This window comes from Pedococcus sp. P5_B7 (assembly GCF_054049895.1).
In genome coordinates this window covers 281,408-335,478 of sequence record NZ_JBFULM010000004.1, presented here as the reverse complement: position 1 = coordinate 335,478, position 54,071 = coordinate 281,408, and the positions used below count along the sequence as shown (strand labels likewise).

61 protein-coding genes and 1 tRNA gene (1 of these 62 cut by a window edge) are annotated in these 54,071 nt (G+C 70.5%); 40 read left to right on the top strand and 22 right to left on the bottom strand.

The genetic code is table 11. The features are described from left to right. Positions 1-228 precede the first annotated feature (228 nt). A tRNA-Lys gene (locus ACXJKD_RS12250) sits at positions 229-301 on the bottom strand. Positions 302-417: 116 nt separating this feature from the next. Here ACXJKD_RS12250 and ACXJKD_RS12245 point away from each other — a divergent pair. From ACXJKD_RS12245 to ACXJKD_RS12220, 6 genes are all read left to right on the top strand, one after another. After that, positions 418-723: a TFIIB-type zinc ribbon-containing protein gene (locus ACXJKD_RS12245; RefSeq protein WP_457254852.1), complete on the top strand. Its 306-nt coding sequence runs from the start codon at positions 418-420 to the stop codon at positions 721-723. A gap of 118 nt (positions 724-841) precedes the next feature. Beyond that, on the top strand, positions 842-1,489 hold the full coding sequence (locus tag ACXJKD_RS12240) for a hypothetical protein (RefSeq protein ID WP_457254851.1): 648 nt from the start codon (positions 842-844) through the stop codon (positions 1,487-1,489). A 486-nt stretch (positions 1,490-1,975) separates the two neighbouring features. Continuing rightward, positions 1,976-2,200, top strand: a complete 225-nt coding sequence (locus ACXJKD_RS12235; RefSeq protein WP_457254850.1) for a hypothetical protein — start codon at positions 1,976-1,978, stop codon at positions 2,198-2,200. A gap of 107 nt (positions 2,201-2,307) precedes the next feature. Next, the gene (locus ACXJKD_RS12230) at positions 2,308-2,934 is read left to right on the top strand and encodes a DUF47 domain-containing protein (protein WP_344137647.1); all 627 of its coding nucleotides are present in this window, start codon (positions 2,308-2,310) and stop codon (positions 2,932-2,934) included. Between the two features lie 8 nt (positions 2,935-2,942). Further along, positions 2,943-3,944: an anion permease gene (locus ACXJKD_RS12225; RefSeq protein WP_457254849.1), complete on the top strand. Its 1,002-nt coding sequence runs from the start codon at positions 2,943-2,945 to the stop codon at positions 3,942-3,944. Positions 3,945-4,434: 490 nt separating this feature from the next. Next, the gene (locus ACXJKD_RS12220; RefSeq protein ID WP_457254847.1) at positions 4,435-5,376 is read left to right on the top strand and encodes a hypothetical protein; all 942 of its coding nucleotides are present in this window, start codon (positions 4,435-4,437) and stop codon (positions 5,374-5,376) included. A 196-nt stretch (positions 5,377-5,572) separates the two neighbouring features. Here ACXJKD_RS12220 and pstB read toward each other — a convergent pair whose 3' ends face one another. From pstB to mshD, 7 genes are all read right to left on the bottom strand, one after another. Beyond that, on the bottom strand, positions 5,573-6,349 hold the full coding sequence (gene pstB / locus ACXJKD_RS12215; protein ID WP_457254846.1) for a phosphate ABC transporter ATP-binding protein PstB: 777 nt from the start codon (positions 6,347-6,349) through the stop codon (positions 5,573-5,575). 69 nt (positions 6,350-6,418) lie between these two features. Next, positions 6,419-7,330: a phosphate ABC transporter permease PstA gene (gene pstA / locus ACXJKD_RS12210; protein WP_457254844.1), complete on the bottom strand. Its 912-nt coding sequence runs from the start codon at positions 7,328-7,330 to the stop codon at positions 6,419-6,421. Continuing rightward, positions 7,327-8,334: a phosphate ABC transporter permease subunit PstC gene (gene pstC, locus ACXJKD_RS12205; protein ID WP_457254842.1), complete on the bottom strand. Its 1,008-nt coding sequence runs from the start codon at positions 8,332-8,334 to the stop codon at positions 7,327-7,329. The genes pstA and pstC overlap by 4 nt, the downstream gene beginning before the upstream one ends. A 128-nt stretch (positions 8,335-8,462) precedes the next feature. Beyond that, positions 8,463-9,587 (bottom strand): phosphate ABC transporter substrate-binding protein PstS, encoded by a 1,125-nt coding sequence (gene pstS / locus ACXJKD_RS12200; protein WP_457254841.1) that lies wholly within the window; start codon positions 9,585-9,587, stop codon positions 8,463-8,465. A 215-nt stretch (positions 9,588-9,802) separates the two neighbouring features. Then, complete coding sequence (locus tag ACXJKD_RS12195) at positions 9,803-10,759, bottom strand: NUDIX hydrolase (RefSeq protein WP_457254839.1); 957 nt, start codon at positions 10,757-10,759, stop codon at positions 9,803-9,805. Further along, positions 10,756-13,017 (bottom strand): RNA degradosome polyphosphate kinase, encoded by a 2,262-nt coding sequence (locus ACXJKD_RS12190; RefSeq protein ID WP_457254838.1) that lies wholly within the window; start codon positions 13,015-13,017, stop codon positions 10,756-10,758. The genes ACXJKD_RS12195 and ACXJKD_RS12190 overlap by 4 nt, the downstream gene beginning before the upstream one ends. A 38-nt stretch (positions 13,018-13,055) precedes the next feature. After that, positions 13,056-13,985 carry a mycothiol synthase gene (gene mshD, locus ACXJKD_RS12185; protein WP_457254836.1) on the bottom strand — a complete coding sequence of 310 codons (930 nt, stop codon included), beginning with the start codon at positions 13,983-13,985 and terminating at the stop codon, positions 13,056-13,058. Positions 13,986-14,085: 100 nt separating this feature from the next. Here mshD and ACXJKD_RS12180 point away from each other — a divergent pair, with 100 nt between their 5' ends. After that, complete coding sequence (locus ACXJKD_RS12180) at positions 14,086-15,969, top strand: bifunctional metallophosphatase/5'-nucleotidase (protein WP_457254835.1); 1,884 nt, start codon at positions 14,086-14,088, stop codon at positions 15,967-15,969. A 192-nt stretch (positions 15,970-16,161) separates the two neighbouring features. Here ACXJKD_RS12180 and ACXJKD_RS12175 read toward each other — a convergent pair whose 3' ends face one another. After that, positions 16,162-16,866, bottom strand: a complete 705-nt coding sequence (locus ACXJKD_RS12175) for a winged helix-turn-helix transcriptional regulator (RefSeq protein ID WP_457254834.1) — start codon at positions 16,864-16,866, stop codon at positions 16,162-16,164. An 83-nt stretch (positions 16,867-16,949) separates the two neighbouring features. On the opposite strand from ACXJKD_RS12175, the gene ACXJKD_RS12170 reads away from it, so the two are divergent. After that, complete coding sequence (locus tag ACXJKD_RS12170) at positions 16,950-17,210, top strand: MoaD/ThiS family protein (RefSeq protein WP_457254833.1); 261 nt, start codon at positions 16,950-16,952, stop codon at positions 17,208-17,210. Positions 17,211-17,226: 16 nt separating this feature from the next. Then, positions 17,227-18,084, top strand: coding sequence for a hypothetical protein (locus tag ACXJKD_RS12165; protein WP_457254831.1), 858 nt, complete (start codon positions 17,227-17,229; stop codon positions 18,082-18,084). Positions 18,085-18,178: 94 nt separating this feature from the next. Here ACXJKD_RS12165 and ACXJKD_RS12160 read toward each other — a convergent pair whose 3' ends face one another. Further along, positions 18,179-18,547, bottom strand: a complete 369-nt coding sequence (locus ACXJKD_RS12160; RefSeq protein WP_457254830.1) for a DsrE family protein — start codon at positions 18,545-18,547, stop codon at positions 18,179-18,181. Between the two features lie 122 nt (positions 18,548-18,669). Here ACXJKD_RS12160 and ACXJKD_RS12155 point away from each other — a divergent pair, with 122 nt between their 5' ends. Further along, positions 18,670-19,167 (top strand): FABP family protein, encoded by a 498-nt coding sequence (locus ACXJKD_RS12155; RefSeq protein ID WP_056922072.1) that lies wholly within the window; start codon positions 18,670-18,672, stop codon positions 19,165-19,167. Positions 19,168-19,177: 10 nt separating this feature from the next. Continuing rightward, a complete protein-coding gene (locus tag ACXJKD_RS12150; protein WP_457254829.1) occupies positions 19,178-19,762 on the top strand; it encodes an arsenate reductase/protein-tyrosine-phosphatase family protein in 585 nt (194 codons plus the stop codon). Positions 19,763-19,772: 10 nt separating this feature from the next. On the opposite strand, the gene ACXJKD_RS12145 is transcribed toward ACXJKD_RS12150, so the two are convergent. After that, on the bottom strand, positions 19,773-20,795 hold the full coding sequence (locus ACXJKD_RS12145) for an LCP family protein (protein WP_457254828.1): 1,023 nt from the start codon (positions 20,793-20,795) through the stop codon (positions 19,773-19,775). 56 nt (positions 20,796-20,851) lie between these two features. On the opposite strand from ACXJKD_RS12145, the gene ACXJKD_RS12140 reads away from it, so the two are divergent. From ACXJKD_RS12140 to ACXJKD_RS12100, 9 genes are all read left to right on the top strand, one after another. Further along, a complete protein-coding gene (locus ACXJKD_RS12140) occupies positions 20,852-21,268 on the top strand; it encodes a Fur family transcriptional regulator (RefSeq protein WP_457254827.1) in 417 nt (138 codons plus the stop codon). Further along, positions 21,253-22,311 (top strand): CAF17-like 4Fe-4S cluster assembly/insertion protein YgfZ, encoded by a 1,059-nt coding sequence (gene ygfZ / locus ACXJKD_RS12135; RefSeq protein WP_457254826.1) that lies wholly within the window; start codon positions 21,253-21,255, stop codon positions 22,309-22,311. Before ACXJKD_RS12140 ends, ygfZ begins: the two co-directional genes overlap by 16 nt. 51 nt (positions 22,312-22,362) lie before the next feature. After that, entirely contained in the window at positions 22,363-23,214 is an 852-nt protein-coding gene (locus ACXJKD_RS12130; protein WP_457254825.1) for a 3-keto-5-aminohexanoate cleavage protein, read from the top strand. Between the two features lie 192 nt (positions 23,215-23,406). Continuing rightward, a complete protein-coding gene (locus tag ACXJKD_RS12125; RefSeq protein WP_457254823.1) occupies positions 23,407-23,853 on the top strand; it encodes a helix-turn-helix domain-containing protein in 447 nt (148 codons plus the stop codon). Between the two features lies 1 nt (position 23,854). Further along, positions 23,855-24,541: a hypothetical protein gene (locus ACXJKD_RS12120; RefSeq protein ID WP_457254822.1), complete on the top strand. Its 687-nt coding sequence runs from the start codon at positions 23,855-23,857 to the stop codon at positions 24,539-24,541. Between the two features lie 195 nt (positions 24,542-24,736). Beyond that, the gene (locus tag ACXJKD_RS12115) at positions 24,737-25,717 is read left to right on the top strand and encodes an asparaginase (protein ID WP_457254821.1); all 981 of its coding nucleotides are present in this window, start codon (positions 24,737-24,739) and stop codon (positions 25,715-25,717) included. Between the two features lie 6 nt (positions 25,718-25,723). Further along, positions 25,724-26,149 (top strand): D-aminoacyl-tRNA deacylase, encoded by a 426-nt coding sequence (gene dtd / locus ACXJKD_RS12110; RefSeq protein WP_457254820.1) that lies wholly within the window; start codon positions 25,724-25,726, stop codon positions 26,147-26,149. A 35-nt stretch (positions 26,150-26,184) separates the two neighbouring features. Beyond that, positions 26,185-26,520: a DUF2516 family protein gene (locus ACXJKD_RS12105; protein WP_457254819.1), complete on the top strand. Its 336-nt coding sequence runs from the start codon at positions 26,185-26,187 to the stop codon at positions 26,518-26,520. Positions 26,521-26,628: 108 nt separating this feature from the next. Then, positions 26,629-27,000, top strand: a complete 372-nt coding sequence (locus ACXJKD_RS12100) for a phosphomannose isomerase type II C-terminal cupin domain (RefSeq protein ID WP_457254818.1) — start codon at positions 26,629-26,631, stop codon at positions 26,998-27,000. Between the two features lie 96 nt (positions 27,001-27,096). Here the strand turns inward: ACXJKD_RS12100 and ACXJKD_RS12095 are convergent, their stop codons facing one another. Further along, entirely contained in the window at positions 27,097-27,891 is a 795-nt protein-coding gene (locus ACXJKD_RS12095; protein ID WP_457254817.1) for a class I SAM-dependent methyltransferase, read from the bottom strand. 163 nt (positions 27,892-28,054) lie between these two features. Between ACXJKD_RS12095 and ACXJKD_RS12090 the strand changes: the two genes are divergently transcribed. From ACXJKD_RS12090 to ACXJKD_RS12070, 5 genes are all read left to right on the top strand, one after another. Continuing rightward, the gene (locus tag ACXJKD_RS12090; protein ID WP_457254816.1) at positions 28,055-28,735 is read left to right on the top strand and encodes a TetR/AcrR family transcriptional regulator C-terminal domain-containing protein; all 681 of its coding nucleotides are present in this window, start codon (positions 28,055-28,057) and stop codon (positions 28,733-28,735) included. Positions 28,736-28,848: 113 nt separating this feature from the next. Further along, the gene (locus ACXJKD_RS12085) at positions 28,849-29,601 is read left to right on the top strand and encodes a hypothetical protein (protein ID WP_457254815.1); all 753 of its coding nucleotides are present in this window, start codon (positions 28,849-28,851) and stop codon (positions 29,599-29,601) included. 30 nt (positions 29,602-29,631) lie between these two features. Continuing rightward, positions 29,632-30,945, top strand: coding sequence for a D-inositol-3-phosphate glycosyltransferase (gene mshA / locus ACXJKD_RS12080; protein WP_457254813.1), 1,314 nt, complete (start codon positions 29,632-29,634; stop codon positions 30,943-30,945). Between the two features lie 32 nt (positions 30,946-30,977). Next, positions 30,978-31,502, top strand: coding sequence for a YbjN domain-containing protein (locus tag ACXJKD_RS12075; RefSeq protein ID WP_457254860.1), 525 nt, complete (start codon positions 30,978-30,980; stop codon positions 31,500-31,502). Positions 31,503-31,558: 56 nt separating this feature from the next. Then, positions 31,559-32,293, top strand: coding sequence for a phosphoglyceromutase (locus ACXJKD_RS12070; RefSeq protein ID WP_457254811.1), 735 nt, complete (start codon positions 31,559-31,561; stop codon positions 32,291-32,293). A gap of 90 nt (positions 32,294-32,383) precedes the next feature. On the opposite strand, the gene phoU is transcribed toward ACXJKD_RS12070, so the two are convergent. Continuing rightward, positions 32,384-33,073 (bottom strand): phosphate signaling complex protein PhoU, encoded by a 690-nt coding sequence (gene phoU / locus ACXJKD_RS12065; protein ID WP_457254810.1) that lies wholly within the window; start codon positions 33,071-33,073, stop codon positions 32,384-32,386. A gap of 167 nt (positions 33,074-33,240) precedes the next feature. On the opposite strand from phoU, the gene ACXJKD_RS12060 reads away from it, so the two are divergent. Both ACXJKD_RS12060 and ACXJKD_RS12055 read left to right on the top strand, forming a co-directional pair. After that, positions 33,241-34,443, top strand: coding sequence for a sensor histidine kinase (locus tag ACXJKD_RS12060; protein WP_457254808.1), 1,203 nt, complete (start codon positions 33,241-33,243; stop codon positions 34,441-34,443). Beyond that, positions 34,440-35,123, top strand: coding sequence for a response regulator transcription factor (locus ACXJKD_RS12055; protein WP_056922089.1), 684 nt, complete (start codon positions 34,440-34,442; stop codon positions 35,121-35,123). Before ACXJKD_RS12060 ends, ACXJKD_RS12055 begins: the two co-directional genes overlap by 4 nt. A 92-nt stretch (positions 35,124-35,215) precedes the next feature. Here ACXJKD_RS12055 and ACXJKD_RS12050 read toward each other — a convergent pair whose 3' ends face one another. Next, positions 35,216-35,761: a hypothetical protein gene (locus tag ACXJKD_RS12050; RefSeq protein WP_457254806.1), complete on the bottom strand. Its 546-nt coding sequence runs from the start codon at positions 35,759-35,761 to the stop codon at positions 35,216-35,218. Between the two features lie 197 nt (positions 35,762-35,958). Between ACXJKD_RS12050 and ACXJKD_RS12045 the strand changes: the two genes are divergently transcribed. Further along, positions 35,959-36,441 (top strand): CarD family transcriptional regulator, encoded by a 483-nt coding sequence (locus ACXJKD_RS12045; RefSeq protein WP_056922091.1) that lies wholly within the window; start codon positions 35,959-35,961, stop codon positions 36,439-36,441. After that, positions 36,438-37,115, top strand: a complete 678-nt coding sequence (gene ispD / locus ACXJKD_RS12040) for a 2-C-methyl-D-erythritol 4-phosphate cytidylyltransferase (protein ID WP_457254859.1) — start codon at positions 36,438-36,440, stop codon at positions 37,113-37,115. Before ACXJKD_RS12045 ends, ispD begins: the two co-directional genes overlap by 4 nt. On the opposite strand, the gene ACXJKD_RS12035 is transcribed toward ispD, so the two are convergent. Then, positions 37,112-37,741 (bottom strand): GNAT family N-acetyltransferase, encoded by a 630-nt coding sequence (locus ACXJKD_RS12035; RefSeq protein ID WP_457254804.1) that lies wholly within the window; start codon positions 37,739-37,741, stop codon positions 37,112-37,114. The two genes, ispD and ACXJKD_RS12035, sit on opposite strands and share 4 nt — an antisense overlap. A gap of 87 nt (positions 37,742-37,828) precedes the next feature. On the opposite strand from ACXJKD_RS12035, the gene ispF reads away from it, so the two are divergent. The 3 genes from ispF to ACXJKD_RS12020 all read left to right on the top strand — a co-directional run bounded on the left by ispF (position 37,829) and on the right by ACXJKD_RS12020 (position 40,286). After that, on the top strand, positions 37,829-38,320 hold the full coding sequence (gene ispF / locus ACXJKD_RS12030; protein ID WP_457254803.1) for a 2-C-methyl-D-erythritol 2,4-cyclodiphosphate synthase: 492 nt from the start codon (positions 37,829-37,831) through the stop codon (positions 38,318-38,320). Positions 38,321-38,419: 99 nt separating this feature from the next. After that, positions 38,420-39,505, top strand: coding sequence for an S-(hydroxymethyl)mycothiol dehydrogenase (locus tag ACXJKD_RS12025; RefSeq protein ID WP_457254802.1), 1,086 nt, complete (start codon positions 38,420-38,422; stop codon positions 39,503-39,505). Between the two features lie 88 nt (positions 39,506-39,593). Further along, the gene (locus ACXJKD_RS12020; RefSeq protein WP_457254800.1) at positions 39,594-40,286 is read left to right on the top strand and encodes an MBL fold metallo-hydrolase; all 693 of its coding nucleotides are present in this window, start codon (positions 39,594-39,596) and stop codon (positions 40,284-40,286) included. 65 nt (positions 40,287-40,351) lie between these two features. Here ACXJKD_RS12020 and ACXJKD_RS12015 read toward each other — a convergent pair whose 3' ends face one another. Next, positions 40,352-41,983, bottom strand: coding sequence for an alkaline phosphatase family protein (locus ACXJKD_RS12015; RefSeq protein ID WP_457254799.1), 1,632 nt, complete (start codon positions 41,981-41,983; stop codon positions 40,352-40,354). A gap of 168 nt (positions 41,984-42,151) precedes the next feature. Between ACXJKD_RS12015 and cysS the strand changes: the two genes are divergently transcribed. From cysS to ACXJKD_RS11990, 5 genes are all read left to right on the top strand, one after another. Then, positions 42,152-43,591: a cysteine--tRNA ligase gene (cysS, locus tag ACXJKD_RS12010; RefSeq protein ID WP_457254798.1), complete on the top strand. Its 1,440-nt coding sequence runs from the start codon at positions 42,152-42,154 to the stop codon at positions 43,589-43,591. Positions 43,592-43,602: 11 nt separating this feature from the next. Next, positions 43,603-44,574, top strand: a complete 972-nt coding sequence (gene rlmB, locus ACXJKD_RS12005; RefSeq protein WP_457254797.1) for a 23S rRNA (guanosine(2251)-2'-O)-methyltransferase RlmB — start codon at positions 43,603-43,605, stop codon at positions 44,572-44,574. Positions 44,575-44,672: 98 nt separating this feature from the next. Then, positions 44,673-44,984 carry a CD225/dispanin family protein gene (locus ACXJKD_RS12000; RefSeq protein ID WP_457254796.1) on the top strand — a complete coding sequence of 104 codons (312 nt, stop codon included), beginning with the start codon at positions 44,673-44,675 and terminating at the stop codon, positions 44,982-44,984. A 22-nt stretch (positions 44,985-45,006) separates the two neighbouring features. Further along, on the top strand, positions 45,007-45,450 hold the full coding sequence (locus ACXJKD_RS11995; protein WP_457254795.1) for a DUF2752 domain-containing protein: 444 nt from the start codon (positions 45,007-45,009) through the stop codon (positions 45,448-45,450). A gap of 176 nt (positions 45,451-45,626) precedes the next feature. Then, positions 45,627-45,971: a CD225/dispanin family protein gene (locus ACXJKD_RS11990; RefSeq protein WP_457254794.1), complete on the top strand. Its 345-nt coding sequence runs from the start codon at positions 45,627-45,629 to the stop codon at positions 45,969-45,971. Here ACXJKD_RS11990 and ACXJKD_RS11985 read toward each other — a convergent pair. From ACXJKD_RS11985 to ACXJKD_RS11970, 4 genes are all read right to left on the bottom strand, one after another. Continuing rightward, positions 45,965-46,606, bottom strand: a complete 642-nt coding sequence (locus tag ACXJKD_RS11985; protein ID WP_457254793.1) for an RDD family protein — start codon at positions 46,604-46,606, stop codon at positions 45,965-45,967. The genes ACXJKD_RS11990 and ACXJKD_RS11985 overlap by 7 nt on opposite strands. A 44-nt stretch (positions 46,607-46,650) precedes the next feature. Continuing rightward, positions 46,651-47,232 (bottom strand): RDD family protein, encoded by a 582-nt coding sequence (locus ACXJKD_RS11980; protein ID WP_457254792.1) that lies wholly within the window; start codon positions 47,230-47,232, stop codon positions 46,651-46,653. 125 nt (positions 47,233-47,357) lie between these two features. Further along, the gene (locus tag ACXJKD_RS11975; protein WP_457254791.1) at positions 47,358-48,608 is read right to left on the bottom strand and encodes a DUF4032 domain-containing protein; all 1,251 of its coding nucleotides are present in this window, start codon (positions 48,606-48,608) and stop codon (positions 47,358-47,360) included. Positions 48,609-48,703: 95 nt separating this feature from the next. Further along, on the bottom strand, positions 48,704-49,813 hold the full coding sequence (locus tag ACXJKD_RS11970) for an ABC transporter ATP-binding protein (protein WP_457254790.1): 1,110 nt from the start codon (positions 49,811-49,813) through the stop codon (positions 48,704-48,706). Between the two features lie 247 nt (positions 49,814-50,060). Between ACXJKD_RS11970 and ACXJKD_RS11965 the strand changes: the two genes are divergently transcribed. Then, positions 50,061-51,074: a LacI family DNA-binding transcriptional regulator gene (locus ACXJKD_RS11965; RefSeq protein ID WP_457254789.1), complete on the top strand. Its 1,014-nt coding sequence runs from the start codon at positions 50,061-50,063 to the stop codon at positions 51,072-51,074. A gap of 33 nt (positions 51,075-51,107) precedes the next feature. Here the strand turns inward: ACXJKD_RS11965 and otsB are convergent, their stop codons facing one another. Further along, positions 51,108-51,887 carry a trehalose-phosphatase gene (gene otsB, locus ACXJKD_RS11960; RefSeq protein WP_457254788.1) on the bottom strand — a complete coding sequence of 260 codons (780 nt, stop codon included), beginning with the start codon at positions 51,885-51,887 and terminating at the stop codon, positions 51,108-51,110. Continuing rightward, complete coding sequence (locus ACXJKD_RS11955; protein WP_457254786.1) at positions 51,884-53,419, bottom strand: alpha,alpha-trehalose-phosphate synthase (UDP-forming); 1,536 nt, start codon at positions 53,417-53,419, stop codon at positions 51,884-51,886. Before ACXJKD_RS11955 ends, otsB begins: the two co-directional genes overlap by 4 nt. A 157-nt stretch (positions 53,420-53,576) precedes the next feature. On the opposite strand from ACXJKD_RS11955, the gene ACXJKD_RS11950 reads away from it, so the two are divergent. Both ACXJKD_RS11950 and ACXJKD_RS11945 read left to right on the top strand, forming a co-directional pair. Further along, positions 53,577-54,005, top strand: a complete 429-nt coding sequence (locus tag ACXJKD_RS11950) for a CBS domain-containing protein (RefSeq protein ID WP_056922323.1) — start codon at positions 53,577-53,579, stop codon at positions 54,003-54,005. A gap of 40 nt (positions 54,006-54,045) precedes the next feature. After that, positions 54,046-54,071, top strand: the start of a protein-coding gene (locus tag ACXJKD_RS11945) for a serine/threonine-protein kinase (protein ID WP_457254784.1). The gene runs 1,666 nt beyond the window's last position; the window shows 26 of its 1,692 coding nt (coding positions 1-26); it begins with the start codon at positions 54,046-54,048; the stop codon falls past the right edge of the window.

Genomic DNA, 54,071 nt, shown 5'->3' with positions numbered 1-54,071 from the left:
GGCCAGGTGCTGCAGTTCTACGACGGCGACTACCTGCTGCGCACCGAACAGCGCCGAAGCGCCGGGGAGGTCAGAGTCAAACGCGCCCAAGTCCCGGGCGGGCAACGTAGGGTCAGATCGAGTGACACCCATCAACCGAAGTAGGTGTCACCCATCAACCGAAACAGTGTTACCCAACAGCCGAAGCCCGGATGACCGGGATCAGCCGAAGTAACACACAGACGTGTGTGGGCCCCGTGGGACTCGAACCCACAACCTACGGATTAAAAGTCCGCAGCTCTAACCATTGAGCTAGAGGCCCCGGCCGGCCACGCGGCATACCCACCGTTGTGCCGAACCGGCCACAGACTAACGGCTGGGCAGCCGTGCGACCCACGGCGTTCGGAACCCGTCCGTGCGCCGGTCCGTTGGCTCGACATGAGCACCCTCACCTGTCCCAAGTGTGGTTCCGGCATGCGCAGCTACGAGCGCAACCAGGTCCACGTCGACCAGTGCACGGGTTGTGGCGGCCTGTTCCTCGACCGCGGGGAGCTCGAGGCACTCGTGGCCGCCGAGACCTCCTGGCATCAGCAGCCGGCAGCAGCCGCCCCGGCCCCGCCGCAGCCGCCCGTCCCGCAACCCCCTCAGCAGCAGGGTGGGTGGCAGCAGCAGCCGGCGCAGAGCTACCACGCGCCGTACGGCCAGCGTCGCAAGAAGTCGTTCCTCAGCGAGCTGTTCGACTGAGCCAAGTCCGACTGAGCCAAGTCCGACTGGGCCAAGTCCGACCGAGCCCTGGACCGAGCGGCGCGACCGAGCTGGCTCGATCCCGCCGCCGTCGGCACCACCTGAGAGACTGGGCGGGATGAAAAACGAGCCCAGTGGTCGCCCCGGTCCGCGCCGTCCCGCGTTCTTCAGCCCCACGGCGATGGAGGCGCAGGGTGGCACGGTCCCCGACCCCGCGCAGGTGACCGAGATCGCCCACGAGACGGCGGCCGTCCTCGTCGGCACCGGCCGCGCCACCGACGACCCCGCCCTCACGGCCCGGCTGGTCGCGCTGGTCGACGAGCTCGGGCTGTCGACGGTCGCGGAGCTGTGGGCCGACCGTCCCGCCCGCAGCCTCCCCGGGGCCCTGTGGCGCCTCTACGCGTTGCGCGAGTGGGTGCAGCGCAGTCCCGAGGAGGCGAGTGCCGACTACGCCGCCGGCATCCGGTTCACCGACGTCAACCATGCCGTGGCCGGGGTCGCCGAGCCGCCCGGGCCGGCCGAGCTGCGCGAGCTGACCGACTCGATCCTGCGCGGGGTGTTCTCCGGCGACTTCGCGGTGGCGCTGCAGCGTGCCGCGGCGTTCTGTCGCGTTGTCGCGGCCGGTCGCGCCGACCGGGCCCACACCACCGACGCCCACGACCCCGAAGCAGCCAGCGCCCAGACGCGCCGTGCCGCCTCGATGCTGTCGACGGCCGAGGACCTCGACGTCGGCGCCCGCCTCTGGCAGGCCGGCGAACTCATCTGAACGGCCCCTTGCCTGCAGCGAAACACGCCTCTCGAGGAACAACATCCGGGCCACCGGGGTTACAGTCGGACGTGCGTCGGGCCGCGGTAGCCCCGGGTCCCAACTGAAGCCGCTATGAGCGGCCACGCGCCGTGAGGCGCTCCCGGCCCGACGCGCACACTGTTCACCTGCGCGCCACCTCGGTATGCCGCCCGCTCGCCCTTCTCGGCGGCGTCCCCGAAGGCGTGGCGAGGGGTGGTGACGGGGTCGGTGGGCCGGCTCCGTGGCATACCTGGGCCTGCCCGCCGAGCGCCTCCGAGGCCGCGCGCCACGCCGCACGGGCACCGCAGATTTGGGTGCACTTGGCAACCATCATTCGGCATAGCCGGTTGGGACTAGTCATGATCAGTGGTCACATGACCCACATGGGTGGTTCCCGGGCATGGCGGGTCAAGAGATAGCAAACTGGATGCCACGTTTGCCCGGCGCTCCGTTAGCGTTGAACCCATGACCACCGACCCGCGCGCCGGTGCAGACCTCACCGATGATGCGCTGCAGAACGAGATCGAGCTCGTCGGAGATCTCGTCGTGGCCGCGTCCGCCAGCGAGCGACCGCTGACCGAGGACGAGATCGACGAGGCCCTCGGGATCGAACGCGGGCAGCAGAAGTCCCCGGAGGACACGCAGGGTGTCGCGCACCCGCACCGGGCAGGGAAGCGGCTGAACGCCTGAGCCTGTCCCTCCTGGTGGAGCGATCGAGCAGTCGAGTTGCGCTTTGACGCGTACTTGCCCGTAGCATCGTCCACGGCCATCCCCCCTTTGCGTGACCGGAGAGAACCGTGGGCTTTCGCCTCACCCCCCAGGAGAACAGCTTTTACGATCTGTTCGCCAAGTCCGCTTCCTACCTCGTGCTCGGCTCCCGTGAGCTGACCACGCTGCTCGGAGTCGACCCGTCGGAGCGTGAAGCCGTCGCCACGCGGATGCGCGAGATCGAGCACGACGCCGACGAGGCCACCCACGAGATCATCCGCAAGGTGAACAGCTCGTTCATCACACCGTTCGACCGCGAGGACATCCACGGTCTGGCCTCCACGCTGGACGACTGCATGGACATGATGGACGCTGCTGTCGACCTGATCGTGCTCTACCGCATCGGTGACCTCCCGGCCGGTGTTTCCGACCAGGTCGAGGTGCTGGCGCGGATGTCCGAGCTCACCGCCGACGCGATGCCGCGACTGCGGTCGATGAAGGACCTGTCCGGCTACTGGATCGAGATCAACCGCCTCGAGAACCAGGCCGACCAGATCTACCGCCGCCTGCTGGCCGGGCTGTTCAACGGCGACTTCGGCGCAGACACCCTCACGATCATGAAGCTCAAGGAGGTCGTCGAGGAGCTCGAGGCCGCCGCTGACGCGTTCGAGAAGGTGGCCCACAAGGTCGAGAGCATCGCGGTCAAGGAGTCCTGAGCCTCCCCATGGACTGGCTTCCGGTAGGAATCGTCATCGCCCTGGCGATGGGCTTCAACTACACCAACGGCTTTCACGACGCGGCCAACGCGATCGCGACCTCGGTCTCGACCCGCGCCCTGACGCCCCGGGTGGCGCTGGTGATGGCCGCGATCGCCAACCTCGTCGGCGGGCTGATCGTCTACAAGTTCGGCAAGGTCGCCGCCACGGTCGGCAAAGGGATCATCGAGGCGCCGCAGGGCAACGAGGGCCTCGTCATCTGTGCCGCCGCCCTGATCGGTGCGACCGGCTGGAACCTCCTGACTTGGTGGTTCGGCCTCCCCTCCTCGTCGTCGCACGCCCTCATCGGCGGGCTCGGCGGCGCTGCCCTGGCTGCTGGGGCGCACGTGAAGTGGGCGGGCATCTTCGAGAAGGTCATCATCCCGATGATCCTCTCGCCCATCGTCGGACTCATGCTGGGCTTCCTCGTGATGACCGCGATCCTCTGGCTGTTCCGGGGCGCGCAGCCCGGCAAGGTATCCCGCGGCTTCCGCTACGCGCAGACTGCGTCAGCAGCGGCGATGGCCTTCGGCCACGGGTTCCAGGACGCGGCCAAGACGGCCGGTGTCGTGGTCCTCGCGCTGACCGTGGGTGGTCACTACACCGGTGACAAGGTTCCGCTGTGGGTGCTGCTGATGAGCGCCATCGTGATCTCACTCGGCACGTATGCCGGTGGGTGGCGGATCATGCGCACGCTCGGCCGCCGCATCATCCACCTCGACCCGCCGCAGGGTTTCGCGGCGGAGACGACGGCCGCCTCCATCCTGTACGTCGCGGGCATGGCGTTCGGCGCCCCGATCTCGACGACCCACACGATCACCTCGGCGATCATGGGCGTCGGTGCGACCAAGCGCCTGTCCGCCGTGCGGTGGGGTGTGGCCGGCAACATCGTCGGGGCCTGGGTGCTGACCTTCCCCGGCGCCGGCCTGGTCGCCGCCGCCAGCTGCTACCTGATCAACCTCTTCGTCTGACCCGACCCCCCCGCACTTCTGGCCACTGGTGTTGGGTGCGGGGCGCGATGTGGGGCACTGGTGCCGCATGGGTGGCCCGAAGTCGGGGGGCTCCCGCACTTCTGGCCACAGGTGTCGGGTGCGGGGCGCGATGTGGGGCACTGGTGCCGCATGGGTGGCCCGAAGTCGGGGGGCTCCCGCACTTCTGGCCACTGGTGTCGGGTGCGGGGCGCGATCTGGGGGCCTGGTGCCGCATGGGTGGCCCGAGGTCGGGTGGGGGTAGCCACGCCAACGTGGGTGAGGCTGTCCACAGGAGTGGGCTCGCGGCATACACGATCCACAGGCGATGGCGCACGCGTCGCCAGGTGCAGCGTGACTGGCCACGATCTCGACCATGCGAACCACGGACGCCCGTCGCTGGATCGACCTGCCGCAACCATTCCTGTGGCAGGAGGCCAGAGGAGCCGGGCTCAGTCACGCGGCACTGTCTGGTGCGGTGCGACGTCGCGAGGTGATCAAGATCGCCCCTTCGCTGTATGCCGTCCGCGAACCGTGGCTCCGGCTCGATCCGACCGAGCTTCACGTTGCCTTGGCGCGCGCAGCACAGGCCTCGATCCCCGAGTCCGTGGTGAGCCATGTCAGTGCTGCCATCGCTCTGGGTCTCCCCACGCCGCAGGGGCCCGTGGGCAAGGTGAGTCTCACGGCGCGTGAGTCATCACGGACCAGCTATCCCGAAGACTGGCGTCGGGTGCTGCAGGCCGAACTGCCCGCGGACCACGTGTCCACGGCCCACGGAGTACTGCTGACCAGTCCCGCCAGGACAGTGGTGGACTCGTTCCGGCAGAGTCGCTTTCGAGATGCCCTTGCGATCGCCGATGCGGCCCTGCGGGACGGGTTGGTCCAGCCGGAGGAGCTGCGGGAGATGCGGGCATTCCAGACGCGGTGGCCCGGCATCCGGCTGGCGGAGGAGGGACTGGGCCTGGTCGATGGTCGGAGGGAGAGCTGGCTTGAGTCGGCTTCGGTGGCCGTGGCACATCGGCGCGGATACTCGGTACCGGAGAGCCAGATCCGCATCCACGACATGGAAGGCGTGTTCGTAGGACGGGTCGACCACCTGTGGCGAGGAGCCGGGGTGATCGGGGAGGCCGACGGCCTCGGCAAGTACCGCGGAGACCTGGACGATGAGGAGGCCACAGCCGAGCAGATTTCAGAGATCGTCCTGGCCGAGCGTGATCGCGAGCGTGGCCTGGAATCCTTGGGCTTTGCCGTCGCCCGGTGGGGGACCGCTGACTTGCGCGACTACGGCGAGGGACTGTGCCGGGCGTTGAGCGCTGCGCGCCGTCGTGCTCGTCCGCAGTCGATCAGGTGCCTATGGCGCAGCAACGACGACGAACCCCTGCAGCCGTGGAGATGGCCTCCGGCCGAGGCGTCCGCGGCCTTCCCAGCTGCCTGACTGGCCGCGCCGCGCGCCACTTCTGGCCGCTGTTGTGGCTCCGGGACCCGGAAATCCAGGGCCGGTGCGGCATGGGTGGCCAGAAGTCGGGAGTCCCCCGCACTTCTGGCCGGTGGTGTGCCTCCGGGACCCGGAAATCCAGGGCCGGTGCGGCATGGGTGGCCAGAAGTCGGGCCCGGGGGAGGGAAAGGACCGATCAGCCGAAGCGACCGCTGATGTAGTCCTCGGTGGCCTTCACGCCCGGGTTGTTGAAGATCTTCTGGGTGTCGGCGACCTCGATCAGCTTGCCGGGCTTGCCGGTGGCCGCGAGGTTGAAGAACGCCGTCTGGTCGGAGACCCGGGCGGCCTGCTGCATGTTGTGCGTGACGATCACGATCGTGTACTTGCTCTTCAGCTCCGAGATCAGGTCCTCGATGGCGAGGGTCGAGATCGGGTCGAGGGCCGAGCAGGGCTCGTCCATCAGGAGCACCTGCGGCTGCACGGCGATGGCTCGCGCGATGCAGAGTCGCTGCTGCTGGCCGCCGGAGAGGCCGGCGCCGGGCTTGTTGAGCCGGTCCTTGACCTCGTTCCACAGGTTCGCGCCGTTGAGCGACTGCTCCACGACGTCGTCGAGCTTCTTCTTGCCCTTCACCCCGTTGAGCCGCAGACCCGCCGCCACGTTGTCGTAGATCGACATGGTCGGGAACGGGTTGGGTCGCTGGAACACCATGCCGACGGTCCGACGGACGGCCACCGGGTCGACGTTGGAGGCGTAGAGGTCCTGGTCGTCGAGCATGACCTTGCCCTCGACGCGCCCGCCGGGGATCACCTCGTGCATCCGGTTGAGGGTGCGCAGGAACGTCGACTTGCCGCAGCCGGACGGGCCGATGAAGGCGGTCACCGAGCGTGGTTCCACCGTCATGGTCACGCCTTCGACGGCCTTGAACGCACCGTAGTAGACGTTCAGGTCACTGACGTCGATTCGCTTGGCCATGGTGTGCTTTCGTCCTTCGGGATGGGTATGCCGTGCGGGCCGGCATCGGGCGGAGCGGAGTCTGGGGGGCTACTTCTTGACGGAGCCGAAGCGGGCGATGACCCGGCCGGCGAGGTTGAGGATCAGGACCAGGAGGATGAGCGTGAGGGCAGCAGCCCAGACCCGGTCGACGGCCGGCTGCAGGCTCTCGGTGCGGTCCTGGTTGATCATCGTGGGCAGGGTGGCCATGTAGCCGCCGAACAGGTCGCTGGCGATCGACTTGGTGTAGGGGCCAAGGATCAGCAGGGGCGCGGTCTCACCCATGACACGGGCCAGGCCGAGCAGGATGCCGGTGATGATGCCGGAGAAGGCCGTCGGGAGCACGACCCGCGCGATGGTCTTCCACTTCGGGACACCCAAGGCGTACGACGCCTCGCGCAGCTCGTTGGGGACGAGCTTGAGCATCTCCTCGGTCGAACGCACGATGACCGGGATCATCAACAGCACCAACGCCAGGCAGACGGCGAAGCCGACCCGCTGGAACCCGAACGTCGTGACCCACACGGCGTAGACGAACAGGCCGGCGACGATCGACGGCACACCAGTGAGGATGTCGACCATGAACGAGACCGCCTTGGCGAACTTCCCGCGACCGTACTCGACGAGGTAGATGGCGGTCATCACGCCGATCGGCACGGAGATCACCGAGGTGGTGACGCCCTGGATCAGGGTGCCCTGGATGGCGTGGACGGCGCCGCCTCCCTCGCGGCGAGAGGTGATGCCCTTCTGCGAGTTGGTCCACCACTGCGAGTCGAGGACCAGTCCCACACCCTTGGAGAGCACGGTCCAGAGGATCCACACCAGCGGGATCAGGGCGATGAGGAAGGCCAGCCACATGACGACGCGAGCCAGCTGGTCCCTGAACTCGCGACCACGGGCGGGGTGTCCCAGAGCGGGGGGAGCCGCACGCTCCGGAGCCTTGGCCACGGTGTCGGTGCTCATTCGGTGAAGGCCTTCCTGCGCTCGATGACGATGCGGGCGATGGCGTTGACGACGAACGTCAGGACGAACAGCACCAGGCCGGCGGCGATGAAGGCCCCGGTCTTGGCGGGCGAGTCGAACTCACCGGCGTTGTTGGCGATGCGTGATGCGAAGGTCTCGCCGCCGTTGAGCAGCGACCAGGTCCACTTCGAGCCCTGCGGCAGCGACGACACGATGATGGTGACGGCGATGGTCTCGCCGAGCGCACGGCCCAGCGCCAGCATCGCTGCCGAGATGACGCCCGGGCGCCCGAAGGGCAGCACCGAGACGCGGATCATCTCCCACTTGGTGGCGCCCAGGGCGAGCGCGCCCTCCTTGTGCGTCACCGGCGTTTGCGCGAAGACCTCGCGTGACAGCGCGGTGACGATGGGCAGGATCATGATGGCCAGCACGACGCCGATGAGCAGGATCGTGCCGCTGGTCCCGGTGCGGGAGAAGAGCGGGATCCACCCGAGGTGGTCGGACAGCCAGATCTGGAACGGGTCGAACCACGGCGTGAAGGTCTTCAGGCCCCACAGGCCGTAGACGATCGACGGCACCGCGGCCAGCAGGTCGATGACGTTGGCCGCGGGGCGCGAGAGCCACCGCGGCGAGTACTGCGTGATGAACAGCGCGACGCACACCCCGACCGGCACCGCGATGAACATCGCGATGGTGGAGGCGGCCACCGTCGTCCAGAGCAGCTCGACGATGCCGAAGCGCAGGTTGTCGCTGTCGCTGACCGACCAGTCGCGCGACGTCAGGAAGTTGACCTTGTCGTCGGCGATCGCCGGGATCGCCTGCCACAGCAGGAAGACACCGACCAGCGTGACGAGGCCGATGACCAGTGCGCCGGAACCCTTGGCCGCGGCCGCGAAGGCCCGGTCGCCCAGGCGCCCGGTGCCTGCACCGTCACCACTGAGGGGGCCTCGTCCGTCCGGGCCGGGCAGCTCGTCGGCGACGGAGACTCCGGTCACTGATGCCACGGCATGTGCCTCACGATCGGGGGTGCTGGTGGGTGAGCGGGGAAGCAACGAGCGGGGAAGCAACGAGCGGGGGAGCAGGTATGCCGCGGGGCTGGGAGCCAGCCCCGCGGCATACCGATCAGGCTAGATCAGGACAGGGCCTTGATGGCGGTCTCGACCTTGGTCTGGATCTCGGTGGGCAGCGGCGCGTAGCCGATGCTCTCGAGGCCCTTCTGGGTCTCCGCGGAGGCGAAGTGCGTGAGGAACGCCTTGGTCAGGGCCGCCTTCTTGGCGTCCTTGGCCTTGGAGCAGACGATCTCGTAGGTGACCAGGAGGATCGGGTAGGCCCCGGCCTCCTTGGTGCTGTAGTCCAGCTTGAGGCGCAGGTCGTTGCCCTCGCCGTCGGCCTTGGCGGCCAGGACGGCCTTGCCGACCGACTCGGCGGTGAGCTCGACGGCGCCGCCACCGTTGTCGATCTGGGAGATGCCCAGGTTGTTGTCCTTGGCGTAGGACCACTCGGCGTAGGTGATGCCACCCTCGGTGGCCTTCACGGCACCGGCGACACCGTCGGACTTCTGCTTGCCCTCACCCTTGCCGGTCCAGGCCTTGCCCGGCTCGGCGGTCCAGGCGGCCGGAGCGGCAGCCTTGAGGTACTTGGTGAAGTTCTCGGTGGTGCCGGACTCGTCGGAGCGGAAGAAGACCTTGATCGGCTCGGACGGCAGGGTCACGCCGGAGTTCAGCGCGGCGATCGACTTGTCGTTCCAGGTGGTCACCTTGCCGTTGAAGATGTTGGCGGCGACCTCGGGGGTGAGGACGAGCTTGTCGACACCCTTGACGTTGTAGGCGACGGCGATCGGTCCGGTGACCATCGGCAGGTTCCACGCCGGGGAGCCGCAGTACGCCTTGGCGTCGTCGGCCTCGATCTTGCCGTCCTTCTCGGTGGTCTTGAGCGCCGAGTCGGAGCCGGCGAAGTCGACCTGGCCGGCGATGAACTGCTTGATGCCGGCACCCGAACCAGTCGGGTTGTAGTTGATCGTGGTGCCGTCGCAGGCGTCCTGGAACGACGCGATGGCTTCTTCGATGGCGTTCTTCTGAGCGGAGGAGCCCTCGGCGTTCAGGGTGCCGCCACCCTCGGGGCAGGCGGCGGAGCCGCTGGAGGTGCTCGAGCTCGACGAGTCGCCGGAGCCGGAGTTGTTGTCGGAGCCGCACGCGGTGAGCGCGAGGGAGCCGACCAGGGCCACGCTGGCCAGGAGGCCGATGCGCTGGATCTTCACGGTGTTCAAACCTCTCCACAGGGGAAATTGGGGTGCAACAGGGATCAGGGGTGGAAATCAGGGGCGGGCATTCGTACCCGACGCACCGAAGGTAGGCACGGAGAGTGACGCAGCGGCCCGTGGAGGGTGAACGCGCGGTGAACACCAGTCAGACATTCGACGTCGCTGCACCGTCGTCCGGGGATGCAGCGAGTGAACGACTGGTCAGCCGCTGGTCAGGAGGGCGGCAGGTGGCGCTCGACGGCGACGACCCGCGCCGCCTCGCCGCTGCCGACGAGATGGGCCACGAGCACCTCGCCCTTCGCCATCCTGTCGCGCGCTGCGGCCCGGAGGGAGTCGGCGGCGAGGTCGGCCTCGGGCTCCTCAGGGTCCACGAGCGCGAGCAGGGCCATGAGCAGCTCGGGCAGGACCGGGCCGTGGCTGCAGAGGGCGGAGGGGGTGCCCCGCTCGACCAGGCGCCCGAGGTGGCGTCCCGCGCGGGCCGGCTCCGCGGCATACCCCTCCTCGCTCAGGCCGTCCTTGGTGCGCAGGGACGCGCCGAGCTGCGCCGCGTAGGGGCGCAGGGTGTCGGTGCAGCGCAACGACGGTGAGCTCACCAACCGCCTGACTCCGTATGCCGCGAGCAGGGGTGCGATGCGCGCGGCCCGGCCGCGGCCGAGGTCGTCGAGAGGGCGCTGCTGGTCGTCCTCGGGCCACGAACCGCGGCCCACGGCATGGGCGTGCCGCACGAGGGCCACTGGCCAGGTCGTCAAGGTGCCGGCGTTGTCGGCCCGCACCAGCGCGCGGAGCTGGTCGCGGTCGCGGGCGTAGTCGAGCCGGTCCGAGGCGGCGACGACGTCGAGCCAGCGGACCTCGTCGATCTCGTTCTGGAGGGGGCCGGCCGGGCTGGTCGCCTCCGCGGCCCAGTAGCGGACCTCCTTGGTGGCCGGCTGGCCGGCGCCGTCGAGCACGGTGTACTCCGACCCCGGCAGCGGCCGCCCCAGGCCGACGGCCAAGGCCGTCTCCTCGTGCGTCTCGCGCACGGCCGCGACCGGCCAGTCCTCACCCGGGTCGAGCTTGCCCTTGGCCCACGACCAGTCGTCGTACTTGGGCCGGTGGACCAGCGCGACCTCGAGCTGGCCGCGACGGCGTCGCCACGGGACGGTGCCTGCGGCCGGGATCGGGGTCGTCAACGGCGACGGGCCTTGCGCCGGCGTTTGGCGTGCATGTCGATCATGGCGCTCTGCAGGTCGGCGAGCGGCTCGCCGTCCTCGGTCATGTTGACGCGCGTCCAGCGCCCGTCGCCGGTCAGCCGCCAGTGGGCGTAGTCGTCACTCATCCCCCGCGCGAGCAGGGACTGCAGGTCGGCGATGTGCTTCGGGTCCGCGATCCGGACCAGTGCCTCGACCCGGCGGTCGAGGTTGCGGTGCATCATGTCGGCGCTCCCGATGAAGACCTCGGGCGCGCCACCGCCGCCGAAGAGGAACACGCGGGAGTGCTCGAGGAAGCGGCCCAGCACCGAGTGGACCTCGATGTTCTCGGACAGCCCCTCGACGCCCGGGCGCAGGGCGCAGATGCCACGGACCCAGATGTCCACGTGGACCCCGGCCTGCGACGCGCGGTAGAGGGCGTCGATGAGCTGCTCGTCGACGATGGAGTTGACCTTGAGCTGGACGAGGCCACCGCGACCGGCCTCGGCGTGCTCGACCTCGGTATCGATCCGCTCGAGCAGCCCGGAGCGGACCGACCGGGGCGCCACGAGCAGACGCTTGAACCTGCTGCGCGGCGCGAAACCGGAGAGCTGGTTGAACAGCCGCGCGAGGTCCTCGCCCACCTGGGGATCCGACGTCAGCAGGCCGAAGTCCTCGTAGAGGCGGGCGGTCTTGCCGTTGTAGTTGCCGGTGCCGATGTGGCAGTAGCGGCGCAGGCTGCCGTCCTGCTCCTGGCGCACCACCATGCAGAGCTTGGCGTGGGTCTTGAGCCCGACCATGCCGTAGACCACGTGCACGCCGGCGTGCTCCAGCTTGCGGGCCCACGAGATGTTGTTCTTCTCGTCGAAGCGCGCCTTGATCTCGACGATCGCGAGCACCTGCTTGCCCGACTCGGCCGCGTCGATGAGGGCGTCGATGATGGGGGAGTCGCCACTCGTGCGGTAGAGGGTCTGCTTGATGGCCAGCACGTTGGGGTCGGTCGCTGCTTGCTCGATGAACGACTGCACCGACGTCGAGAACGAGTCGTAGGGGTGCTGCAGCAGCACGTCCTTGTCACGGACGATGGGCAGGATCTCCGAAGCCTTGGAGCTCTCGGCCGGGGCGAGGTCGGGGTGCATCTGGCCGCGGAACGGCGGGTACCTCAGGTCGGAGCGCTCGAGGTCGGCGACGAGGTTGAGGCCGCGCAGGTCGAGCGGGGCCGGCAGCCGGTAGACCTCGCTGTCGGTCACGCCGAGCTCGCGGACCAGCATGTCGAGCACGTGGTCGTCGATGGTCTCGTCCACCTCGAGGCGGACCGGCGGGCCGAACCGGCGTCGGGTCAGCTCCTTCTCCAGGGCGGTGAGCAGGTTCTCGGCGTCGTCCTCCTCGACCTCGAGGTCCTCGTTGCGGGTGACCCGGAAGGTGAAGTGCTCCCGCACGTCCATGCCCGGGAAGAGCATGTCGAGGTGGGCGGCGATGACGTCCTCGAGCGGCACGAACCGGGTGTTGAACAGGTCGGAGGTCGACGGTTCCCCGCTCTCGGGCTCGATGTGCAGCAGGCGCGGCAGCAGCGGCGGCACCTTGACGCGGGCGAAGTGCTCCTTGCCGGTCTTGGGGTTGACCAGCACCACGGCGAGGTTGAGCGACAGGCCGGAGATGTAGGGGAAGGGGTGTGCCGGGTCGACCGCCAGCGGAGTCAGCACCGGGAAGACCCGGTCGGCGAAGAGCTCGGAGTGCAGGGCCCGCTCGCCGTCGCTCAGCTCGTCCCAGCGGACGATGGAGATGCCCTCGTCCTCGAGCGCCGGCTGCACCTTGTCCTTGTAGACGGCGGTCTGCATGGCCTGCAGCTCGTGGGCGACGAGGGAGATCTGCTCCAGCACCTCACGCGGCTCCAGCCCGGAGGCCGAGCGGACCGCGAGCCCGGTGGCGATCCGCCGCTTGAGCCCCGCGACGCGGACCATGAAGAACTCGTCGAGGTTGGACGTGAAGATCGCCAGGAACCGCGCCCGCTCGAGCAGCGGGACGCTCTCGTCGGCGGCCAGCTGGAGGACCCGCTCGTTGAACTGCAGCCACGAGATCTCGCGGTCGAGGAACCGGTCTGCGGGGAGACCGCTGTCGTCCTGCCCGCCCGCGGCGTGGACGATCCGCATGAAGCGCCCGTTGGAGGCCCGCGGCTGCGCACTCGCGATCGAGATCTCGTGGCCGGCATCGTCGCCGTCGAAGATCTCGCCCTCGTCCGTCGGGTGGGTCGTCACAGTCATGCCGTCATCCTGACAGTGCTCGGTGAACGTGGTGTGAATCAAACAGCCTTCGCGTACATCACGTCCACCATGATGCTGCGGAAACCCAGCCCCGTGTAAGTGCGTATCGCTGCCTGGTTGTCACCGTCGACGTAGAGGACCACCTCGGGAAGGCCGAGCCCGGCCAGGTGGGCCAGCCCGAGGGCGGTCACCGGTCGCCCGAGACCGCGCCCTTGGTATGCCGGGTGCACCCCGACGACGTACACCTCACCTGCTGTCCGGGTCGGGTCGAGGGCGGATCGTTGGCCGGGGTCCACCTTGGTCCAGTGGAAGGCGGCCACCTCACCGGGAGAGCCGTCCGCCTCGACGAGGATGAAGCCGGCCGTGTCGAACCACGGCTGGGCCATCCGCTCCTCGAGGTCGGCGAGTGTCAGCCGGCCCTGCTCCGGGTGGTGGGCGAAGGCGGCGGCGTTGGTCGCCAGCCAGGCCTGCTCGTCCCGGCCGGGCTCGAAGGTGCGGGCGGTGAAGCTCTCGGGCAGCGCGGAGGCAGCCGGTTCGAGGTCGGCCGCCCCCAGGGGGCGGGCCATCTTGTGCAGCTCGCGCACCGCCTCCAGTCCGGCGCTCGCCGCCAGGGCCTGCGCCGCGGGCAGGTGGCCGTGTGCCCAGAACCTTGCCCCGGGAGCGGCCTCGAGCACCGCGTCGACCAACGCGCGCCCGGTGCCCTGCCTCCGGGCGGCCGGGTCGACGACGAGCTCGGCCGAGGCGTCAGGGTCGGTGGGGCCGTCCAGCTGGGCGTACCCGGTGAGCTGCCCCGCGGCATACCCGAGGAGGTGGCGGACCCGACCGCTCGGGGCGCCGAGGGAGAGAAGGGGCTGCTCGGACAACGGGCTGAGTCCGTCGGCGACGGTCGCTGCCGCCTGGATCTCGCGGACGCGGGCGACCTCGGTGGACGTCAGGGTGTCGGTGAGGCGGACGGGAGATAACGGCACGAAAAGCATTGGACCATGCATCTTCCCTCGGGGCCGATCCGCGGTTAGCGTGCACGGGTCCGGCTACCGCCGGTATCTCCTCCCGCACAAGGACGCATCCATGACCTTTTCCCGCACTCGGCGCATCTCCGGCGTCGTGGCGGTGGCTGCCCTCGCAGCCACCGGCGCAGCGTTCACCGGTGGCACCTCATCGGCAGCCTCCAACGGACCCATGATCGACATCCAGCTCCTGTCGTTCAACGACTTCCACGGCAACCTCGAGCCGCCGGCCGGCTCGAGCGGTCGGATCATCACCTCGGACACCTACACCGAGACGTCCACGACCAACCCGAACACTGGCGTCGTGACCTACACGGCCACGCCGCAGACGGTCAACGCCGGTGGCGTGGAGTACCTCGCCGGGCACCTGAAGGCCCTGCGTGCGGGTCACCCCTACACCGCGACCGTCGCCGCCGGTGACATCGTGGGTGCGTCCCCGCTGCTGTCGGCCGCGTTCCACGACGAGCCGAGCATCGAGGCGATGAACAGCCTCGGCCTCGACGTCACGGCCGTGGGCAACCACGAGTTCGACGAGGGCTACAAGGAGCTCCAGCGCCTGGCCGACGGCGGCTGCCTGCCTGACGGCAACGGCGCGGCCAACCAGGACTCCTGCCCCGGTGGCAAGAGCTTCTCGGGTGCGAACTTCCCGATCCTGGCCGCCAACGTGAAGTACAAGGCGACCGGCCAGACGATCCTCCCCGCCACCTGGGTCAAGAACTTCAAGGGCGCCAAGGTCGGCTTCATCGGCATGACGCTCAAGGACACCCCGAACATCGTGACCGCGTCCGGCATCGAGGGCCTGGAGTTCACCGACGAGGTGCAGACCGCGAACGCGCTCGTGCCGCAGCTCGAGGCGGAGGGTGTCAAGGCCATCGTCGTCCTCATCCACCAGGGTGGGGTGCCGGCGCGTACCGCCAGCACCGCGCACGTCACCGGCCTCGAGAACAAGTACGACTCCGCCTGCCCCGCGGGCACCAGCACCGGCCTCAACGCGCCGGCCAGCCCGATCATCCCGATCGCGCAGCAGCTCTCGCCGCAGATCGACGTGATCGTCAGCGGGCACACGCACACCCCCTACGTGTGCAGCATCCCCGACCCGGCCGGGCAGCCGCGCCTGGTCACCTCGGCCTCGTCGTTCGGGCGGCTCGTCACCGAGACCGACCTGACCTTCGACCGGCGCACCCAGGACATCGTGCGCAGCTCGGTCGCGGGCAGCAACGTCATCGTCACCCGTGACCCGCAGTTCAAGGACGCGGCGCAGACCAAGATCATCACGGACTACAAGCAGCTCATCGCGCCGGTCGCCAGCCGGGTCCTGGGCACCATCAGCACCGACATCACCACGGCCTCCAACTCCGGTGGCGAGTCCAAGCTCGGTGACCTGATCGCCGACGCCCAGCTCTCCGACCCGTCGGTCGTGACCAACGCCCAGGTCCCGACGATCGCCTTCATGAACCCGGGCGGCATCCGCACCAACCTGAACTACGCCACCTCCCCCTGGGGCGAGGCGCCGGGTGCGGTCACCTACGAGGAGGCGTTCTCGGTCCAGCCGTTCAACAACTACCTCGTCTCGATGACGCTGACCGGGGCCCAGATCAAGGAGATCCTGAAAGAGCAGTGGAACGGCGGCACGAAGACGTCGCCCAACACCATCGCGCGCCCGGTCATCCTCCAGGTGTCCAAGGGCTTCGCGTACAGCTACAGCGACGCCACCGGCAGCCGGGTCCTCGGCCCGGTCACGCTGAACGGCACCGCGATCAGCGACACGGCGAGCTACCGGATCGTGACGAACAACTTCGTCGCGGACGGTGGCGACGGCCTCCCCGGCTTCCGGGACGGCACCGGCCGGTTCTTCGGTGGGCTCGACATCGACGCCTTCGCGAACTACCTGCAGGCGAACTCGCCGTACAGCCCGGTGGCCGAGACCCGGATCACCAAGAACTGAGCCAACGACGTCGCGATCCGGTCGTAGTGACCCGGTCGTGGTGACCCTGTCGTGGTGACCCGGTCGTGGTGACCCGGTCGTCCTGACCGAGCCACCCGGCATACCACACAGAGAAGCCGCCCCTCCCGGACACGGGAGGGGCGGCTTCTCTCTGACGTCGTGGAGGGTTCAGGCGTTGGGGCGCAAGGACTTTCAGGCGTCGGCGCCGACCTCGTCGGCGTGGGCTTCCTCGGCCGGCACGAAGCGGTAGCCGACGTTGCGCACGGTGCCGATCAGCACCTCGTGCTCGGAGCCGAGCTTGGCCCGCAGCCGCCGCACGTGGACGTCGACGGTGCGCGTGCCCCCGTAGTAGTCGTAGCCCCAGACCTCCTGGAGGAGCTGGGCGCGGCTGAACACGCGACCCGGGTGCTGCGCCAGGTACTTGAGGAGCTCGAACTCCTTGTAGGTCAGGTCGAGCAGCCGGCCACGGACCCGGGCGGAGTAGGTCGCCTCGTCGATCGTGACCTCGCCCGAGGTGATCTGGACGTCCTCGGGCTCCTGGTTGTCCTGGAGCCGACCGGCGGCGAGCCGCAACCGGGCCTCGACCTCCGCCGGTCCGGCGGACTCGAGCAGGACCTCGTCGACGCCCCACTCGGCCGTGATGCCGGCCAGGCCACCCTCGGTGAGGATGGCGATCAGCGGGACTGACATGCCCGTGGCGCGCAGGACGCGACACAGCGAGCGGGCCACGGCGAGGTCGCGACGAGCGTCGAGCAGCACCGCGTCACACGGTGGTGCGTCGACCAGCGCGGTCGGCTCGGCGGGGATGATCCGCACGTGGTGGGTCAGCAGGCCCAGTGCTGGCAGCACCTCGGCGCTCGGCGCCAAGGCGTTGGTCAGCAGCAGCAGACGGGCCATGCCTTGAAAGGATACGGCTGCCGGGCCCCTGCGGGCGTGGTGAACACATGGTGAGACCCTTGTCTCACGAGAGGAGCGTGGGTATGCCGCGTGAGAACGAGGTCGCCTCGGTCACCGTCCGCTACTGGGCGGGTGCCAGGGCCGCAGCAGGCGTGGAGTCCGACGTGCTCCGGGGATGCCGGACGGTCGCGGACGCCGTGGCCGGCGTCGACGCCCTGCACCCCGGCCTGGCCGCGGTCACCGCCGTCAGCACCCTGCTCCTCGACGGACGTGCGACGCACCGCGACCACGACCTCCCGGACGGGTCGGTGCTGGAGGTCCTGCCTCCCTTCGCCGGGGGGTGATGCGAGGATGCCCCTTGTGTCCGACGTCCCCGAGCAGGCTCCCAACCCTGCCGTCCCGCTGACCCGGCGAGAGCGCCGAGCCCACGCGCAGACCGCGAAGCCGGCCCTCCCGCGCCGCGCCCTGGTGGCCCGTCCGCTGTCGATCGCGGCGACCATCGCCTTCGCGGCGCTGGTCGCGCTGACCGGCTACGCCAGCCCCCGGTTCGTCGCCCTGGCCGTGGCGCTCGCCGGGTTCGTGCTGGCGTGGGGTTGGCCGCTGCTGCTGAGCCTGCCCAGCCCGCGCGGGACGACGGGGGTCCTCGCGATCGGCACGGTCCTGATGACCGGCACGACCCTGGTGACCAAGGACGACCCCTACCTGGAGTGGATGCCGGCCGCGCTCGCCGTGAGCGTGATCGTGGGCTTCCTGCACCAGCTGATGCGTCGCGACGGTCGGCCGCGTCTCACCGAGTCCGTGGCCGCCGTGACCTCGGGACTGGCGATCATCTCGGCCGGCACCGCCCTCGCCCCGATCCCGCACGTCCTGCAGGGTGAGCACGCCCTCGCCGCCACGATGGCCGGGCTCGGCGTCGGCGCCCTGGCCGACCCGTTCGTCTCGATCCCCCGCCTGCGGCAGTGGGCCCTGTTCATCGCCATGCTCCTCGGGGGCGGGGCGGCGGTCGTCGTCGCCGTGGTCGCCGGTGACCTGCTGGCCGGTCCGGCAGCCCTGCTCGGACTGCTCGCCGCCGCCATCTCGCACGCGGCTCGACGGGTACTGGCCCCCCTGCCGGCGACCGCGATGCCCCGAGCCCAGCTTGCTGCGGCTGCCACGTCGTCGCTGCTCATCGGCGTGGTGGCCTACGCCGTGGTGACCTCCCCCTGGTTCACCCCCTGACCCATCCGGCACTTCTGGCCACCGGTGTCGCCAGCGAACCGTGATTCGGGCCGTCCGTGCCCGATGGGTGGCCAGAAGTCGGAGTGGGGAGGGGTCAGTAGACGAGCGCCTGGGCGCCGTCGGCGGTGACTTCCTCCACGAAGGCTGCTGCGCCGCGGATGACCACCCCGTCGACGAGATCGGCCCCGGTGAGGTCCCGGCGGGCCGCGCACTGCCCGCACACCGTCACCCTGCCCGCCGCGAGGACCGCGTCGCGCAGGTCGGCCAGGTCGGCGGCGTGCGCGAGCTCGACCTGCTCGGCCCGGCCCGGCACTGCCATCCACGAGGCCTCGCCGGTGAGCCACAGGCTGACCCGCACCCCGCTGGCCACGGCGGTCGCCGCGACGGTGAACGCCTGGTTGAGCCGTTCGAGCGACTCGGTGCCACAGGTGACCTTGACGACGAGCGCGCGGGAAGCAGTCATGTCGCACAGGCTACGATCTGGCGGGTGCACACGTTCTACATCTCCCTGCTCGCCCTGACGGCCGTGGTGATCACCTGGTTCGCGGGATTCGTCGTCTACCGCCTGGTCAAGACGCCCCGCTGATGCAGTTCACCCTCGATCCCGACCTCCCCCGCGAGCTCGCCCCCCTGGCCTGGCTGATCGGCCGCTGGGAGGGCGCCGGCGTGGTCGGATACCCCACCATCGAGTCGGCCAACTTCGGGCAGGAGCTGGTCGTGTCGCACGACGGGCGTCCGTTCCTCGAGTGGCACAGCCGCACCTGGCTGCTCGACGACGCCGGCGAGAAGGTGCGCCCCCTGGCGACCGAGCTGGGCTTCTGGCGACCGTTCGAGGACGGTGAGGTCGAGCTGCTGCTCACCCACCCGACCGGGATCGTGGAGCTCTACTACGGCAAGGCCGAGCCCGCCAAGATCGAGCTCCGCACCGATGGCGTCCTGCGCAGCCCCCACGCCAAGGAGTACAACGCCGCGAGCCGTCTCTACGGCCTGGTCAACTCGAACCTGATGTGGGCCATGGACATGGCCGCCGTCGGTCAGCCCCTGCAGAGCCACCTCTCGGCCGAGCTCAAGCGCGTCGGCTAGGGCCGTCCCCATGGCGCCGACCCCTGGGCGGGTCCTGACGGTCTGCACCGGCAACATCTGCCGCTCGCCGTTCCTCGAGCGCGCGCTGCAGGCCGAGCTCGACCGCTCGTGGGGGCGCGGCGAGATCGAGGTCGCCAGCGGTGGCACCGGGGCCCTGGCAGGCCATCCCATGGAGCACCAGGCGCGGACGCTCCTGGAAGCCCAGGGGTATGCCGCGGACGGCTTCGTCGCACGCGACCTCACGACCATGATGGTCGCCGACGCAGACCTCGTGCTCACCGCCACCCGAGCCCACCGTGGCACGGTGATGACGTTGCACCCCAAGGCAGTTCGCTACACCTTCACCTTCCGGGAATTCGCCCACCTCGCGTCAGGGTTGACCGACGACGAGCTGCGGGGAGACGGGGGCGACCAGCCTCGGGACCACGTGGCCCGGGTGGTGACGCTGGCCGCCGGACAGCGGGGCATGGGTGCTCCGCTCGCCGACGCCGATGTGGTCGACCCCTACCGCCGTCCTGTCCAGGTCTTCCAGGAGATGACCGCGCAGATCATGGCCTCGCTGCCCGCCGTCGTGCGCGCGCTCGCCAAGCCCTGAAACCCCGGCGCTACGGCGTGTTCGTCTTGTCCTTGTAGGTGGCCATCGCGTCGTTCTGCAGGGCCTCGCCCAGCGCCTTCATCCCGGGCTCGTCGACGACGTCGATCGACGCGCCGCCCGGCGACGTGCCGAAACCGGTGAAGGGGGCCGTCACGAAGGCGATGTCCTTGCCACGCAGGTTGCGCATGGAGATGGCCTCGCTGCGCATGTCGGCCACGCTGAACCCGTTGTCGACGGTGAGGTTCGCCGTGCCGGCGTCGACGAACTGCGCCAGCTTCACGGGGTTCGTCAGCACGTCCTTGCTCAGCGACTTGAGCATCAGCGCCTTGATGAAGGCCTGCTGGCGTCGACCGCGGGAGATGTCGCCCTCGCTGAGCTGCTTGCGCTCCCGGACGAAGGCCAGGGCCGCCTCACCATCCATCTGGTTGTAGCCCTTGTGGAAGGCGTAGCCGCGGCTGTTGCTGGCCTCTTCGGCGTAGACGTTCACCCCGCCGACGGCGTCGGTCATGTTCTTGAAGCCCTCGAAGTCGACGAGTGCGACGTGGTCGATCGGGACCCCGACGAGGTCCTGCAGCGTGCGCACGAGCAGCGGGGAGCCGCCGTAGGCGAAGGCCGCGTTGATCTTGTCCTTGCCGTGCCCCGGCACCGACACCCAGAGGTCGCGGGGGAAGTGCACGAGCGTCACGGACTTGCGGTCGTCGGCGATGTGCATGATGACGATGACGTCGGACCGTGCCCCGGCCAGTCCCGAGCGGGCGTCCGAACCGATGACCAGGATGTTCTGGGCCTCCTTGGCCGCAGGCTTCCTGGTCGGGGCGTCCGACGCGCCGTCCACCCCGGGGGTGGGGAGCAGCGCGTCGTGCTTCACGTTCTTGCTGACCGTGTGGTTCAGGAAGAGCACGTATGCCGCGGCGCCGCCGACGACCAGCAGCAAGACCAGCGCCACGGTGAAGGCCAGGGCACGGCGCAGGCGGCGTCGCTTCCTCGGCTCGCCCTGGGCGACGTCGTGGGTGGCTTCGAGTTGGTCTGGCACCCGGACAGTGTAGGGATCGTCGATGGGTGATCGGCGCAGGACCGTACTCTGGGGTGGTGCAGGACGTCGGCGAGCGGTTGCGGGCAGAGGGACGTCGGATGACGCCCCAGCGCCAGCGGGTGCTCGACGCCGTGGCGCGACTGGGCCACGCGACTCCCGAGGACGTCGTCGCGGGAGTCGCCGGCGACGGCGGCCAGGCGCTCGCACCCTCGACCGTCTACCGCGCCCTCGAGGCCCTCGAGTCGCTGGGGATCGTCGGGCACACCCACCTCGACCACCGCGCGCCGAGCTACCACCTCGCCGACCACGCCACCCACATCCACCTCGTGTGCCGGACCTGCGGCACGGTGCAGGAGTGCCCCAAGGAATACGCCGAGGGCTTCGCGGGGAATGTTCTGGCCGGCTCGGGCTTTGTTGCTGACGTGACACACATGGCGATCCACGGAGAGTGCAGCACATGCGCGACGCGCTAGGGACGACGACCGACCCGGGTGCGCCCGAGGTCGCTCGGTCGGTGCTGCTCGACCGACCGGGCGCCGTCGAGGGTGACGGCCCGGACGCGGGGGTCGCGGCGCACTACGGCGACCCGCTCCGAGAGCAGCGCCTGATCACCGAGGGGCTCGCGGTCGTCGACCTCTCCCACCGGGGCGTCGTCACCGTCACCGGACCCGACCGGCTCTCGTGGTTGCACTCCATCACCAGCCAGCAGCTGACTGGGCTGCCCCCTCGCGAGTCGCGCGAGGCCCTGGTGCTGACGCCCAAGGGGCACGTCGAGCACGACCTCCACCTCGTCGACGACGGCGAGACCACCTGGATCACCACCGAGTCCGGTCAGTCCGCAGCCCTCACGACGTGGCTCGAGTCGATGCGGTTCATGCTCCGGGTCGAGGTCGCCGACGTGACGTCCGACTGGGCGGCCCTCGGTGAGCCCTCGGCGGCCGAGTCCCAGCCGGGGGAGCCCCTCGCGTGGCGCGACCCGTGGCCCGACCTGGTCGGTGACACCGCGGCATACGGACCGGTCGAAGGGCACCCGGCACTCGGGCGCGCGTGGCGCGAGGTGCTGGTGCCGCGCGCCACCCTCGCCGCGGCGGTCGGTGACCGCGACCTGGCCGGCACGTGGGCCAGCGAGGCGCTGCGCGTCGAGGCCTGGCGCCCTCGCTTCGGGTTCGAGACCGACCACCGCACCATCGCCCACGAGGTCGACTGGCTCCGCACCGCCGTGCACCTGCACAAGGGCTGCTACCGCGGGCAGGAGACCGTCGCGCGGGTGCACAACCTCGGGCGCCCGCCGCGGCGCCTCGTGTTCCTCCACCTCGACGGGTCCGGGCACACGCTCCCCGAGCGTGGTTCGGCCGTGCTGGCAGGGGACCGGCCGGTGGGTCAGCTGACCTCCGTGGCCCGGCACTTCGAGGACGGTCCGATCGGCCTCGCCCTGGTCAAGCGCAACACCCCCGTCGACGAGGTCCTCGATGTCGCAGGTGTGAGCGCGAGCCAGGTCGTGGTCGTCGCTCCCTAGCCGCACCGACCCCGCTCGGTGCGGCCGCAGGCGGCTGCCATGATGTCGGCCATGGCTCCTTCGCAAGGCTCCGTCACCGGCACCCTCATCACCGTCGCGCCCACGGGTGCAGAGCTGGCCAAGGCGGACTTCCCGCAGCTGCCGACCACCCTCGACGAGCTGGTCGAGACCGCGGTCGCCTGCGAGGCCGCGGGCGCCGCGATGATCCACCTGCACATCCGCGACGGTGAGCACCGCCCGACGCTGGACCACGGTCACCTCAAGGCCGCGGTGGATGCCTTGCGGGAGAAGACCTCGCTCATCATCCAGCTGTCGACCGGGGGCAGCGTGCACGACCCGCTCGACCAGCGGCTGACCGTTCTGGACGCGGAGCCCGACTCCTGCAGCCTGACCTGCGGCACGACCAACTTCGGCGACGACGTCTTCCTCAACCCCTACGGGTTCATGTCCGACCTCTACGTCCAGGCGCAGGAGCGCGAGGTGGTTCCGGAGTTCGAGCTCTTCGACCTCGGGCACGTGGCGTCGCTGGCCCGGCTCGTCGACACGCACGGCCTGCCCTTCGGGGGCAAGGTCCACGTCGACTTCGTCACCGGCGTCCCGGGAGGTATGCCGGGCACGCCGGCCGCGCTGCTCGCCGGTGTCGCGATGCTGCCGCCGGAGGTCACCTCGTGGTCGGCCACGGGCATCGGTCGCAGCCACCTCCCCGTGGCCGCCGCCGCGCTCGCCGCGGGTGGGCACCTGCGGGTCGGGATGGAGGACAACGTCGTCTACGCGCGAGGTGTGCCGGTCGAGCACAACTCCCAGTTCGTGGAACGGGCGGCCCACCTGGCCGAGGTGATGCAGCGCCCGGCGCTGTCCACTGCCGACGCGCGCACCATGCTCGGCGTCAAGGACCGCGGCTGACCTCCCCCTTGGACCGCGCGTTTATCGGGTTTAGGGACATTGTTGCGCTTCACCCGAATTCGTTCCGGGGTGAAGCGCACCTTTATCGGGTAACCCGATAAAGGGCGCCGCAACCCCGGATGTATGCCGTGTGATGGGGAACACGCTGCCTTGAGTTTGCATTTTGCTAACTAAAGCAAGCACACTGGGGGCATGAGCCGAATTCCGTTGGGGCCGCTGGGCGGCAACAACCTGGGCGACTACCTGCGTGAGCAGCGTCAGTCCGCCCGGCTCTCGCTGCGCCAGCTCTCCGAGCTGGCCGGTGTGTCCAACCCCTACCTGTCCCAGATCGAGCGCGGCTTGAAGAAGCCCAGCGCGGAGATCCTCCAGCAGCTCGCCAAGGGCCTCGAGGTTTCCGCGGAGTCGCTCTACGTCCGGGCCGGGATCCTCGACGAGCGCCACGGCGATGCTCCGGCGTCGCAGGGTGCAGCGCCCGACACCAGGGCCGTCATCGGCGCCGACCCGCAGCTCACCGACCGCCAGAAGGCAGCGCTCCTCGACATCTACGACTCGTTCGTGGGCACCGAGGCCGCGCCGGCCGGGAAGCGATCGACCACCCGACAGTCACCCCCCAAGACCCCTCGCAACAAAGGAGCATGACATGGCATTCGTTGCCGACATCCGCAAGAACGTCATCGACACCACCCCCGTGTTCGCCGCCGTCGGCCTGACCGACCTCGCGGTCGAGAAGGTCCGCGACGCCCGCGTCAAGGCCACCGCGGTGCGCATCGACCTCGACGCCAGCAAGCTCCAGGCCAAGGCCCAGGCGCGCGTGACCGATGCTGCCGAGCAGGCGCAGGAGCTCCCGGCCCTCGCCCTCAACCGTGGCCTCGAGATCGCCGGCAAGGCGCAGGAGACCTACGAGACCGTCGCCGCCCGTGGCGAGAAGCTCGTGAAGCGCGTCCGCACCCAGAAGTCGACCAAGGACCTGCTCGCGCAGGCCGAGGCCACCTTCGCCCTGGGCAAGGGTGCCGTCACGACGGTGCGCAAGTCCGCCAACGAGATCCAGCGCTCTGCCAAGGCGACGCTCACCACCGGCCGCAAGCAGGCCGTCGTCGCTGCCGACGCGATCGCCGACTCCGTCGCCGTGGAGGCCACCGAGGCCACCGCGACCGTCACCAAGGCCGCCGCCGCGACCCGCACCTCCGCCAAGCGCACCGCGACGACCACCAGGAAGTCGGCCGCCGCGACCAAGTCCGCCACCAAGGGCGCGACCACCAGCGCGAAGAAGACCGCCACCGCCACCAAGAAGGCCAGCACCGCTGCCGCCAAGAAGGTCGGCGCCTGACGCTTCGCCCCCACGCCATTCGGCCCTCTCCCGTGCACCGGGAGGGGGCCGTTTGCTTGCCGGGGGTAGGCGGCTTCACCCTGGTTGCGTGCGCTTCACCCGACAAGGGTTCTCGGGGGGAGCGCACCTTTGTCCCCAGACCCGATAAAGGTGGGGCAGCAGAGGGGAGGGTGGGTCGGTGGCTAGGCTCGGACGGTGAGCACGCCGCATACCCAGACCCCTCCCGCCCTCGACCAGGCCCCGGTCCTCGCGCACTACGTGCGGGGTGGCTTCGTGGAGTCGGCCCACCGTGCCTCGGTGGTCGCGACCGCGCCGGATGGGAGCCACCTGCTCGCGCTCGGCGCCGTCGACGACCCGATCTTCCCGAGGTCGTCCAACAAGCCGGTCCAGACGCTGGCGATGGTGCGAGCGGGACTGCGGATGCCGCCCGCCCACCTCGCGCTCGCGTCGGCCAGCCACTCGGGCGAGGACTTCCACGTGGCCGCAGTGCGCGAGATGCTCGCCTCCGTCGGGCTGACCGAGGCAGCCCTCCAGAACACGCCGGACTACCCCGTGAACGAGGAGGCCCGCGAGGCGGTGCTGCGCGCCGGCGGCGGCAAGCTCCCGATCACGCAGAACTGCTCCGGCAAGCACGCCGCGATGCTGGCCACGTGCGTCGTCAACGACTGGGACACCGCGACCTACCGCGACCCGGCCCACCCCCTCCAGCAGGCCATCTCCCAGACCCTGGCCGAGCTCACCGGTGACGAGATCACGGCAGTCGCGATCGACGGCTGCGGTGCGCCGGTCATGGCGGTGACCCTGGCCGGCCTCGCCCGCGCGTTCGGCCGGATGGCCGCCGCGGAGCCGGGCACGCACGAAGCGGAGGTCGCCGACGCGATCCGCAGCAACCCGGCATACCTCGGCGGCACCGGGCGCGACGTCACGGCCCTCGTCGAGGCGACGCCCGGGCTGATCGCCAAGGACGGCGCCGAGTCGGTGTATGCCGTGGGGCTGGCCGACGGGCGCGGCATCGCCGTCAAGGTCGCCGACGGCTACCCGCGGGCGAAGCCGGTCATCCTCGCGGCTGCCCTGCGGCGCCTCGGGGTCGAGTCGCCGGCGCTCGCGCAGCTCGAGCACTCCCCGGTGCTGGGCCACGGCGAACCCGTCGGCGCGATCGTCGCCGTCAACCTCTGAGCCACGGTGCGTGCCGTCCTGCAGCGCGTGACCAGCGCCTCGGTCACCGTCGAGGGTGAGGTCGTCGGGTCGATCGACCGCCCCGGCCTGCTCGCGCTGGTCGGGGTGACCCACGACGACGGGCCTGACCAGGTCGAGGCGCTCGCCCGCAAGATCGGCGACCTGCGGATCCTGCGCGACGAACGGTCCGTGGTCGACGAGGGCGCCCCTGTGCTCGTGGTCAGCCAGTTCACCCTGTACGCCGACACGCGCAAGGGGAGGCGGCCGTCGTGGGGCGCCGCAGCACCGGGCCCGGTCGCGGAGCCGCTGGTCGATGCCGTCGTGGCGGCGCTTCGTGGTCGGGGGATCGAGGTCGCGACGGGTCGGTTCGGGGCCATGATGGAGGTCACGCTCGTCAACGACGGTCCGGTCACCCTGCTCGTCGACGTCTGACCGTCCCGCGGTCTGCTGACCCTTAGGCTGTCCTCATGTTCAACGGACTGTTCACCGCCCAGGGCATCGTCACCCTGCTGCTGGGGCTCGCCGCCTTCGCTGCCGAGGTGTTCGCGCTCGTCGACTGCGTGCGACACCGTCCGGACGCGTTCGTCGCGGCAGGCAAGCGCACGAAGCAGTTCTGGTCGGTCGTCCTCGGGATCGCCGTCCTGCTCGGTTTCGTGTCGGTCGGGAGCCAGCTGACCTTCTCCATCGGCCTGATCGCCGTCGTGGCGGCCGGCATCTACCTCGCCGACGTGCGTCCGGCGCTCCGCCAGGTCAGCGGTGGCCGCGGTGGGGGCCAGCACATGGGACCGTACGGACCGTGGTGACCCTGGTGACCGTGGTGACCCCTGGACGCGGCGCCGGCCAGGCGGGGGTGTCAGACATGACCAGGGTGTCAGGCAGGACAAGGGGAAGCGCATGACAGAGGGCAAGCCGTGACCGAGATCGCCGACCCGCGCGACGGGATCTTCACCCAGCACCGACCCTGGGGGCAGTTCCAGCAGCTCGCGTCCAACGAGCGGGTCACCGTCAAGATCATCACGGTCGAGCCGGGTCACCGCCTGTCGCTGCAGACCCACGACCACCGGGGCGAGTTCTGGCAGGTGCTCGACGGGCCGATCGTGGTGACGGTCGGCGACCGCACCTGGACCGCGCAACCCGGTGAGACCGTCTGGGTGCCGTGTCACGCCGTGCACCGGATGGCCAACCAGGGCGAGCAGGCCGGCCGCCTGCTGGAGATCGCCTACGGCGACTTCGACGAGGCCGACATCGTCCGCCTCGAGGACGACTACGCCCGCGACGCCTGACGCGCCCTGACGCGCCCTGACGCGCCCTGACGGGGCGGCCGTCGCTGCCGAGCTGTCCTCCCTCACCTCTGCTGGCAGAAGCTCAGTCAGCAGAGGTCAGGTCGCGGGGGCGACGGCCGACCAGTCGACGGTGACCTCGCCCAGTCGCCACCGGGCGGGCCCGTCGGCGACCGGCCAGCCCTCGGCGCGGACCGTCTCGACGGCGGCCAGGAAGCGCTGTCGGACCCCGAAGCTGGCCTGGTGCGCGGCCCGGAGCCAAGCGTCGTCCAGCGCTCGCAACCAGTCGTGCACGGCCTCGCCCTCGACGTTGCGGTGGATCAGTGACTTGGGCAGCCGCTCGGCGATGTCGGACGGTCGATCCAGCCCGCGCAGCCGCCAGGACAGGCTGAGGGACACCGGGCCAGACCGGTCGACGGCGATCCACGCGCTGCGCCGACCGAGCTCGTCGCAGGTGCCGTCGACGAGCAGCCCGTCGGGGGTCAGTCGTTGCTGCACGGTGGCCCAGGCCTGGGCAACCTCGGACTCGTCGTACTGCCGCAGCACGTTGAAGGCCCTGACCACGGTGGCCTGTCGCCCGTCCAGCGGCACCTCGAAACCGCCGAGCCGAAAGGACAGTCCCTCGCGTTCGAGTGGCCTGCCGAGGGCGACGCGATTGGGCTCGATCTCGATGCCCACGACTTCGACGTCGCGCCGGACCCGCGTGAGCCGGTCGTGCAGCTCGACCGCCGTCACGGGCGAGGCGCCGTAGCCGAGGTCGACCACGATGGGCGGCTGTCCCGGCCGCCGGAGCCGCCACGCCTGGGGGCCGGCCAGCCAGCGGTCGACCCGCCGGAGCCGGTTGGGGTTGGTGGTGCCGCGGGTGATGGTGCCCACGGGGCGCTGCCGAGCCACGCCCGAAGCCTAGGGCCCGCAGTTGTGGCCGCTGGTGCCTCACCGGACCCGGCGATCTGGCGGTCCGTGCAGCACAGGTGGCCACAAGTGGGGGAGGTGTCAGGCCACGCGTCCGCGACGGTCTGTACGGTGTACAGTAGACTGTACGGTGTACAGTAGCCGCATGTCACCCCCTGCGCCGAAAAAACCTTCGACGCGCCGCGGGTTCAGCACCGAGCAGGTGGCCCTGACGGCCTTGCGGGTGCTGGACGAGCGAGGCGCGGCCGGGCTGTCCGTGCGCTCCGTGGCCACCGAGCTGGGCATCAACCCCAATGCGCTGTACACCTACGTGCGCAGCCGTGAGGACCTCGAACGCCTGGTCGTCGAGTCGGTGCTGGCCGAGGTCCCGCCCCGATCGAGCCGTGGGACCTGGCAGTCGAGGATCCGGGGGCTGTGCCTCGACGTGCACACGGCCCTGGTGCGGCACCCGGGGGCCGCCCAGCTGTTCATGAACGCGCCGATGGACGGGCCGCAGGCGATGGAGCTCGGCGAAGGGCTCCTCCGCGAGCTGACCAAGGCAGGCCTGCCGCCGGCGCAGGCCAGCCGCGCGGCATACACCTTGATCGTCCAGGTGATCGGCTTCGCCGCCCTGGCCATGGCCGAGACCGACGGGACCGTGCCGCTCACGCCCGAGGCCGAACGGATCGCCGGACGGCGCGCGGGCCTGGAGTTCGTGCCGGCCGAGACGCACCCGCTTACCGCGGCCACCCGCGACACCGCGGCCGCCTGGGTGGGGGAGGCGCAGCTGCGCTGGTCGGTGGACCGGCTCCTTGACGGCTTCGCCGCCCTGGTGGACGCGCCATGACGCCGGCGACACCCGCGACACCGGGGTCGCCGACATCGACGGCGTCGACCCCCAGGTCATCGAGGCCGAGGTGGCCGGAGCTGCGGTGGCGCGAGCGGGACATCAGCCGCAGCATGGTCGCGCTCGTGGCCTCGCTGGCCGCACTGGCCGCACTGGGCCTGGCCACCAGCGTCCCGGGCTGGATCGGCCATGAGGAGGGCTTCGTCGACGTGCCACCCGGCCTGCTCAAGGTGGAGGACGACGCCAAGGGCGTGGCCACCCTGGGTGGCGGCGTGGTGGTGTCGCTCTACTCCGACGGCCTGCGGGTCAGCCGCGACAACACGTTGCTGCTGCAGACGGTCATCGGGGGATCGATGCTGTCCGCGGTCGAGGGGAGCGCCACGACCGGCGGCGACGGGCGCACCCAGGAACGGGTGACCCACCAGTTCGACAACGTGAGCATCACCGACCTGGCCTTCCTGCCCGGGCGCGCGACGTACTACGGCACGGTCGGCGACGGGTCGCGCACCCTGCCACTGACCCTGCGCATCGAGGCCGGCGGTGGCGTGATCCGGGTCGGCGCCTCCGTCGACGGTGCCGACGGGGTCGTCTGGCACCTCAACCGCGAGCCGCTCACCGTCGGCATCCGGCCCGGCCTGCCGGCGGTGAACCTGCGCAAGACCGCCAACTGGGTCGACCCCGCCACCCTCGAGGGTCGCGCGGTCTTCTCCACCCTCCTCGGCACCGATGTGGGGGTCGGTCCCCAGCGGGTGGCCCGTGGCGTGGACATCCGCGAGGAAGGGCGCACCGACATCCACGTGTGGACCGGCGGGTGCTTCCTCACCGTCTCCTCGCAGGCGCGCCCGGCACCGACCTCCACCTCGTAGCCACCCGGGGACGCGTGGCAGACTCGCGACATGGGCTGCTGCGAACGCATCGACCGCGTCGCGATGCTCAGTGTCCACACCTCGCCGCTGGAGCAGCCGGGCACCGGTGACGCGGGGGGCATGAACGTCTACGTCGTCGAGGTGGCCCACCAGCTGGCCAAGCGCGGGGTCGAGGTCGAGATCTTCACCCGCACCACGACCGCGGACCTCCCGCCGACCGTCGACATGGAGCCCGGGGTCACGGTGCGCCACGTGACCGCCGGGCCGTACGAAGGCCTCGGCAAGGACGACCTGCCGGGCCAGCTCTGCGCCTTCGCTGCCGGCGTCATGCGCACCGGCGCGCACGAGCCGGAGGGCCACTACAGCCTGGTCCACTCGCACTACTGGCTCTCGGGGCAGGTCGGGTGGCTTGCCGCCGACCGGTGGCAGGTCCCGCTCGTGCACACCATGCACACCATGGCCCGGGTGAAGAACCAGCACCTCGCCGAGGGCGACACCCCCGAACCCCCCGGCCGCGAGATCGGTGAGGTCCAGGTCGTGGAGGCGGCGGACCGCCTCATCGCCAACACCCTGGGTGAGCGCAACGAGCTGATCGACCTGTATGCCGCGGAGCCCGACAAGGTGGTCGTGGTGCCTCCCGGGGTGGACCTGTCGCTGTTCTCCCCCGGGGACCCGCGCGCGGCCCGTGCGGCGGTCGGGCTGCCGCAGGACGCCAAGGTGCTGCTCTTCGTCGGTCGGATCCAGCCGCTCAAGGCGCCCGAGGTGCTGGTCAAAGCGGCTGCAGAGCTCCTCGGTCGTCACCCCCACTGGGCCGGCGAGCTCGTCGTCGCCGTGATCGGCGGCCCGTCGGGGTCGGGCCTCGCCCACCCGCGCGGGCTCGAGGAGCTCGCCGAAGGGCTCGGCATCAGCGCGCAGGTGCGCTTCGTGCCGCCGGTCCCGCGGGCCCAGCTGGCCGACTGGTATCGGGCCGCGGACCTCGTCGCGGTGCCCTCGCACTCGGAGTCGTTCGGGCTGGTCGCCGTCGAGGCGCAGGCCTGCGGCACCCCCGTCGTGGCGGCCGATGTGGGCGGGCTGCCCACGGCGGTCGGCGATGCCGGCGTGCTCGTCGACGGGCACGACCCCCACGTCTGGTCGCTGGCCCTCGAAGCCCTGCTGGTCGACCCGCAACAGCGAGAAGCCTTGAGCCGCAGGGCGATCGAGCATGCTGCCCTCTTCGGGTGGGACCGCACGACCGAACGCCTCTATGAGGTCTACGTCGAGGCGTGTCGGGCCCGCGCCTTCACGAAGGACGCGCCCTCACCCAACGGCTCACTGGCCGGCGTCCCCGCTGCGGTGGTCCCGTGACCACGCCGACCGGGCCGACCACGCCGACCGGGCTGGCCGCGCCGACCGGGCTGGCCGAGGTCGTCGAGGAGTTCCTCGCCGAGGCGGAGATCGAGTGGGAGGCGGGGGCCCGTGCCGGCGAGTTCGTCGTGACCCTGCCCGGGGAGAAGAAGCTCAAGACGGTCGTGTCGCTCGTCGCTGGTGCCGACGCCCTGTCGGTGTCGGCCTTCGTCATGCGCAACCCCGACGAGAACCACGAGACCTTCTACCGCTACCTGCTGCGCAAGAACCTGCGCCTGCCCGGTCTCGCCTACTCGGTCGACAAGGCCGGCGATGTCTACGTGACCGGACGCGTTCCCGCGACCGGTGTCGACGCGGCATACCTCGACCAGGTGCTGGGGGTCGTGCTGGAGGCCGCGGACGCCCACTTCAACGAGCTGCTGGCGATCGGGTTCCTGACGAGCATGAAGAAGGAGTGGGACTGGCGGGTGTCGCGCGGGGAGTCGCTGCGCAACCTCGAGGCGTTCCGCTCGATCCTCCAGCGCGACGGCGACCCAGCAGCCGGGCCAATGGGCTGACGACGCCAGCTGAACGCCCGCCGACCCGGCCGCCGCACGCTCGCTAGGCTGGCGCCATGGCTTACACGCTGATCCTGCTCCGTCACGGGCACTCCGACTGGAACGCCAAGAACCTCTTCACCGGGTGGGTCGACGTCGACCTCAACGACCAGGGACGTGAGGAAGCCGTCGACGGCGGAAAACTGTTGAAGGACAAGGGAGTCCTGCCGACGGTCGTGCACACCTCGGTGTTGCGCCGCGCGATCACGACCGCGAACCTCGCGCTCGACGCCGCCGACCGGCACTGGATCCCGGTGCGTCGCGACTGGCGGCTCAACGAGCGCCACTACGGCGCGCTGCAGGGCCTGGACAAGGCCGCGACCCGGGACAAGTACGGCGACGAGCAGTTCATGCTCTGGCGCCGGTCGTTCGACACCCCGCCACCGCCCATCGAGGTGGGGTCGGACTTCGACCAGAGCGGCGACCCGCGCTACGCCGGGATCGAGGTCCCGCGCACCGAGTGCCTCAAGGACGTCATCGTCCGGATGATGCCCTACTGGGAGGGCGCCATCCAGGACGACCTCAAGGCCGGCGAGACGGTGCTCGTCACGGCGCACGGCAACAGCCTGCGCGCCCTGGTCAAGCACCTCGACGGCATCAGCGACGAGGACATCGCTGCCCTCAACATCCCCACCGGCCAGCCGCTGGTCTACACGCTGGGTGACGACTTCATGCCGACCGAGCCGGCGCAGTACCTCGACCCGGAGGCTGCCGCCGAGGCCGCCGCCGCAGTCGCCAACCAGGGCCGGTAACCCTGCACGCGGTGGTGCGCTGGGACGCAGAGAGGCCCGGGTGCCGCCCCCGCGGCATACCGGGCCTCTCTGTCTCCTGTGGAGCGGTGGTCACCGCAGCTCGGTGGTGCGGTCCTCCTGCTCCTCGTGGTCCTCGGCGACATCCCACTCGCCGGTGACGAGGTAGACGACGCGGTGGGCGACCGACACGGCGTGGTCGGCGAAGCGCTCGTAGTAGCGGCCCACGAGGGTCATGTCGACGGCCGCCTCGGTGCCGTGCTTCCACGTCCCGTCGATGAGGTGGCTGAAGAGCGTGCGGTGCAGCTCGTCCATGGCGTCGTCGTCCCGCTCGAGCGTCTTGGCGTCCTCGACGTCCTTGGCCGCGATGACCTGGCCGCACTTGGCCACGATCCGCTCGGCGACCTGGCCCATCTGCAGGATGGTCGCGCGGATGTCGGCGGGCACGGCCGAGTCGGGGTAGCGGAGCCGGGCGACCTTGGCGACGTGGCGCGCCAGGTCGCCCATCCGCTCGAGGTCGGCGCTCATCCGCATGCCGGTGACGACCATGCGCAGGTCCGTGGCGACCGGCTGCTGACGGGCCAGCAGGTCGATTGACAGCGCGTCAAGGTCCTCGCGGAGGCGGTCGAGCTCCTTGTCGGCCTCGATCACCGACTCGGCCAGCTTGATGTCGGCATCGAGCAGGGCCGTGGTGGCTCGGGACATGGCGGACCCGGCCAGCCGGGTCATCTCGACCAGCTGGTCGGAGATGGTGTCCAGGTCCTCGTGAAAGGCGTCGCGCATTGGTTCCCTATGGGTGTGGGCACGGATGGGTGCGGTGGTGCGTGCGAGCCGAGGCTCCCACGAGGCAGTGAACGGTCGGGTGACCTCAGGTGAACATCTGGAGACGCCGTGCTCGACGCACCACCTGCGTGCGCTGACCGCTCTTCGGCGCACCGTACATTGAAGGGGTGGATGCGACCAGTGCTGCACTCCTGGCCGGGTTCGCCGGGCTGCTGACCGGCGCCTTGGCGGTGATCGCCGTACGCTACTCCGAGCGCCAACAGACGAGTATGCCGCCGACCACCCCCGTCACGCCCCTCCCGTCCGGCGTGGCCGACGTCCTTGCCGTGCTCCGCTCGAGTGCGATCGTGGTCGACTCGGCCGACGAGGTCATCAACAACTCACCGTCCGCGACGGCCTACGGGCTGGTCAAGGGCAGGGAGCTGGTCCACGGCGAGCTGCGCCACCTCGCCAGGCAGGTGCGCCGCGACGGCGTGATCCGCGAGTCCCAGCTCGAGCTCGCCCGGGGTCCGCTCGGACAGGGCCGCTCGATCATGCACGCGCGGGTCGCCCCGCTGGGGAGCAGCCACGTCCTCCTGCTCGTCGAGGACCACACCCAGGCCCGACGGGTCGAGGAGGTCCGGCGCGACTTCGTCGCCAACGTCAGCCACGAGCTCAAGACCCCGGTGGGCGGCCTCGGCCTGCTCGCCGAGGCCATCCAGGACGCCAAGGACGACCCCGAGGCGGTCGAGCGCTTCGCCTCGCGGATGCAGGTCGAGAGCCACCGGCTCGCCCAGCTGGTCAAGGAGATCGTGGACCTGTCCCGGTTGCAGGTGGCCGACACCCTCCATGAGCCCCGGCTGGTCGACGTGACGGCCGCCGTCCACGAGGCGATCGACTACTCGCGGGTGGGCGCCGACGCCAAGCAGATCGAGATCGCCGAGGCGTGCGCCCCCGACCTCAAGGTCTTCGGTGACGAGGACCTGCTGGTGACCGCGGTGCGCAACCTGATCGGCAACGCCGTCGCCTACTCCGAGACGGGTAGCCGCGTGGCCGTCGGCGGACGGCTCGCCGACGAGATGGTCGAGATCACCGTCACCGACCAGGGCCAGGGTATCCCCGCGGCCGAACAGGGCCGGATCTTCGAGCGGTTCTACCGGGTCGACGACGCGCGGTCCCGCGCCACCGGTGGCACCGGCCTCGGTCTCGCCATCGTCAAGCACATCTGCGCCAACCACGGCGGCGACGTCGACGTGTGGAGCGAGGAAGGGCGGGGGTCGACGTTCACCATCCGGCTCCCCGCCGCCGTCGACCGCAGCGGGTCGTCGCCCCAGTCAGCAGCCCATGCAGCAGAGCAGCCACCCCCGACCCGAGGAGACACCCCCGCATGACGCGCATCCTGGTCGTCGAGGACGAGATCTCGTTCTCGGACCCCCTTTCCTACCTGTTGCGCAAGGAGGGGTACGAGGTCGCCGTGGCCGAGACCGGTCCCGAGGCGCTGGAGGACTTCGACCGGTCCGGGGCCGACCTCGTGCTGCTCGACCTCATGCTCCCCGGCCTGTCCGGCACCGAGGTGTGCCGCGCGATCCGGGCGCGCTCCAACGTGCCGGTCATCATGCTGACCGCCAAGGACAGCGAGATCGACAAGGTCGTCGGGCTGGAGATCGGGGCGGACGACTACGTCACCAAGCCCTACTCCTCACGTGAGCTGCTGGCCCGGATCAAGGCCGTGCTGCGCCGGCTGGCCGAGCCTGAGGACCTCCTGCCCGCCACCATCGAGGCCGGACCGGTCCGGATGGACGTCGAGCGGCACATCGTCACCGTGTCGGGTCAGCCCACCGCCCTGCCGCTCAAGGAGTTCGAGCTGCTGGAGATGTTGCTGCGCAACACCGGGCGGGTGCTGACCCGGATGCAGCTCATCGACCGGGTCTGGGGCAGCGACTACGTCGGCGACACCAAGACGCTCGACGTCCACGTCAAGCGACTGCGGGCCAAGATCGAGCCCGACCCGGCCGACCCGCGCCACATCGTGACCGTGCGCGGACTGGGCTACAAGTTCGAGTCCGACTGACTCACTGACCCACTCCTGGCCACCGGTGTCGCGTCGTCGGGCTCAGGACCCGCCGGGCTGCCGCACCGCTGGCCAGAAGTCCGGGCTCAGCGTCAGGGGGTGGCGGCGGCCGTGTCGGTCGGCGTCGGTGCGTTCGTCGGGGCCAGCGAGGCGTAGTAGCCGGCCGCCTTCAGGACGGGCACCACGACCACGACGGCCGGCGCGGTGGGCGTCTGGACGCTGAGCGTCACGACGTCTCCCGCGTTGACCGGCACACCCGGGAGCTGCACCTGGCTGGTGTCCGAGAGGCGACGTTCGGAGTAGGCCGGCGCCTCGGCATACACCGGCTGCCCCTGGGGCAGCGAGAAGGAGATGCGCTGCGCGTCGCCACTGGTGTTGCTCACCGAGGCGGACAGCACACCGGGCTTGTCCTTGCCGCCGCTGATGACCACGAGGTCACGCAGCTGGACCGGGCCGAGGTCGACGGGCACGCCGTCAGCGGCGACGTAGGTGACGTTGGTCTGGATCGGTGACTGGGTCTGACAGGCGGACAGCGCCAGGGCTGCGCCGGCCACGGCCACCGGGAGGAGGCGTCGCAGGGATCGCGGGCTGGTGGATCGGCCTCCGGAGCGCGGGGCCAGCGGGGTTCGGCGGGTCACGGGGGACAGCCTAGCGGCCACCTTCGTCGGAGCGCGCACCCGCACGCGTTGCACGGAAATGGCCATTCTGTCAAGACCGAATTCGTTGGCCCGCAATGCCTTTGCGGGCCGCTGACCTGCGCAAACGCAATCGGCTCGGCTTTCCTGACGTCGGCGTGTCGTGATATTCTGAGGGTCGCGAAAGGGGAAAACAGCACATGGTTTTCAAGGTCGGCGAGACGGTCGTGTACCCCCACCACGGGGCTGCACTGATCGAAGAAATCAATACCCGCACGATCAAGGGCGAGGAGAAGATCTACCTCAAGCTCAAGGTGGCCCAGGGCGACCTGACGATCGAGGTTCCTGCAGACAACTGTGAGGACATCGGCGTCCGGGATGTCGTCGGACAGGAGGGCCTCGACAAGGTCTTCGCAGTCCTTCGCGCCCCCCACACCGAAGAGCCGACCAACTGGTCGCGCCGCTACAAGGCCAACCTCGAGAAGCTCGCCTCCGGCGATGTCATCAAGGTGGCCGAGGTCGTCCGCGACCTGTGGCGTCGTGACAAGGACCGTGGCCTGTCGGCCGGCGAGAAGCGCATGCTCGCCAAGGCTCGTCAGATCCTCGTCTCCGAGCTCGCGCTCGCGGAGAAGACGAACGAGGACAAGGCCGAGGCCATCCTCGACGAGGTGCTCGCCTCCTGAGCGTTGCCGTCGTCCTCGTCGCTGGAGGACAAGGCACTCGGCTCGGCGCCGCCCAGCCCAAGGCCTTCGTGGCCCTGGCGGGTACGCCGTTGCTCGAGCACGCCGTCCAGCGCGCGCTGGCAACACCTGAGGTGTCGCACGTCATCGTGGTCGCGCCCGCTTCCCACCTGAGGGAGGCGGGCGCGATCGCGTCCCGGAGCAGCCGACCCGACGACGTGGACGTGGTCGCGGGCGGTGCCGAGCGGACCCACTCCGTCGCCGCCGGACTCGCGGCCCTGCGCCCCGACGACGGCATCGTGCTGGTCCACGACGCGGCCCGCGCGCTTGCCCCTCCCAGCCTGTTCTCCCGCCTGGTGCACGAAGTGCGGTCGGGTCACCCTGCCGTCGTCCCCGGCGTCCCTGTGGCAGACACCATCAAGGTGGTCGACGCGGCCGGTCGCGTGACCGACACCCCCGACCGCTCGACGCTGCGGGCGATCCAGACGCCGCAGGCCTTCCTGCGTGAGGTGCTCGTGCACGCCCACGCGTCCGGCGCACAAGCCACGGACGACGCCGCACTGGTCGAGCGGATGGGCGGCCACGTGCGTGTGGTCGACGGAGACCGGCTGGCCTTCAAGATCACGACGCCCGACGACCTGGCCGTCGCCGAACGCCACCTCGCCGACCCCTCCTAGCGGGTCAGGGCGGCGACCACGTCGTCCCAGGGCGCGACCGGCTGCCGGTCGGCGTCCGCGTGGATGCTGCTGATCCAGCCGTCGACGATCCGCCCCCGCTCGAGCAGGAGGTCGGGGACGAAGACCGGCACGGGGAAGCCGGCCCGCCAGACCGCCTTCGCGCTGCCCCAGTTGCCGGCGTGCGCCTCCCAGCGCACGACCTGCCAGGCGAGGGTGTCGAACGCGTGGGCCACTACCAGCCCGACCGCCTCGGACATCACGCCACGCGCGCGGAAGGCCGGGTGCGTGACGTAGCCCAGGTCGCCGGCCCCGTCGTCGACGGGCAGGGCGCGCAGGTCGATGGTCCCGGCATACCGACCGTCGACCTCGATGGCCCACGAGGCGCGCGCCGCCGACGGCTCGAGGAGCCCGGTGAGGTACTCCTGCGCCATGTCGCGGGTGTACTCCAGCGGGATCGTCGTGAAGCGCTTGGTCAGCGGGTCGACGCAGCGCTCGAGGATCGGGTCGAGGTCGGCCTCGGTGTGCGGGCGGAGCGTCACCTGGGTGCCGCTGAGGACGGGCACGGCCATGGCCTGCGGCGCGGGCTCGGCTGGGGCTTCGGGCGGCGGGGCGGCGGGGTCGGTCATGCGGGCCAACCCTAGTGACGGCACCCCGGCCGCCTCACCCGGTTTTCCGGTGGTCGGGTGCGCGGGTCCGGATGGTTGGATGGGGCCATGGACATCCCGGGTATGCCGCGCACGGGAGTCGGCGTCGATGTCCACGCCTTCGCCGCCGACGACCGACGCGAGCTGTGGCTGGCCGGGCTGCTCTGGCCGGGAGAGGTGGGCCTCGAGGGACACTCCGACGCCGATGTCGCCTGCCACGCCGCGTGCGACGCGCTGTTCTCCGCCGCCGGGCTCGGGGACCTGGGCCTGCACTTCGGGACCGATCGGCCCGACCTCGCCGGCGCCTCGGGGCGCACCCTGCTCGCCGAGRCGGCTCGCCTCGTGCGCGAGGCAGGCTTCGAGATCGGCAACGTCGCCGTCCAGGTGATCGGCAACAAGCCCAGGATCGGCCCGCAGCGACACCTGGCCGAGCAGGTCATGTCCGCGGCCGTCGAGGCCCCGGTGTCCCTGAGCGGGACCACCACCGACGGCCTCGGCCTGACCGGTCGCGCCGAAGGGATCGCCGCGATCGCGACCGCCCTGGTCGTGCCGACGGCCTGACGAGCGGCCCGGCCGCCTCACGAGCCACTCCTGGCGAGGCGCGACCCACCCCTGACCGACCGACCGACCGACCACAGACCGAACCGAGGAGAGCCAGGCATGCCGCAGACCGTCAAGGGAGTCATCGCCCGCAGCAAGGGAGCCGACGTCGAGCTGGTCGACGTCGTCGTGCCCGACCCCGGCCCTGGTGAAGCCGTCGTGCAGGTGCAGTCGTGCGGTGTCTGCCACACCGACCTGCACTATCGCGAGGGCGGCATCAACGACGAGTTCCCCTTCCTGCTCGGTCACGAGGCCGCGGGCGTCGTCGAGGCCGTGGGCGAGGGCGTCACCGACGTCGCGCCGGGCGACTTCGTCATCCTCAACTGGCGGGCGGTCTGCGGCCAGTGCCGCGCCTGCGCCAAGGGCAAGCCGTGGTACTGCTTCGCCACCCACAACGCGACGCAGAAGATGACCCTCACCGATGGCACCGAGCTCAGCCCGGCACTCGGCATCGGGGCGTTCATCGAGAAGACCCTCGTCGCGGCGGGTCAGTGCACGAAGGTCGACGCCGACGCGGACGCGGCGGCCGTGGGTCTCCTCGGCTGCGGGGTGATGGCCGGCTTCGGCGCCGCCGTCAACACCGGCGGGGTGGGTCGAGGCGACTCGATCGCCGTCATCGGGTGCGGCGGAGTCGGCAACGCGGCCATCGCCGGAGCCACCGTGGCCGGCGCGACGACGATCATCGCCGTCGACGTCGACGACCGGAAGCTCGAGGGCGCGAAGTCGTTCGGCGCCACCCACACGATCAACGGCACGACCGAGGACGTCGTCGAGCGGATCCGCGAGCTCACCGGCGGCTTCGGTGCCGACGTCGTGGTCGAGGCGGTGGGCCGACCCGAGACCTACGAGCAGGCGTTCTACGCGCGTGACCTCGCCGGCACCGTCGTCCTCGTCGGCGTCCCGACGCCCGACCAGCAGGTCACGCTGCCGATGATCGAGATCTTCGGTCGCGGTGGCGCCCTGAAGTCGAGCTGGTACGGCGACTGCCTGCCCAGCCGCGACTTCCCGATGCTCGTCGACCTCTACCGCCAGGGCCTGGTCGACCTCGACGCGTTCGTGTCCGAGCGGATCGGCCTCGGCGACGTCGAGGGGGCGTTCGACAAGATGGAGCGCGGCGAGGTCCTCCGCTCGGTCGTGGTCCTGTGATGCCGACGACAGCGCGAGGACACGAGCCGGGTCCCACGCTCTGCGTGGGCGGCACGAGCGAGGCACGGAGCGCCGAGGAGGCAGCACCATGGGTGTGAGCGGGCACGGCGGCGACCAGGACGCCGGGGTGCCGGTCATCGCACCGTCGGCGGGAGGCGTGCGCGTGGACCGCGTCGTGACGTCCGGGACGTTCGAGCTCGACGGCGGGAGCTGGGAGGTCGAGAACAACGTGTGGGTCGTCGGCGACGACAAGGAGTGCCTCATCATCGACGCCGCCCACGACGGGCGCACCATCGTGAAGTCGATCGACCTCGAGCGCCGGGTCGTCGCCGTCATCTCGACGCACGCCCACAACGACCACATCAACGCGGTCGGTGAGGTTTGCGACGGGACGCGCGCCCCGGCATACCTGCATCCTGCGGACCGGATGCTCTGGGACGAGCTCTACCCCGTCACCCCAGACCGCGAGCTGGCCGATGGCCAGGTGGTCACCGTGGGCGATGTGGACCTGCACGTGATCCACACCCCCGGCCACACGCCGGGGTCGTGTTGCCTCTACGCGCCGGCGCTGGACGTGGTGTTCACCGGCGACACCCTGTTCAACGGTGGCCCCGGCGCCACGGGACGGTCGTACAGCGACTTCCCGACCATCATCGAGTCGATCCGCGACCGGTTGCTGACGCTCCCGGACGAGACCGTGGTGCTGACCGGCCACGGCGACGCGACCGTCATCGGCGCCGAGGCCCCGCACCTGCAGGAGTGGATCGACCGCGGTCACTGACGGGCTCGGGCCCGGACCGTCGTGCGGTCCGGGCCCGAGTGGGTCGTGCGGTGGTGCGGTGCCGCCTACCGGCGCGACGGTCGGCTGTCGTCGTGCCTGCCACCGATGGAGACGGCGGGCGCGAGGTCGGCGACCCTGGCGTCACGCGGGGACAGCGGCGCCAGGCCCCACGCGTGCTCGATCGTGGCGAGGATCGACGTGGTGTCGAAGCTCGCGTGGCTGACGCCCGAGTGCTTCATGCCGGCCGACAGGACGAGAGCCGGGATGCGGGTGCCGGGGCCCCAGGCATCGGTCTTCGGCGGTGCGACGTGGTCGTAGGACCCGCCGAACTCGTCGTAGGTCACGACCACGAGGGTCTGGTCGGCCTGCGGACCGTGGGTGATGGTCTGGAGCAGGTCGACCAGGTGGTCGCTGCCCGTGTGCTCGCTGGCATATCCGGGGTGCTCGTTCTCCGAGCCGTACGGCTTGACGAAGCTCACGGCCGGAAGGGTGCCGGCCTTGGCCGCCGAGAGGAAGTTCCTTTCGTCCTGCAGGTGTGAGCGACCGGGGGCGCCGGCGGCGTAGTTCGCGAAGTAGTCGAACGGCTGGTGGTGGTACTGGAAGTTCGCACCCGGGTGTCCGGCCACGGCGTCGTCCCACCCTCCGGCGTACCAGTTCCAGCTCACCTTGGCCGCACTGAGGCGGTCACCGATGTTCGGGTACTGGGTGTCGTCGATGAGCGGGATCTTCGCTCCGCTGCCGGACGGTGTCGAGGATGGCTGCACCGTGTTCACGGCGTAGTCGCCGCACGCGGCCACCGGGTCGTTGCCGCCGGCCGCACACTTCTGGGTGAGCTGGCCGTCGACCACGGCGCCGGTCGGCGTGTAGAGCGGGTACTTGTTCACCATCCCGTTGCCGTCCAGCACCGAGCTCTTGGCACCGAGTGCGCCGGCGGACGTGTCCACGGGGGCGCGGGCCGCGATGAGGAACTGGTGGTTGAGGAACGAGCCACCGAACGCGCCCTGGAAGAAGTTGTCGGCGAGCACGTAGTTCGGGGCGTCGTTGGAGTGGAGGTACTGGTAGATCGGCAGGGCCTTGGTGTCGTACTTGCCCATCGTCAGGCCAACGGCGTCCGAGCCGGTGACATAGCGGTCCTGCTTCCCGCCGTCGAGCTGGTACTGCTCCTGGTAGAAGCGGTGCACCTGGTCGCGCGTGCAGCCGCCCGGGAGGCCGCTGCCCTTGAGGGTCCCGTTGGGCGCGAAGACCCCCTCGGGGGCGCAGGTGGTGTCGGACGGCTTGATGTAGTCGTCGATCGTGAACGCCTGGTTGGTGAAGTTGCTCGCCGCGACGCCGTGGCCGGCGTCCTGGCAGGTGTTCGGCTGCGGGGGCGTGGTGAGGTTGACGTCGTTCTGCAGCAGGCACCCGTATGCCGTGCCGTCTTGCGCGACCTGTGGCACCGCGGGCGCGGTGGCCCCGTTCACGGCGTCGCCGCCGACACGGCCCCACCCGCCGTACAGGTTGTCGAACGAGTGGTTCTCCTCGTAGATCACGACGAGGTTGGTGTAGCCACCGGGCAGGGCGCCGGGGGCGCCGTGGTGGCCTGTGGTCGCGGTGCCGGGTCGTCCGGCGGACGAGGCGAGTGCGGTGCCGGGAAGGGCGGCAGCCGCTGCGCCGATGAGCAGCAGTGCGCCGACCACGGCGGTGGTGCGTCTGGTCACGGTGGATCCTCCTGGGTACGGGTGCGCGTTCGGCGCACCTAGCCAACGTGGCCGATGACTCGGAGGTCGGCCCTGACAGATGTCACGGGTGGGGGTGAACAGTCGGCGACGTGGGGGGAGCCGTCGCCGTTTCGGCTGGTGGACCCCCGCGCAGGTAGCCTTGCGCGCGTGAGTCTTCGCCTGTACGACACCGCCGCGCGCGAGCTGCGCGACTTCACCCCTCTGGTTCCCGGTCGGGTCGGCATCTACATCTGCGGGCTCACCACCCAAGGCGCACCCCACATCGGGCACGTGCGCTTCGCCGTCGCCTTCGACGTCCTGCGCCGGTGGCTCGAGGGCCGCCACGGCTACGCCGTCACGCTGGTGCGCAACGTCACCGACATCGACGACAAGATCCTCGCGAAGTCGGCGGAGGCCGGCGAGGAGTGGTTCGCCCTGTCCTACCGCAACGAGGTCGCCACCGCCGCGGCGCTCGACTCCCTCGCGGTGCTGGCCCCCACCTACGAGCCCCGCGCCACCGGGCACATCCCCGAGATGGTCGCGCTCATGGAGACCCTCGTCGACAAGGGCCACGCCTACGCCGCCACCGACGCCAGCGGTGACGTGTACTTCGACGTGAAGAGCTTCCCCGAGTACGGCTCGCTGACCCACCAGAAGATCGAGGACATGGAGGCGGCGCAGGACGCCGACCCGCGTGGCAAGCGCGACCCCCGCGACTTCGCGCTCTGGAAGGGCCGCAAGGAGGCGGAGCCGGCCACCGCGTCGTGGGCCACGCCGTTCGGCGTCGGCCGCCCCGGCTGGCACCTCGAGTGCTCGGCCATGGCGCGCAAGTACCTCGGCGACGCCTTCGACATCCACGGCGGCGGCGTCGACCTCCGCTTCCCGCACCATGAGAACGAGCAGGCGCAGTCGCACGCCGCCGGCCTCGGCTTCGCGACCTACTGGCTGCACAACGCCTGGGTCACCGTCGGTGGCGAGAAGATGAGCAAGTCGCTGGGCAACAGCCTGGTCGTCTCCGAGGTCACCAAGGTCGCCCGCCCGCTGGCCGTCCGCTACTACCTCACGGCGGCGCACTACCGCTCGACCATCGAGTACCACGAGGGCTCGCTGCGCGAGGCCGAGGCGACGGTGGAGCGGATCGAGGGCTTCCTGACCCGCGCGCTGCGCGCCCTGCCCGAGGGCACCTCCACCTCCCCGGACCACACCACCATCCCCGATGCGTATGCCGCGGCGATGGACGACGACCTCAACGTGTCAGGTGCGCTCGCCGTCCTCCACGACACCGTCCGGGCGGGAAACACCGCCATCGACGACGGCGACGACGAGGGCCTCGCGACGGCCTTCGCCGCGGTCGTGGCGATGACCGACCTGCTCGGCGTGAACCCGCTCGACCCGCACTGGGGCGGTGGCACCGACAACGGCTCGGGTGACGCGCAGGTCGCGCTCGACGCCCTCGTCCAGGTGCAGCTGGAGGCCCGGGCAGCCGCCCGCGCGGCCCGCGACTTTGCGACCGCCGATGCCATCCGCGACCAGCTGGGCGCGGTCGGCATCGTCATCGAAGACACGGCGTCGGGAGCGAACTGGTCGCTCGCCCGCCGCGAGAGCTGAGAGGAACACCCATGGCTGGCAACTCCCAGCGACGTGGCGCCATCCGCAAGGGCGCGTCGAAGAAGGGCGCCACCGTCGGGTCCGGCGGCCAGCGCCGTCGCGGTCTCGAGGGCAGGGGCCCGACGCCCAAGGCCGAGGACCGACCCAAGCACAAGGCCAACCGCATCGCCAAGGCTGTCGAGAAGCACGGCTCGAAGCCGGGCGCCCGACCGAGTGCGAGCCGGGGCGGGTCCCGTCGCGGCAAGGCGTCGAGCGAGATCGTGGCGGGTCGCAACTCCGTCGTCGAGGCGCTGCGCGCGGACGTGCCGGTCACGACGATGTACGTCGCCGGCCGGATCGACTCGGACGACCGCGTCCGCGAGGCGCTCAAGACCGCGACCGCCAAGGGCATCGCGATCCTCGAGACCCCGAGGGGCGAGCTCGACCGACTCACCGACGGCGCGGTCCACCAGGGCCTGGCCCTGCAGGTCCCGCCCTACGAGTACGCGCACCCCAGCGACTTCATCGACCCGCAAGCACCCGGCATACCCCTTGTCGTCGCGCTCGACGGCATCACGGACCCGCGCAACCTGGGCGCCATCATCCGCTCGGTGGCTGCGTTCGGCGGCCACGGTGTGGTCGTGCCCGAGCGCCGGTCGGTCGGGATGACCGCCAGCGCGTGGAAGACCTCCGCGGGTGCCGCGGCCCGCGTGCCGGTCGCGCTGGCCGCGAACCTGACCCGCGCCCTCGAGGAGTACCGCAAGGCGGGGTTCTTCGTCCTCGGTCTCGACATGGACGGGGACGTGCAGCTGCCTGACCTGGCCCTGGCCACCGAACCGATCGTCATCGTCACCGGTTCGGAGGGCAAGGGGCTGTCGCGGCTGGTCAGGGAGACCTGCGACCAGATCGTGTCGATCCCGATGTCGTCGTCCGTCGAGTCGCTGAACGCCGGGATCGCCACCGGGGTGGCGCTCTACGAGGTCGCGCGACGCCGCGCGATCTGAGGGTCATCTACGCCCCTTGACCTGGGTCGATCCGCTACCGTTTCGCGCAGTCGCCCCAAGGGGGAGCGACTCCCGCAACCTCGAAGGGACTCACCAGCATGTCTGACTACGGCACCCCGCCGCCGCCCCCGCCCGCCGCGCCCGGGTACAACCAGCCGACCCCTGGGGGCACGCCGCCGCCGAACTACCTCGTCTTCGCCATCCTGACGACGATCTTCTGCTGCCTCCCGTTCGGTATCGCCTCGATCGTCTTCGCGGCCCAGGTCAACGGCAAGTTCGCCTCGGGCGACGTCGCCGGAGCCCAGGCCTCGTCGGAGAAGGCCAAGCGTTTTGCGATCATCGCGGCCATCGTCGGCGTCGTCGTCAACGGTCTCTACTTCGCATTCGTCCTGCCCAACCTGAACAAGTAGGTCTCGGTCCCCGAGGGATTCAATGACCACCGTGGCACCGCAGCGCCCCGCGCCACCCGTCGTCGCACGGGGGTTCGGGGCGTTGCGCGTGCCCGGCCTCGCCCTGGCCGCGGCGGCGGCCGCGACGACCCTGGTCGCCACGGTCGACCCCAACCAGCCGGGGCACTACCCGACCTGCCCGTTCCTGGCGCTGACCGGCTACTACTGCCCGGGCTGCGGTTCGCTGCGGGCCCTGCACGACCTCGCCCACGGCGACCTCGGCGGCGCCCTCGCCCGAAATCCCTTGATGGTGCTCGCCGCCGGTGGCCTCCTCGTCGCCTTCGTGCTCTGGACGCGTCGGCGCTGGCGGGGCCTTGCGCGGACCTGGGCGGCACCCGCTTTCCTGCTCTACGGCTTGCTGACCCTGGTGCTCGCGTTCTGGGTGCTGCGCAACGTGCCCGGCTGGACCTGGCTGTCGCCGGCCTGAGCTCGCCAGCCTGACCTCTTCTTCGGCCGAGCACGTCAGCTGAGCTCGCCGGGCGACCCACCCGTTCGGCTGCACCCTGCGCGAGTCCCGGCGCGACGCGGGTCCGGTCCGCTAGCGTTTCGCCCTGCCGCGCCCATTGGGGGGAGCGGAACGCGCACTCCGAAGGGACCCACCGCATGTCTGACTACGGCACCCCGCCCCCGCCGCCGCCCCCGCCGTACACGCCCGACTACTACTCCTCCGGTGCGGGTGGCGCCCCGCCGGCGAACTACCTGGTCTGGGCGATCCTGTCGACCGTCTTCTGCTGCCTGCCGCTCGGCGTCGTCTCCATCGTCTTCGCCGCCCAGGTCAACAGCAAGTGGGCCGCGGGCGATGTCGCCGGCGCTCGCGACTCCGCGAACAAGGCCAAGAACTTCGCGATGTGGTCGGCCATCGCGGGCGTGGTCGGCGGGATCCTCTGGGTGATCTTCGTCGTCGCGCTCGGCTCGTTCGGCTCGAGCTCCATGAGCAACGGTTACTGACCCGCTGGGGATTTTCGGACCTCGACCACGACGGTGTTGAGGATCTTGTCGGCGAAGGTCTGGCGCTTGTCGTCCCACAGCGGCCACAGGTAGCCGATGTAGACGGCACCGTCGAGGGCGTGCGCGAGGTCGCGCACGAACGCCATCCCGGCGCCGATCGGCTGACCGCTGTGCTCGTCGACGAGCCGGATCCCCATCACCTTCTTGCCGATGCTCTGACCGGTCCGTCCCTGCTTGAACGCGCGGTTCCAGATCTGGAGGCCGAGCGCCGCGAGGAACCCGATCACGAAGAGCAGGCCACCGACCACCCTGAGGCCGGTGTTCCCGGTGTCAGGTCGCGCGTACTCGAACTGCGTGCCGGTGCTGTCGAGGCCGGGCTTCGGCGCCCCGATGACGAACAGCACGATCCCGAGGACGTAGGGGATCCCCCCGATGAGCTGCACCAGGCTGTCGATGAGGCTGGCCGCGACGCGAGTGCCCCAGTCGGCCAGCGGCCCCCAGGGCTCGCGCGGCCCCCACGGGGCGCCGGCCACCGGAGGCGGCGACGCGGCATACGCGCGGGGCGCCGGCTGGCCGGGCACGGCGGCGACCGGCAGCGGTGGGTGGGCGAACGGGTCGTGCGGTGGCTGTGTCATGGGTCCCCTCGGGTCGCCCGCAAACTAGCAGCCGGGCGCGGCGCTCAGCCCAGGGCGCGCTGGGCCCAGGTCGCCTCGTCGCACTGCGCCGGACGGACCTCCTGGGTCACCATGGTCCCGACGATCTTGTCGGCCAGCGTCTGCTTGCGGGGGTCCCACAGCGGCCAGAGGTAGCCGATGTAGAGGACGCCGTCGACGAGGTGCGCGATCTCGCGGGCGAGGGCGGACGCGGGGCCGACCGGCTTCCCGGTCGTGCTCGAGACGAGCACGATCTTCATGACCGCCTTGCCGAGGGTCTGACCCGTGCGTCCCTGGTGGACGACGCGGTTCCAGATCCAGATGACCAGGCTGAGGATGCCGCCCAGACCCATCAGCCCGAGACCCGCGATGACGGTGACGTGGTCGGTCTGGCGAGCCGGGTCGACGGACTGGTAGATGGTCGCGCCCGAGCTCTGGAGCCCGAGCAGCATGACGAGGCCGACGACGTAGGGGAGGGTGCCGACCACCTGGACCAGGTCGTCGATCAGCCGCGCCGCGACCCGGGTCAACCAGCCGGCTGGCGGTGTCCACGTCCCCCGCCCGAAGTCCTGCTGGTGGGCGGTGGAGGTGGCCTGAGCCTGACTCATGAAGTTTCCCCTGGAGGCGGTGGTGCGATTGTCGTGGCCACCGTATTGGGAGGCTGGCGTCACCTAGGTGCCGTTTGGGGTCGATATCATCCGAGTGGCCGATGCAGCCGACCGTTTTCGTCGACTCAGTCGTCGTCGAACATGGCCACGACCGGCATCTCGACCGTGTCGACGCCGACGACGGTGGCCTCGTCGGGCTTGCTCGGCAGCACCGTCTTCACGTAGTCGGCGATCGCGTCCTCGATCGGCATGTCATGGCCGGCCCGCTCGGACAGGTACCACCGGTGCTCGAGCACCTCGTGGAACAGCTCGGCCGGTTCGAGCTTGCCGCCCAGCTCGCGCGGGACGGTCCGGGTGATGGGTTCGTAGATCCGCTGGAGCCAGTCGTGCGCGACGATCTCCTCGTCGTCGTTCTGGCGGTCCGTGCCGGCGCGGTAGGAGTCGAGGTCGTTGAGCAACCGGCGGGCCTGGTTCTCCTCGACGTCGAGACCGGTGAGCCGCAGGAGTCGTCGCGAGTGGTGGCCGGCGTCGACGACCTTGGGCTGGATCTGGATGGTGGTGCCACCGATGTCGGTGGAGATGGCCAGCTCGTCCACGTCGAAGCCGAGCTCGTTGAGGCGGCGGATGCGCTCGTCGACGCGCCACCGGTCGCCGCGCTCGAAGCGCTCGAGGCCGGTCAGCTCCTCCCACAGCTCGGCGTAGCGCTCGACGATCCGGTTCGACGTGTCCACCGCGTCGACCCCGGCCTCGAGGAACCCGCCGGCCTCGAGGTCCATCAGCTCGCCGGCGATGTTGACCCGGGCGATGTCGAGGTCGTGCTCGCGCTGTCCGGCGGTGAGCGTCTGGTGCAGCTCACCGGTCTCCGCGTCGACGAGGTATGCCGCGAACGCCCCTGCGTCGCGCCGGAACAGCGTGTTGGACAGGGACACGTCACCCCACCAGAAGCCGACCAGGTGGACGCGCACGAGCAGCACCGCGAGGGCGTCGATGAGCCGGGCCGTGGTGTCGGGCCGTAGCGACTGGCTGAACAGCGCGCGGTAGGGCAGCGAGAACTGCAGGTGCCGGGTGATCAGGCAGGCGTCGAGGGGAGTCCCGTCGATCGCGGTGCGACCGCTGACCACCCCGAACGGCTCGACGCACGGCAGGTCCAACCGGTTGAGCATCCGCAGGAGCTGGTACTCGCGGACCGCGATGTCGGCCTTGATCTCCTTGACCGCCAGCACCCTCCCCGAGAGCTTGACGAACCGCACGACGTGGCGCGAGATGCCTCGCGGCAGCGCGGCGAGGTGCTGCTCGGGCCAGGTCTCCAGGGGGAGCTCCCACGGGAGGTCCAGCATGGCCGGGTCAGGTCGTGCCGCAGTGATCTCGAGTGCCACGCTTCATCCTCCCAGCGACGCCACGACAGGGCAGAACCGGAGTGGCCGGCTCCCACGACGAGGAGCCGGCCACCCGGCATACGGTGCTGTTCGGGTCAGTCGCCGAGGCGCAGGCCCGTGGTGGCGTCGAAGGCGTGCACGTGCCCGGTCTTCGGGGCGAGGAAGACGGTCTCGCCCTTCTGCGGGGGCTTGCGGCCGTCGACGCGGGCGATGAACGGGCGCTCGCCCTCGGCGTCCTCGTCGGCCTCGATGTGCTGGTGCGCCTTGGTCGAGCCGTAGATGTAGGCGTCGGCGCCGAGCTCCTCGACGACGTCCACGGTGACCGGGATGCCCTGGCCCTCGGTGGTGAGCTCGAGGTCCTCGGGGCGGACACCCAGCGTGATGTTCTTGCCGGAGGAGGCGTCGAGGATGGCGCGCTCCACGGGGACCGTCGAGCCACCGACCTTCACGCCGCCGTCGGCCACGTCGACGTCGAGCAGGTTCATGGCGGGGGAGCCGATGAAGCCGGCGACGAAGACGTTGTCCGGGTGGTCGTACATGCGGCGCGGGCTGTCGCACTGCATGAGCAGGCCGTCCTTGAGGACCGCGACGCGGTCACCCATCGTCATGGCCTCGACCTGGTCGTGGGTGACGTAGACGGTGGTGACGCCGAGGCGACGCTGGAGCGACGCGATCTGCGTGCGGGTCTGGACGCGGAGCTTGGCGTCGAGGTTCGACAGCGGCTCGTCCATGAGGAACACCTGGGGGGAGCGCACGATCGCGCGACCCATGGCGACGCGCTGGCGCTGGCCACCGGAGAGGGCCTTCGGCTTGCGCTCGAGGTACTGCTCGAGGTCGAGGATCTTGGCAGCCTCCTCGACGCGCTTGCGGATCTCGCCCTTGTCGACGCCGGCGATCTTGAGCGCGAAGCCCATGTTGTCGGCCACCGTCATGTGGGGGTAGAGCGCGTAGTTCTGGAAGACCATCGCGACGTCGCGGTCCTTGGGGGACAGGTTGGTGACGTCGCGGTCACCGATCCAGATCTTGCCCGCGTTGACCTCTTCGAGGCCCGCGAGCATGCGGAGGGAGGTGGACTTGCCACATCCGGAGGGACCGACCAGGACGAGGAACTCGCCGTCCTCGATGTCGATGTTGAGCTTGTCAACCGAGGGCTTGTCGTTGCCCGGGTAGAGCCGGGTTGCCTCGTCGAACTTGACAGTTGCCATGGCTTCGTTGCCTCTCCTTCACCGGCAGGAACGTGCCGGACGATCCGTTGTAAAGGGTGCTGCTGCCGCCGACATCGGTGTCCGCGGTGGCCTCAGTCTGGCCCAGCGTGGGTCGTTGCGCCAGTGCTGGTCCACGCTGGTGAGACGGTGTGGAAACGTTTACACGCGCGGCGACCCGACGGCATACCTGAAATATCTTGCAGCGTGTGGTCCGTCAGGCCTGCAAGTTCTTGCTACCGTCACCGCCATGAAGGCGAGACTGGCTGACATCGCGGCGCACGCCGATGTCAGCGAGGCCACCGTCAGCCGGGTGCTCAACGGCAAGCCCGGCGTGGCCGAGGCGACCCGCGAGGCCGTGCTGACCTCGCTCGACATCCTCGGGTACGACCGGCCGTCACGGCTGCGGCGCAAGACCGCCGACCTCGTCGGGCTGATCGTCCCCGAGCTGACCAACCCGATCTTCCCGGCGTTCGCGCAGATCATCGAGACGGCCCTGGCGCGGCACCAGTTCACGCCGGTGCTGTGCACCCAGACGCCCGGGGGAGTGCACGAGGACGAGTACGTCCAGATGCTGCTCGACCGCGGGGTGGCCGGGATCATCTACGTCTCGGGCCAGCACGCCGACGTCACGACCGACCCCGAGCGCTACACGAGCCTGCGCGAGCGGGAGCTGCCGATCGTGCTCGTCAACGGCTACCAGGAGGGCATCGACGCGCCCTTCATCTCCAACGACGACGTCGCGTCCATGGAGCTCGCGCTGACGCACCTGGTGCAGCTGGGGCACACCCAGATCGGGCTGGCGGTCGGGCCGGAGCGGTTCGTGCCGGTGATCCGGAAGATCGACGGCTTCCGCACCTCGATGCGCACCCTGCTCGGCCGGGAGGACGTCGACGAGCTGATCGAGCGGACGATGTTCTCGGTCGAGGGTGGTGACACGGCAGCCGCGCGCCTCATCGAGAAGGGCTGCACGGCGGTCGTCTGCGGCTCCGACCTGATGGCCCTCGGCGCGATCCGCGCGGCCCGGCGGGCCGGCAAGCAGGTGCCGGCCGACTTCTCCGTGGTCGGCTACGACGACTCGCCGCTCATCGCCTTCACCGACCCGCCCCTGACCACCGTGCGGCAGAGCGTGCAGGCGATGGCCGAGGCCGCCGTGCGCGCGCTGCTCGACGAGATCGCCGGGGAGCCCGCGCCGCGGGCCGAGTACGTCTTCCGCCCCGAGCTCGTCGTGCGGGCCTCGACCGGAGCCGCGCCGAGCCGCTGAGGGGCTCGAGCAAAGGTTGCTGGCGGGAGGGTCCTAGCGGGAGGCGTGGGAGGTGCGGCGCTCGACGAGGTAGGTCAGGGCCTCGGCGGCGTCCTCGGGGTGCTCGACCCGGAACCGCGCCGCTGTCTCGCCGTCGCCGACCTTGACCGTCACGTCGTCGTCGCCGAGCGCCCGGAACGCGTCCTCGTCGGTCACGTCGTCGCCGAAGTAGGCGACGGCCTGAGCCCCCACCTCGTCGCGCAGGGCCACCAGGGCGGTGCCCTTGTCGGCCCGGACCACCCCGACCTCCACCACCTGCTTCCCGTGCAGGACGTGCAGGCCGGTATGCCGCGTGGTCACCTCGAGCGCCGCCGCCTCCACGGCGTCGGCAGCCGCGCGGTCGGTCATCCGGCGGGTGTGCAGGACGACCGCGCTGGGCTTGGACTCCAGGTAGACGCCATCAGGCCGGCCCTCGCACACGGCCTCGAGCTCGCGCGTCACCCGCGCCAAGGTCTCCTGCTGGTCGTCGGTGAGGGCGGCCGCCGTGGCCCGGCTGGTCTCCGCTCCGTGGGTGCCGATGCGGGTCACGGCGCTGTCGGCGAGCCCGGTGAGCGCGGTGAGGGTGTCGAGGTCGCGGCCGGAGACGACCGCGGCGTGCGTGCCGGGCAGGGCGGCGAGGCCCTCGAGCGCCTCGATGGTGCCGGGGAGGGCACGCGACTGCGAGGGGTCGGCGACGAGCGGGGCCAGCACGCCGTCGAAGTCGGAGGCCACCAGCAGCCGCGACGTCGCGGCCAGCTGGTCGAGGGCGGTCACCAGGTCGGGCGGCAGGGTCATCGCGGCGTCGTCGCCTTGGCCGCCTTGGCCGCCCTGGCGTGGTGCAGCTCGCGCGCCGTGCGATCGGCCCGTGCGTGCTCGTCGTCGGCCTTCTGCTCACGGGTCGAGCGCTGGGGCCGCTCGGGGGCGACCTCCAGTGCCTCGAGGAACCGCGAGGCCCAGCGCTGCACGTCGTGGTCGGCGACCCGGCGACGCATCGCCCGCATGAGGCGACGCTTCTCCTTGTCGGGGGTCTCGATGGCCCGCATGATCGTCTGCTTCAAGCCCTCGATGTCGTGCGGGTTGCAGACGAACGCCTGGTGCAGCTCGTGGAACGCCCCCGTGAACTCGGACAGCACCAGCGCCCCGCCCTCGTCGTGGCGGCACGTGACGTACTCCTTCGCCACGAGGTTCATGCCGTCGCGCAGCGGGGTCACCAGCACGACGTCGGCCGCGAGGTAGAGCGCGGCCATCTCCTGGCGCGGGTAGGAGTGGTGGAGGTACTGGACGGCGGGTGCACCGATCCGGCTGTGCTCGCCGTTGAGCCGCCCCACCTCGCCCTCGATCTCGTGCCGCAGCTCGCGATAGGCGGCGACCCGCTCCCGGCTGGGTGTGGCCACCTGGACGAAGACCTCGTTCGGCGGGGAGACCTGGCCCTCCTCGAGCAGCTCGCCGTAGGCCTTGATCCGGTGGCCGATTCCCTTGGTGTAGTCGAGGCGGTCGACACCGAGCAGCAGGGTGCGGGGGTTGCCGAGCGACTCCCGGATCTCCTGGGCGCGCTGCATCGTCTCGGGCAGCTTGGCGACTGCCTCGAGGCCCACGTAGTCGATGGAGATCGGGACGGCGCTGGCCCGCACCCGTCGGCTGTCCTCGGCCCGCGACACCGAGACGGTGTCGCCCTTGGTCGGCAGCCCCAGCAGCTGGCGGCAGGCCCGCACGAAGTTCTGCGCGTCGGCGACCCGCTGGAAGCCGAGGTAGTCGGCACCGAGCAGTCCCTCGAGCACGGCCCGTCGCCACGGCAGCTGGGCGAAGAGCTCGACCGGCGGGAACGGGATGTGGTCGAACCAGCCGATCCGCACGTCGGGACGCAGCTCGCGCACCATCGCCGGCACCAGCTGGAGCTGGTAGTCGTGCACCCAGACGGTCGCGCCCTTCGCGGCGACCTCGCAGATGGCCTCGGCGAACCGGCGGTTGACCGCCTCGTAGGCGGTGAACCAGAAGCGGTGGAACGTCGCCGGGACGATCACGTCGTGGTAGATCGGCCACAGGGTGTCGTTGCTGAAACCCTCGTAGTAGTGCGCGACCTCGTCCTCGGACAGGGCCACCGGGCGCAGGTACATGTCGTCCTCGACGAACGGCTCGGGGGCGTCCCCGGCCTCCCCGGCCCAGCCCACCCAGGCGCCCTCGCGACCCCGCATGACCGACTCCATCGCCGTCACCAGGCCCCCCGGGCTGGTCCGCCAGGACTCCTCCCCGTCGGGGCCCACCACCCGGTCGACGGGCAGTCGGTTGGCGGCGATGACGAGGTCGAACTGCTTCTGGCTGCGAGGCACAGGGAATCAACTCCACGGTTTCGTTGCGAAGGCAACCCTATGTCGGTGGCCCACCCATCGGCATACCCGCAGGTCGCGTCCCGAACCCCACAGACGTCACGTCCACCGCACGCGGCTCCCCTAGCGGTGGCCCTCCCAGCGGTCTACCGTCTGGACCATGAGGATCTCGGATGTCGTGCGACGCAAGGGTGGCCAAGTGGTCACCATCCGCTCCGAGGAGACCGTGGAACGGCTGCTCGACCTGCTCGCGGAGCACCGCATCGGTGCCCTCGTGGTGAGCGACGACGGTGAGAGCGTCACCGGCATCGTCAGCGAGCGCGACGTCGTGCGGCACCTCCAGAAGGACGGGGCCGCCGTCCTGCTGGCGCCCGTCGGCTCGATCATGACGGCCGACGTGAAGACCTCTGGGCTCGACGTCCCGATCGAGGAGCTGGCCCGCACGATGACCGAGATGCGGATCCGCCACGTGCCCGTCGTCGTCGACGGCAAGCTGCACGCGATCGTCAGCATCGGCGACATCGTCAAGCACCGGATCGACGAGCTGCAGTCCGAGCGTGACCAACTCGTTGGGTACATCCAGCAGTAGCCTGACCCGTTTCACAGGGACGCCCACGTACCGTGGTGGGGTGACCACGGAGGCGATCGAGGGGAG

Coding starts and splice junctions, on each gene's coding strand:
- ACXJKD_RS12240 (WP_457254851.1), top strand. CDS start 842: ATGAAAAACGAGCCCAGTGGTCGCCCCGGTCCGCGCCGTCCCGCGTTC.
- ACXJKD_RS12020 (WP_457254800.1), top strand. CDS start 39,594: ATGGGTGTGAGCGGGCACGGCGGCGACCAGGACGCCGGGGTGCCGGTC.
- phoU (WP_457254810.1), bottom strand. CDS start 33,073: ATGCGCGACGCCTTTCACGAGGACCTGGACACCATCTCCGACCAGCTG.
- ACXJKD_RS12180 (WP_457254835.1), top strand. CDS start 14,086: ATGACCTTTTCCCGCACTCGGCGCATCTCCGGCGTCGTGGCGGTGGCT.
- ygfZ (WP_457254826.1), top strand. CDS start 21,253: ATGCGCGACGCGCTAGGGACGACGACCGACCCGGGTGCGCCCGAGGTC.
- ACXJKD_RS12120 (WP_457254822.1), top strand. CDS start 23,855: ATGGCATTCGTTGCCGACATCCGCAAGAACGTCATCGACACCACCCCC.
- rlmB (WP_457254797.1), top strand. CDS start 43,603: ATGGCTGGCAACTCCCAGCGACGTGGCGCCATCCGCAAGGGCGCGTCG.
- ACXJKD_RS12170 (WP_457254833.1), top strand. CDS start 16,950: ATGCCGCGTGAGAACGAGGTCGCCTCGGTCACCGTCCGCTACTGGGCG.
- ACXJKD_RS11950 (WP_056922323.1), top strand. CDS start 53,577: ATGAGGATCTCGGATGTCGTGCGACGCAAGGGTGGCCAAGTGGTCACC.
- ACXJKD_RS11990 (WP_457254794.1), top strand. CDS start 45,627: ATGTCTGACTACGGCACCCCGCCCCCGCCGCCGCCCCCGCCGTACACG.
- ACXJKD_RS12025 (WP_457254802.1), top strand. CDS start 38,420: ATGCCGCAGACCGTCAAGGGAGTCATCGCCCGCAGCAAGGGAGCCGAC.
- ACXJKD_RS11965 (WP_457254789.1), top strand. CDS start 50,061: ATGAAGGCGAGACTGGCTGACATCGCGGCGCACGCCGATGTCAGCGAG.
- ACXJKD_RS12150 (WP_457254829.1), top strand. CDS start 19,178: ATGGCGCCGACCCCTGGGCGGGTCCTGACGGTCTGCACCGGCAACATC.
- ACXJKD_RS12035 (WP_457254804.1), bottom strand. CDS start 37,741: ATGACCGACCCCGCCGCCCCGCCGCCCGAAGCCCCAGCCGAGCCCGCG.
- ACXJKD_RS12125 (WP_457254823.1), top strand. CDS start 23,407: ATGAGCCGAATTCCGTTGGGGCCGCTGGGCGGCAACAACCTGGGCGAC.
- pstA (WP_457254844.1), bottom strand. CDS start 7,330: ATGAGCACCGACACCGTGGCCAAGGCTCCGGAGCGTGCGGCTCCCCCC.
- otsB (WP_457254788.1), bottom strand. CDS start 51,887: ATGACCCTGCCGCCCGACCTGGTGACCGCCCTCGACCAGCTGGCCGCG.
- ACXJKD_RS12055 (WP_056922089.1), top strand. CDS start 34,440: ATGACGCGCATCCTGGTCGTCGAGGACGAGATCTCGTTCTCGGACCCC.
- ACXJKD_RS12235 (WP_457254850.1), top strand. CDS start 1,976: ATGACCACCGACCCGCGCGCCGGTGCAGACCTCACCGATGATGCGCTG.
- ACXJKD_RS12070 (WP_457254811.1), top strand. CDS start 31,559: ATGGCTTACACGCTGATCCTGCTCCGTCACGGGCACTCCGACTGGAAC.
- ACXJKD_RS11985 (WP_457254793.1), bottom strand. CDS start 46,606: ATGACACAGCCACCGCACGACCCGTTCGCCCACCCACCGCTGCCGGTC.
- ACXJKD_RS12105 (WP_457254819.1), top strand. CDS start 26,185: ATGTTCAACGGACTGTTCACCGCCCAGGGCATCGTCACCCTGCTGCTG.
- mshA (WP_457254813.1), top strand. CDS start 29,632: ATGGGCTGCTGCGAACGCATCGACCGCGTCGCGATGCTCAGTGTCCAC.
- ACXJKD_RS12190 (WP_457254838.1), bottom strand. CDS start 13,017: ATGACTGTGACGACCCACCCGACGGACGAGGGCGAGATCTTCGACGGC.
- ACXJKD_RS12155 (WP_056922072.1), top strand. CDS start 18,670: ATGCAGTTCACCCTCGATCCCGACCTCCCCCGCGAGCTCGCCCCCCTG.
- ACXJKD_RS11970 (WP_457254790.1), bottom strand. CDS start 49,813: ATGGCAACTGTCAAGTTCGACGAGGCAACCCGGCTCTACCCGGGCAAC.
- ACXJKD_RS12160 (WP_457254830.1), bottom strand. CDS start 18,547: ATGACTGCTTCCCGCGCGCTCGTCGTCAAGGTCACCTGTGGCACCGAG.
- ACXJKD_RS12130 (WP_457254825.1), top strand. CDS start 22,363: ATGGCTCCTTCGCAAGGCTCCGTCACCGGCACCCTCATCACCGTCGCG.
- ACXJKD_RS12045 (WP_056922091.1), top strand. CDS start 35,959: ATGGTTTTCAAGGTCGGCGAGACGGTCGTGTACCCCCACCACGGGGCT.
- ACXJKD_RS12225 (WP_457254849.1), top strand. CDS start 2,943: ATGGACTGGCTTCCGGTAGGAATCGTCATCGCCCTGGCGATGGGCTTC.
- ACXJKD_RS12085 (WP_457254815.1), top strand. CDS start 28,849: ATGGTCGCGCTCGTGGCCTCGCTGGCCGCACTGGCCGCACTGGGCCTG.
- ACXJKD_RS11980 (WP_457254792.1), bottom strand. CDS start 47,232: ATGAGTCAGGCTCAGGCCACCTCCACCGCCCACCAGCAGGACTTCGGG.
- ACXJKD_RS12090 (WP_457254816.1), top strand. CDS start 28,055: ATGTCACCCCCTGCGCCGAAAAAACCTTCGACGCGCCGCGGGTTCAGC.
- ACXJKD_RS12000 (WP_457254796.1), top strand. CDS start 44,673: ATGTCTGACTACGGCACCCCGCCGCCGCCCCCGCCCGCCGCGCCCGGG.
- ACXJKD_RS12245 (WP_457254852.1), top strand. CDS start 418: ATGAGCACCCTCACCTGTCCCAAGTGTGGTTCCGGCATGCGCAGCTAC.
- ACXJKD_RS12175 (WP_457254834.1), bottom strand. CDS start 16,866: ATGGCCCGTCTGCTGCTGCTGACCAACGCCTTGGCGCCGAGCGCCGAG.
- ACXJKD_RS11995 (WP_457254795.1), top strand. CDS start 45,007: ATGACCACCGTGGCACCGCAGCGCCCCGCGCCACCCGTCGTCGCACGG.
- pstB (WP_457254846.1), bottom strand. CDS start 6,349: ATGGCCAAGCGAATCGACGTCAGTGACCTGAACGTCTACTACGGTGCG.